At 67.3% G+C, this 40,563-nt stretch carries 51 protein-coding genes; 9 read left to right on the top strand and 42 right to left on the bottom strand.

Translation table 11 applies throughout. From position 1 onward, the window contains the following. The first annotated feature begins 190 nt into the window (after positions 1 to 190). A complete protein-coding gene (locus HUW62_RS17185; protein WP_176435065.1) occupies positions 191 to 2,434 on the top strand; it encodes an ATP-binding protein in 2,244 nt (747 codons plus the stop codon). A gap of 27 nt (positions 2,435 to 2,461) precedes the next feature. Beyond that, positions 2,462 to 3,142 carry a zf-TFIIB domain-containing protein gene (locus HUW62_RS17190; RefSeq protein WP_163870425.1) on the top strand — a complete coding sequence of 227 codons (681 nt, stop codon included), beginning with the start codon at positions 2,462 to 2,464 and terminating at the stop codon, positions 3,140 to 3,142. A 36-nt stretch (positions 3,143 to 3,178) separates the two neighbouring features. Here HUW62_RS17190 and HUW62_RS17195 read toward each other — a convergent pair whose 3' ends face one another. Continuing rightward, the gene (locus tag HUW62_RS17195) at positions 3,179 to 5,146 is read right to left on the bottom strand and encodes an ABC-F family ATP-binding cassette domain-containing protein (RefSeq protein WP_176435066.1); all 1,968 of its coding nucleotides are present in this window, start codon (positions 5,144 to 5,146) and stop codon (positions 3,179 to 3,181) included. Positions 5,147 to 5,269: 123 nt separating this feature from the next. Between HUW62_RS17195 and HUW62_RS17200 the strand changes: the two genes are divergently transcribed. Continuing rightward, a complete protein-coding gene (locus tag HUW62_RS17200) occupies positions 5,270 to 6,970 on the top strand; it encodes a serine/threonine-protein kinase (protein ID WP_163870423.1) in 1,701 nt (566 codons plus the stop codon). 92 nt (positions 6,971 to 7,062) lie between these two features. Here the strand turns inward: HUW62_RS17200 and HUW62_RS17205 are convergent, their stop codons facing one another. Next, complete coding sequence (locus HUW62_RS17205) at positions 7,063 to 7,806, bottom strand: NAD-dependent deacylase (protein ID WP_163870422.1); 744 nt, start codon at positions 7,804 to 7,806, stop codon at positions 7,063 to 7,065. A gap of 105 nt (positions 7,807 to 7,911) precedes the next feature. Here HUW62_RS17205 and HUW62_RS17210 point away from each other — a divergent pair, with 105 nt between their 5' ends. Continuing rightward, positions 7,912 to 8,397 carry a GAF domain-containing protein gene (locus HUW62_RS17210; protein WP_176435067.1) on the top strand — a complete coding sequence of 162 codons (486 nt, stop codon included), beginning with the start codon at positions 7,912 to 7,914 and terminating at the stop codon, positions 8,395 to 8,397. Positions 8,398 to 8,457: 60 nt separating this feature from the next. Here HUW62_RS17210 and HUW62_RS17215 read toward each other — a convergent pair whose 3' ends face one another. After that, the gene (locus tag HUW62_RS17215) at positions 8,458 to 9,369 is read right to left on the bottom strand and encodes a pseudouridine-5'-phosphate glycosidase (RefSeq protein ID WP_163870420.1); all 912 of its coding nucleotides are present in this window, start codon (positions 9,367 to 9,369) and stop codon (positions 8,458 to 8,460) included. A 98-nt stretch (positions 9,370 to 9,467) separates the two neighbouring features. On the opposite strand from HUW62_RS17215, the gene HUW62_RS17220 reads away from it, so the two are divergent. Beyond that, entirely contained in the window at positions 9,468 to 10,376 is a 909-nt protein-coding gene (locus HUW62_RS17220; protein ID WP_368670432.1) for a DMT family transporter, read from the top strand. A 22-nt stretch (positions 10,377 to 10,398) separates the two neighbouring features. On the opposite strand, the gene HUW62_RS17225 is transcribed toward HUW62_RS17220, so the two are convergent. Genes HUW62_RS17225 through HUW62_RS17235 form a run of 3 tightly spaced genes read right to left on the bottom strand, consistent with a single transcriptional unit; the run spans position 10,399 to position 13,953 of the window. Further along, positions 10,399 to 12,114: an FHA domain-containing protein gene (locus HUW62_RS17225; RefSeq protein WP_163870418.1), complete on the bottom strand. Its 1,716-nt coding sequence runs from the start codon at positions 12,112 to 12,114 to the stop codon at positions 10,399 to 10,401. Between the two features lie 52 nt (positions 12,115 to 12,166). Beyond that, complete coding sequence (locus tag HUW62_RS17230) at positions 12,167 to 13,339, bottom strand: DUF2314 domain-containing protein (RefSeq protein WP_163870417.1); 1,173 nt, start codon at positions 13,337 to 13,339, stop codon at positions 12,167 to 12,169. Next, a complete protein-coding gene (locus HUW62_RS17235) occupies positions 13,339 to 13,953 on the bottom strand; it encodes a deoxynucleoside kinase (protein ID WP_163870416.1) in 615 nt (204 codons plus the stop codon). Before HUW62_RS17235 ends, HUW62_RS17230 begins: the two co-directional genes overlap by 1 nt. A 238-nt stretch (positions 13,954 to 14,191) precedes the next feature. Between HUW62_RS17235 and HUW62_RS17240 the strand changes: the two genes are divergently transcribed. From HUW62_RS17240 to HUW62_RS17250, 3 genes are all read left to right on the top strand, one after another. Further along, a complete protein-coding gene (locus HUW62_RS17240) occupies positions 14,192 to 14,980 on the top strand; it encodes a 1-acyl-sn-glycerol-3-phosphate acyltransferase (RefSeq protein ID WP_163870415.1) in 789 nt (262 codons plus the stop codon). Positions 14,981 to 14,991: 11 nt separating this feature from the next. Next, positions 14,992 to 16,380 carry a tetratricopeptide repeat protein gene (locus HUW62_RS17245; protein WP_176435069.1) on the top strand — a complete coding sequence of 463 codons (1,389 nt, stop codon included), beginning with the start codon at positions 14,992 to 14,994 and terminating at the stop codon, positions 16,378 to 16,380. A gap of 150 nt (positions 16,381 to 16,530) precedes the next feature. Beyond that, positions 16,531 to 17,076 (top strand): hypothetical protein, encoded by a 546-nt coding sequence (locus HUW62_RS17250; protein WP_255203482.1) that lies wholly within the window; start codon positions 16,531 to 16,533, stop codon positions 17,074 to 17,076. A 108-nt stretch (positions 17,077 to 17,184) separates the two neighbouring features. Here the strand turns inward: HUW62_RS17250 and rplQ are convergent, their stop codons facing one another. The 36 genes from rplQ to HUW62_RS17430 all read right to left on the bottom strand — a co-directional run bounded on the left by rplQ (position 17,185) and on the right by HUW62_RS17430 (position 40,085). Beyond that, the gene (gene rplQ, locus HUW62_RS17255) at positions 17,185 to 17,598 is read right to left on the bottom strand and encodes a 50S ribosomal protein L17 (protein WP_163870412.1); all 414 of its coding nucleotides are present in this window, start codon (positions 17,596 to 17,598) and stop codon (positions 17,185 to 17,187) included. A 182-nt stretch (positions 17,599 to 17,780) separates the two neighbouring features. Continuing rightward, entirely contained in the window at positions 17,781 to 18,803 is a 1,023-nt protein-coding gene (locus HUW62_RS17260) for a DNA-directed RNA polymerase subunit alpha (protein WP_163870411.1), read from the bottom strand. Between the two features lie 163 nt (positions 18,804 to 18,966). Continuing rightward, positions 18,967 to 19,593, bottom strand: a complete 627-nt coding sequence (gene rpsD / locus HUW62_RS17265) for a 30S ribosomal protein S4 (protein ID WP_141644010.1) — start codon at positions 19,591 to 19,593, stop codon at positions 18,967 to 18,969. Between the two features lie 72 nt (positions 19,594 to 19,665). Beyond that, a complete protein-coding gene (gene rpsK, locus HUW62_RS17270) occupies positions 19,666 to 20,106 on the bottom strand; it encodes a 30S ribosomal protein S11 (RefSeq protein WP_163870410.1) in 441 nt (146 codons plus the stop codon). 62 nt (positions 20,107 to 20,168) lie between these two features. After that, positions 20,169 to 20,552 carry a 30S ribosomal protein S13 gene (gene rpsM, locus HUW62_RS17275; RefSeq protein ID WP_141644008.1) on the bottom strand — a complete coding sequence of 128 codons (384 nt, stop codon included), beginning with the start codon at positions 20,550 to 20,552 and terminating at the stop codon, positions 20,169 to 20,171. A 54-nt stretch (positions 20,553 to 20,606) separates the two neighbouring features. Continuing rightward, positions 20,607 to 20,723, bottom strand: a complete 117-nt coding sequence (rpmJ, locus tag HUW62_RS17280; protein ID WP_002633586.1) for a 50S ribosomal protein L36 — start codon at positions 20,721 to 20,723, stop codon at positions 20,607 to 20,609. A gap of 76 nt (positions 20,724 to 20,799) precedes the next feature. After that, on the bottom strand, positions 20,800 to 21,018 hold the full coding sequence (gene infA, locus HUW62_RS17285; protein ID WP_002614803.1) for a translation initiation factor IF-1: 219 nt from the start codon (positions 21,016 to 21,018) through the stop codon (positions 20,800 to 20,802). A 152-nt stretch (positions 21,019 to 21,170) separates the two neighbouring features. Next, positions 21,171 to 21,929, bottom strand: coding sequence for a type I methionyl aminopeptidase (map, locus tag HUW62_RS17290; RefSeq protein WP_163870409.1), 759 nt, complete (start codon positions 21,927 to 21,929; stop codon positions 21,171 to 21,173). A 97-nt stretch (positions 21,930 to 22,026) separates the two neighbouring features. Continuing rightward, a complete protein-coding gene (locus HUW62_RS17295; protein ID WP_163870408.1) occupies positions 22,027 to 22,680 on the bottom strand; it encodes an adenylate kinase in 654 nt (217 codons plus the stop codon). Positions 22,681 to 22,842: 162 nt separating this feature from the next. Continuing rightward, positions 22,843 to 24,189: a preprotein translocase subunit SecY gene (secY, locus tag HUW62_RS17300; RefSeq protein WP_163870407.1), complete on the bottom strand. Its 1,347-nt coding sequence runs from the start codon at positions 24,187 to 24,189 to the stop codon at positions 22,843 to 22,845. A 134-nt stretch (positions 24,190 to 24,323) separates the two neighbouring features. Continuing rightward, complete coding sequence (gene rplO, locus HUW62_RS17305; protein ID WP_163870406.1) at positions 24,324 to 24,851, bottom strand: 50S ribosomal protein L15; 528 nt, start codon at positions 24,849 to 24,851, stop codon at positions 24,324 to 24,326. 19 nt (positions 24,852 to 24,870) lie between these two features. Then, complete coding sequence (gene rpmD, locus HUW62_RS17310; RefSeq protein ID WP_163870405.1) at positions 24,871 to 25,140, bottom strand: 50S ribosomal protein L30; 270 nt, start codon at positions 25,138 to 25,140, stop codon at positions 24,871 to 24,873. A gap of 2 nt (positions 25,141 to 25,142) precedes the next feature. Beyond that, a complete protein-coding gene (gene rpsE / locus HUW62_RS17315; protein WP_046714290.1) occupies positions 25,143 to 25,664 on the bottom strand; it encodes a 30S ribosomal protein S5 in 522 nt (173 codons plus the stop codon). Between the two features lie 19 nt (positions 25,665 to 25,683). Then, the gene (gene rplR, locus HUW62_RS17320) at positions 25,684 to 26,040 is read right to left on the bottom strand and encodes a 50S ribosomal protein L18 (protein ID WP_163870404.1); all 357 of its coding nucleotides are present in this window, start codon (positions 26,038 to 26,040) and stop codon (positions 25,684 to 25,686) included. Between the two features lie 108 nt (positions 26,041 to 26,148). After that, a complete protein-coding gene (gene rplF, locus HUW62_RS17325) occupies positions 26,149 to 26,715 on the bottom strand; it encodes a 50S ribosomal protein L6 (RefSeq protein ID WP_163870403.1) in 567 nt (188 codons plus the stop codon). 64 nt (positions 26,716 to 26,779) lie between these two features. Next, positions 26,780 to 27,184 carry a 30S ribosomal protein S8 gene (gene rpsH, locus HUW62_RS17330; protein WP_163870402.1) on the bottom strand — a complete coding sequence of 135 codons (405 nt, stop codon included), beginning with the start codon at positions 27,182 to 27,184 and terminating at the stop codon, positions 26,780 to 26,782. 192 nt (positions 27,185 to 27,376) lie between these two features. Further along, the gene (locus tag HUW62_RS17335) at positions 27,377 to 27,562 is read right to left on the bottom strand and encodes a type Z 30S ribosomal protein S14 (protein WP_015350175.1); all 186 of its coding nucleotides are present in this window, start codon (positions 27,560 to 27,562) and stop codon (positions 27,377 to 27,379) included. Between the two features lie 26 nt (positions 27,563 to 27,588). After that, the gene (gene rplE / locus HUW62_RS17340; protein ID WP_174459338.1) at positions 27,589 to 28,119 is read right to left on the bottom strand and encodes a 50S ribosomal protein L5; all 531 of its coding nucleotides are present in this window, start codon (positions 28,117 to 28,119) and stop codon (positions 27,589 to 27,591) included. A gap of 303 nt (positions 28,120 to 28,422) precedes the next feature. Further along, positions 28,423 to 28,752, bottom strand: a complete 330-nt coding sequence (rplX, locus tag HUW62_RS17345; protein ID WP_141643998.1) for a 50S ribosomal protein L24 — start codon at positions 28,750 to 28,752, stop codon at positions 28,423 to 28,425. 46 nt (positions 28,753 to 28,798) lie between these two features. Next, a complete protein-coding gene (gene rplN, locus HUW62_RS17350; protein ID WP_163870400.1) occupies positions 28,799 to 29,167 on the bottom strand; it encodes a 50S ribosomal protein L14 in 369 nt (122 codons plus the stop codon). A gap of 66 nt (positions 29,168 to 29,233) precedes the next feature. Next, positions 29,234 to 29,560: a 30S ribosomal protein S17 gene (gene rpsQ, locus HUW62_RS17355; RefSeq protein ID WP_176435071.1), complete on the bottom strand. Its 327-nt coding sequence runs from the start codon at positions 29,558 to 29,560 to the stop codon at positions 29,234 to 29,236. Between the two features lie 91 nt (positions 29,561 to 29,651). After that, positions 29,652 to 29,867 (bottom strand): 50S ribosomal protein L29, encoded by a 216-nt coding sequence (gene rpmC, locus HUW62_RS17360; RefSeq protein WP_174459337.1) that lies wholly within the window; start codon positions 29,865 to 29,867, stop codon positions 29,652 to 29,654. A 43-nt stretch (positions 29,868 to 29,910) separates the two neighbouring features. Further along, positions 29,911 to 30,330 carry a 50S ribosomal protein L16 gene (rplP, locus tag HUW62_RS17365; RefSeq protein WP_141643995.1) on the bottom strand — a complete coding sequence of 140 codons (420 nt, stop codon included), beginning with the start codon at positions 30,328 to 30,330 and terminating at the stop codon, positions 29,911 to 29,913. A 66-nt stretch (positions 30,331 to 30,396) separates the two neighbouring features. Then, positions 30,397 to 31,059, bottom strand: coding sequence for a 30S ribosomal protein S3 (gene rpsC / locus HUW62_RS17370; RefSeq protein ID WP_163870399.1), 663 nt, complete (start codon positions 31,057 to 31,059; stop codon positions 30,397 to 30,399). A 40-nt stretch (positions 31,060 to 31,099) separates the two neighbouring features. Further along, entirely contained in the window at positions 31,100 to 31,444 is a 345-nt protein-coding gene (gene rplV, locus HUW62_RS17375; RefSeq protein WP_163870398.1) for a 50S ribosomal protein L22, read from the bottom strand. Between the two features lie 35 nt (positions 31,445 to 31,479). Continuing rightward, a complete protein-coding gene (gene rpsS / locus HUW62_RS17380; protein ID WP_046714300.1) occupies positions 31,480 to 31,767 on the bottom strand; it encodes a 30S ribosomal protein S19 in 288 nt (95 codons plus the stop codon). Between the two features lie 15 nt (positions 31,768 to 31,782). After that, positions 31,783 to 32,628: a 50S ribosomal protein L2 gene (gene rplB, locus HUW62_RS17385; protein ID WP_163870397.1), complete on the bottom strand. Its 846-nt coding sequence runs from the start codon at positions 32,626 to 32,628 to the stop codon at positions 31,783 to 31,785. Positions 32,629 to 32,663: 35 nt separating this feature from the next. After that, positions 32,664 to 32,957, bottom strand: a complete 294-nt coding sequence (locus tag HUW62_RS17390; RefSeq protein WP_163870396.1) for a 50S ribosomal protein L23 — start codon at positions 32,955 to 32,957, stop codon at positions 32,664 to 32,666. Then, complete coding sequence (gene rplD, locus HUW62_RS17395; RefSeq protein WP_141643991.1) at positions 32,954 to 33,577, bottom strand: 50S ribosomal protein L4; 624 nt, start codon at positions 33,575 to 33,577, stop codon at positions 32,954 to 32,956. Before rplD ends, HUW62_RS17390 begins: the two co-directional genes overlap by 4 nt. Before the next feature lie 53 nt (positions 33,578 to 33,630). Then, positions 33,631 to 33,939, bottom strand: a complete 309-nt coding sequence (rpsJ, locus tag HUW62_RS17400; protein ID WP_002633608.1) for a 30S ribosomal protein S10 — start codon at positions 33,937 to 33,939, stop codon at positions 33,631 to 33,633. A 201-nt stretch (positions 33,940 to 34,140) separates the two neighbouring features. Further along, a complete protein-coding gene (gene tuf, locus HUW62_RS17405) occupies positions 34,141 to 35,331 on the bottom strand; it encodes an elongation factor Tu (protein ID WP_176435072.1) in 1,191 nt (396 codons plus the stop codon). Between the two features lie 141 nt (positions 35,332 to 35,472). Next, positions 35,473 to 37,551 (bottom strand): elongation factor G, encoded by a 2,079-nt coding sequence (gene fusA / locus HUW62_RS17410; RefSeq protein ID WP_176435073.1) that lies wholly within the window; start codon positions 37,549 to 37,551, stop codon positions 35,473 to 35,475. Between the two features lie 147 nt (positions 37,552 to 37,698). Further along, a complete protein-coding gene (rpsG, locus tag HUW62_RS17415) occupies positions 37,699 to 38,169 on the bottom strand; it encodes a 30S ribosomal protein S7 (RefSeq protein WP_011553340.1) in 471 nt (156 codons plus the stop codon). Positions 38,170 to 38,314: 145 nt separating this feature from the next. Further along, a complete protein-coding gene (gene rpsL / locus HUW62_RS17420; RefSeq protein ID WP_043408969.1) occupies positions 38,315 to 38,686 on the bottom strand; it encodes a 30S ribosomal protein S12 in 372 nt (123 codons plus the stop codon). A 212-nt stretch (positions 38,687 to 38,898) separates the two neighbouring features. Beyond that, positions 38,899 to 39,393, bottom strand: coding sequence for a ribosomal protein S18-alanine N-acetyltransferase (gene rimI, locus HUW62_RS17425; RefSeq protein ID WP_163870517.1), 495 nt, complete (start codon positions 39,391 to 39,393; stop codon positions 38,899 to 38,901). Next, a complete protein-coding gene (locus tag HUW62_RS17430; RefSeq protein WP_176435074.1) occupies positions 39,390 to 40,085 on the bottom strand; it encodes a hypothetical protein in 696 nt (231 codons plus the stop codon). The genes rimI and HUW62_RS17430 overlap by 4 nt, the downstream gene beginning before the upstream one ends. Positions 40,086 to 40,197: 112 nt before the next feature. Between HUW62_RS17430 and HUW62_RS17435 the strand changes: the two genes are divergently transcribed. Further along, the coding region (locus HUW62_RS17435) for a DnaJ domain-containing protein (RefSeq protein WP_176435075.1) at positions 40,198 to 40,563 on the top strand (366 nt) is incomplete at its 3' end.

Consider the following 40,563-nt stretch of genomic DNA (forward strand, 5'->3'; position numbering starts at 1 on the left):
GGGGAGACCTGGGGTGCGGGAGCCTGCGCGGACAACAGGAGCGCGGAGGCGACGACGGCGAGCTTGGGCAGGAAGGGCTTCATACGCGGGGCTGGGGACCCTGGGAGGTGGGCGCGGGCTCGCCCCATGACAACCGGGAGTGCATGGAAAATTTCCGGAGGTGGACACAGGTTAGACTGTCCGCAAGCCCATGGACATCCGGACTCAGAGCGCTCTGCTGGCATCCATCATCGGCCTGGCCCTGGGCGTGTCCATGTTGTTGCGCCCGGCCCGGCCGAAGGTCCTCACCCTGTACTCCGTCTTCGCCCTGACGGTGGCTGGGTACTACCTCTCGTTCTTCTTCCACAGCCTCTTTCCCGCGGCGACCTACCCCTGGGCGGCGCGCATCACCCTGGGCATCACCGTGCTCGTCGCCTCGCTCGTACCGGGCGCGGCCGTGGGCTTCTTCCTCGAGTTCTTGGATGTCAGCAAGGGAACACACCAGGTCGGCCGCCGGCTCGCCCTCCTGTCGGTCTTCCTGGGCCTGGCCGTGGCCGTCACCCCCCTCGCCGACAAGGCGTGGGCTCGCGTGGCCATGGGCGTCTGGGTGCTCGGCTCCTTGCTCGCTTCGGTGTCGTTGCTGCTCCACCGGGTCAGGACGAACGAGTCCCGCATCGAGCAACTGAGGCTGATGTACCTGGCCATCGGCGCGGGCGCGGGCATCCTCTTCTCCGCGCTCGACTTCCTGGGCACCGTCATCCCGCTGCCGACGCTCGGGCCCGTCTTCACCACGCTGTACCTGTTCTTCCTCGCGCAGACGCTCTTGCGGCTGCGGCTGATGGACCTGCACGAGCTCCTGGGGAAGATCGCCTCCCAGACGGTGCTCGCGGTCATCCTCGCGGCGGTCTTCACCGTGCTGACGGCGTGGGTGGACGAGGACACAGGGCTGTTCGTCTTCAACACGGTGGTGGCGGCCTTCGTCATCCTCATCCTGTTGGACCCGCTGCGCACGAAGGTGGAGGAGATGGTGGTGCGCATCTTCTTCCGCGAGCGCTTCGCGTTGCTCGACGCGCTGGGGATGCTGCGCGCGAGGATGGCGAACGTCATCGACATCTCGGAGCTGGCGCGGCTGGTGTTGGAGACGCTCCACGAGACGGGCCGCGTGACGCATGCATCGGTGTATCTGCTCGCGGAGGACCGGCCGGGGTATCGGCTGCTGGACTCGCGGGGGCCGTTGCCGGTGTCGTTCCTGGACACGGCGGCGGCGCGCGGTCTGTTGTTCGCGGTGGCCAGCGGGCAGAAGGCGGTGCTGCTGGAGAACGTGGAGCGGCGCGGCGCGACGATGCGACTCCAGACGGTGGAGGGACGGCGCTACCGCGACGAACTGAAGCGACTGAACGACACGCGCGCGGCGCTGGTGCAGATGAAGGCCGGCATCACCGTGCCGCTGGTGGGCAATGATCGGGTCATCGGCTTCCTGAACCTCTGGGACGAGCGGGTGCCGGAGGCGTACGCGTCCGACGAAATCGCCCTCATCCTGGAGGTGGCGGAGAAGCTGGCGACGGTGCTGGAGAACTCGAAGCTGTACGAGAAGATTCGAGAGAGAGATCGACTGGCCGCGCTGGGTGAGATGGCGGCGGGCCTCGCGCACGAGATTCGCAATCCGCTGGGGGCCATCAAGGGCGCGGCGCAGTGCCTGGACCCGATGCGGCTGCCGGGCGAGGACGGCGAGTTCCTGGAGGTCATCGTCGAGGAGGTCAACCGCCTCAACGGCGTGGTGACGGCGTTCCTCGACTACGCGCGGCCGATGAAGCAGAGCTTCGGGCCCACGGACCTGAACGAGGTGGTGACGCGGACCATGCGGCTCATCCAGAATGACGTGCCCGCCAACGTCCAGCTCGCGGTGGAGTTGGACCTGCTGCTGCCGCGCGCGGATGGAGACGCCGAGCAGCTCAAGCAGGTGCTCATCAACCTGGTGCAGAACGCGGTGCAGGCGCTGGACACGCGCGAGGGTCGAATCACGGTGCGCACGGAGAAGCCGGAGCGCTTCGGTGAGTTCCGCAACGCGGGGGGCGAGGTGCTGGAGGTGCGCGTGTCCGACACCGGGCCGGGCATTCCGACGGACCAGCAGCCGCACATCTTCGTGCCGTTCTTCACGACGAAGCAGAAGGGCACGGGGCTGGGCCTCGCCATCTGTCAGCGCATCGTGAAGAACCACGGCGGCAGCATCTCCGTGCAGAGCAAGGCGAGCGAGGGCACCACGTTCATCATCCGCCTGCCCGCGCTGCCGGCGGAGAAGCCCGCGGAGGGGCTCGTCGCGGAGGGCACGGGCACGCCGCCGCCCGCGACGCGCATCTCCCAGTCGTTCCCCGTTCCGGAGGAACTGCGCGAGCCCCCTGCCCCATCGGCTCCGGAGCCTCGGCCCAAGCGCGAGCGGCGGCGACGAGCAAGTTGAGTGGGATTGGCGCTAGGCTGTCTGCCCATGAGCGCCTGCCCCTTCTGCCACAACACGATGCGGCCCACCTTCATGGGAGGGCTGCCCCGCGAGGAGTGTGGCCACTGCGGCTCCGTCTGGTTCGAGGGCGAGGCGCTGGCGAACGTCATGGGCGGCTCCATCTCCGACGCGCTGGTGCGCCGCGCGAAGGGACACGCGGGCATGTGCAAGGGCTGTCAGGCGAAGCTCCAGTACGTCCCGGAGTGTCCGAGCTGTGGAACCCCGGCGCCGAGCTGTCCCCGGTGCGGGCACGCCCCGCTGCCCGTCGTGCAGGTGCTGGGGGTCACGGTGGAGGTGTGCTCGGACTGCGCGGGCGTGGCGTTGGACCCGGGTGAGCTGCAACAGCTCCAGCAGGCGGCGACGACGCATCGCAACGCGCCCCTGGACGTGAGACCCACGCTCAAGATGGGGCGAACGACGTCATGCGTGGAGTGCAAGCGCGAGGTGAAGCCCCGCTACGGCTTCGTCTATGAAGAGGCGCTGTACTGCGGAAGCTGCGCACCGGAGGGCTCCGTGCCCTTCTCGGAGGAGCTGACGAAGGCGGCTCCCTCCTCCGAGCTGGATACCCCGCATGCCTCTGGCTACACCGGGGCGATGACGGCGCAATACACGGGCGACGCCACCGGCTCCGCGCTGATGTGGCTGTTCACCCGCGTGTTCGGACAGTGAGCTGAAGCGAGCCGAGAGGCCGACTGTCGCCGTGCCTCAGTTCAGGGTCGCGGTCGCCTGCGCCAGCTTCTCCTGCGCGGCTTCCCACCGGGCATAGAGGTCTTCCAGCGTGTCCTTGCCGTCGCGGTGCGCGTCCATCAGCGGCTTGGCCCGAGCGAAGTCGTTGTAGAGGACCGGGTCGGCGAGCTGCGTCTCGCGCTCCTTCTGCGCGGCCTCCACCTTGGCGATCTGCTCCTCCAACTTGGAGATCTCCTTCTTGAGCGGACCCTCCACCACGCTGCGCCGCTGACGCGCCTCGGCCTCCTGCCGCTTGCGGTCCTTCTCCGTCATCGTCACGGAGGACGCGGTGTCACTTCGAGCCGCGCCACCGGCCGCGGCCTCCGCCTTCAGCCGCTGCTGCTGCTCCTGGTGGTACAGGTAGTCGTCCAGGTTGCCCGGGTGCGGCGTCAGCTTCCCGTCGGCCACCTCCCACACCTGGGTGCACAGCCCGTTGATGAAGCTGCGGCTGTGGCTGACGAACAGCAGCGTGCCGCCGTACAGCTTCAGCGCCTCAATCAACATCTCCGCCGAGTCCAGGTCCAGGTGGTTGGTGGGCTCGTCCATCAGCAGGAAGTTGGAGGGCACCAGCAGCAGCTTCGCCAGCGCCACGCGCGCACGCTCACCACCGCTGAGCACGCCGATGGGCTTCTCCACGTCATCGCCGCTGAACAGGAAGGCGCCGAGCACGCCGCGCACGTAGCTCTCCGGCTTGTCCGCCGCGAGCGGGCGCACCTCCTCGATGATGGTGTTCTGCTTGTCCAGTTTGTCCGCGTGGTGCTGCGCGTAATAGCCCACCACCACGTTGTGGCCGATCGTGACAGTGCCCGAGTCCGGCACCAGCTCCCCGGCCACCATTCGCAGGAGCGTCGTCTTGCCCGCGCCGTTGGCGCCCACCACGGCGATGCGCTGGCCGCGCTCCACCCGGCCCGACAGGCCGTCGTACACCGTCTGCGCGCCATAGCGCTTGGTGATGCGCTCCAGCGACACCACGTCGCGCCCGCTCCGCTCCACTTCAGGGAAGCGGAACTTCATCGTGGAGCGCTCCTCCAGGACCTGCACCTTCTCCAGCTTCTCCAACATCTTCGCGCGGCTCTGCGCCTGCTTGGCCTTGGTGGCCTTCGCGCCGAAGCGGTCGATGAAGCCCTGCAGCTCCGCGCGCCGGTTCTCCACCTTCTCCGCCCGGGCCTGGAGGAGCACCTTCTCCTCGGCGCGCAGGCGCTTGTAGTCGTCGTAGTTGCCGGCGTACTCGCGCACGCCCTCCAGCTCCAGCGACACCACGCGGTTGATCTGCCGGTTGAGGAAGTCCCTGTCGTGCGAGATGAGCACCAGCGCCTTGTTGGAGCGGCGCAGGAAGCCGTCGAACCACGCCAACGTGGGGACATCCAGGTGGTTGGTCGGCTCATCGAGGAGCAACAGGTCCGGGTCCTGGAGCAACAGGCCCGCCAGCGCCGCGCGCATCCGCCAGCCGCCCGAGAGGGCCGAGGTGGGCTTGACCAGATCGTTGTCCTTGAAGCCCAGGCCCTTGAGGATGCGCTCGGCGTGGTGCCGGCCGAAGCGGTTCTCGAAGTCGTCCAGCTCCGCGTGCAGGTCCGCCAGGGACTGGGCCAGCTCGAGCAGGTCCTCCTCGTCGGTGGCTGCCGCCAGGGCCTCCTCGGTCTCCTTCAGCCGGGACTCCAGGGTGTCGCGCCCCGGGACGGTGCTCATCACCGCCTCCACCACGGTGCCCTCCGGCAGCCCGGCGATTTCCTGGGGCAGGTACCCCCACCGGGCGCGCCGCCGGTACGTCAAGGTCCCCGAGTCCGGCTGGGCGACACCGGCCAGGATCTTCATCAGGGTGCTCTTCCCCGTCCCGTTGGCCCCGACGAGGCCTACACGGTCCTTGGGGCCGAGGGTGAAGCTGTCGCTGTCGAAGAGGACCTTCTTTCCATAGGAGAGGCTGAGGTCCTGGGCGATGACGAGGCTCATGGCGGCCGGGGATGTAACAGCCCTGGGGCCCTCGGGAAATGGCTCAGATGCCTGCCCGGAGACCTTGGGAGCCAACGTCCCCTTTCCGGACCCGGCCGGGGCCTGCCTATACTCCGGCCCCACATGGCTGCCCCCTGTCCCCATTGCGGAAGCACCGACGGCGTCGACCACCTCTGCTCAGGCCAGAGCCTCCAGCTCATCGGCCAGGTGCTCGATGGTCGCTACAAGATTGAGAGCGTGCTCGGCCAGGGCGGCATGGGCATGGTGTTCCGCGCCACGCAGACCTCGGTGCAGCGCCCCGTCGCGGTGAAGACGCTCAACCCGTCGCTCGCCGCCGCTCCCCAGTTCTTCGAGCGCTTCCGCCGCGAGGCGGAGATCGCCAGCCGCCTGCGCCACCCGAACGTCATCACCATCTTCGACTTCGGCCGCGCGCCCGACGGCACCTGCTACTACGTGATGGAGCTGCTCCAGGGCGAAAGCCTCAAGGAAGTGGTGAAGCGCGAGGGGCCCATGTCCCTGCGCCGCGCCACCAGTCTCATCGAGCAGGCCACGCAAGGGCTCGCCCACGCGCACCAGGAGGGCTGCGTCCACCGCGACCTCAAGCCGCACAACATCATGGTGATGGACCTGGGCGGCCGGGACTTCGTCAAGGTGCTGGACTTCGGTCTCGTCAAGGCGCTCGAGGCCGAGGAGGAGGAGCAGCTCACCTCCACCGGCCAGGTGCTCGGCACGCCGCAGTACATGCCTCCGGAGCAGGCCGGCGGCGAGGCGGTGGACCAGCGCTCCGACCTGTATTCCATGGCGGGCGTGCTCTACTTCTGTCTCACGGGCAGCTCGCCCTTTGGCGCGAACACCGTGCGCAAGGCGCTCACCGCGTCGCTCACGCAGCAGGTTCCGGCCGTCAACACCAAGCGCCAGGGCGCCCCGGTCCCCACCGCGCTGGACGCCTTCTTCCGCAAGGCGCTGTCCCCGGAGAAGGAGGACCGCCACCAGAGCGCCCAGGAGTTCATGGACGCGATGTTGGACTCGGTGGCGGACGTCAGCCCCGAGCAGCTCGATGCGATGCCCAGCGGCGGCTCCAGCTCGGGTGTCAGCGACCGTGGAAGTGGCAGCCGCGCGGGCAGTCGCGCGGGGCGTCCGGGAGCAGGCAGCGGCAGTGGTGTTCGCTCCCCGCGTGCCGGCTCGGCCCCGGGCCGGGGCTCCACGCCGTCCAACGTCGTCATCGCACGCAGCCAGGCGGGAGCGCCGGGCGGCAGTGGCTCGTCGCCCAGCCGCGTCCGTCCGCCCCCTGGCCGGGCCGCGCCCACCCCGCCGCCTCCCCCTCCCGAGCCGGAGGGCATGTCCACGGGCAAGAAGGTCGCGTTCGTCGCGGTGCCGCTGGTGCTGCTCGGCATCGGCGCGGCGGTGGTGCTGGGAGGGGGCCAGGGCGGTTCCAAGCAGCCTTCGACCCAGGTCGTCGAGGTCCCTCGGGACAGGCCGGCGAATCCCTCGGGGACCACGGCGCCCTCGAATCCGACGGAGGCCGCGCCGCAGGAGCTTCGGGTGAAGTTCAACTCGACGCCGTCCGGGGCCGCCATCTACGAGGGCGACGAGCAGATCGGCACCACGCCAATCGAGCTGATGCTCCCGCGAGACAAGTCCCACCAGCTCAGCTTCCGGCTCGCGAACCACAAGTCCGAGGAGCGCTCGCTCAACTTCAGCCGCGTCGCCGGGGACAGCCAGACAGTGGACGTGACGCTGGAGCCCATCCGCGTCGCGGGTCCGCCGAAGCCGAAGCCGCCCCGGCCCACCAACTCCGGCCAGGATATCAGCGTCTTCGAGTAGGCGACTGGCGGCTCCCGTTCACCAGGGAGCCGCCCTTCCCCGCCCTCAGACGAGTCGCCCCAGCCTCGGGAGCACCTCGTCGCTCCCCGCACTCAGACGAGCCGCCCCAGCTTCGGGAGCACCTCACCGCTCTTGCCCTGCACGGAGTGCTGGAAGCGCCGCGAGTTCTCCGCCGGGTCCAGGTTGACGAGCCACGTCTCCCCGCCCGCGCCGCGCACCTGGTCGACCATGCCGGCCGCCGGGTACACGGCGCCGGAGGTCCCCGCCGCCAGGAAGACGAAGCGCCCGCCGGAGCTGGCCGCGCGCAGCGAGAAGTCCTGGATGCGCTCCAGGTCCGCGGGGTCCAGGTACTCGCCGAACCAGACGATGTGCGGGCGAAGCAGGCTGCCGCAGTCCTTGCACCCGGGCACGGTGCCCGCCGCGTACACGGTGGTGTCCTCGAAGGGCGCGCGCTTGCACTCGTCATTGCTACAACGCGTCTTGAAGAGGTTGCCGTGCATCTCCACCACGCGCTGGCTGCCCGCACGTGAGTGCAGGCCGTCCACGTTCTGCGTGGCCAGGAGGAAGCGGTCGCCCAGGTGTCGCTCCCAGGCCACCAGCGCGTCATGGCCGGGGTTGGGCGAGACGCCGGCGGCACCTGCCCGCCGCTGGGAGTAGAAGCGCCACACCCGCAGCGGATCCTTCACGAAGCCCTCGGGCGAGGCCACCTGCTCCACGGGCTGGTCCTCCCAGAGCCCGTTCATTCCTCGGAAGGTCGGGACTCCGCTCTCGGCGGAGACACCCGCACCGGTGAGGACGAGCAGCCAGGTATTCGAATCGAGAAGGAGCGTTTCCACGGTGCCTCCTGTGCGGCGTGGGATTCAGGATATGAAGCGTGGGACGACGATGACCGCGCCGGGCCCTGACGGGCGGGTGCGGAGACCTGACTCGAGGACCCCATCATGGCGGAAATCACCCTGGACCTGCGCGCGGCCCCCAAGGCGCAGGCCTACGAGGAACTCCAGCAGCACGTGCAGGCGGCGCTCGCCGGCATCGACGACCCCATCGCCGGCATGGCGACGATGAGCTGCCTCATCCACCACGCCTTCGGCCACCTGTGGACGGGCTTCTACCGGGTGGTGACGCCGGGGAAGCTGCTCCGAGTGGGCCCCTACCAGGGCACGCTGGGGTGCCTGGAGATCAAGTTCGGCCAGGGCGTCTGCGGAACCGCCGCCTCGAAGGGTGAGACGCAGGTGGTGGCGGACGTGCATGCCTTCCCCGGCCACATCGCCTGTGACGCGCGCTCCGCGTCCGAAATCGTGGTGCCGGTGTACGGGAAGAACCGCGAGCTGCTCGCGGTGCTGGACATCGACTCCGCGAGCAAGAACGCCTTCGACGAGCTGGACCGCCAGCAGCTCGAATCGATGATGCGCTGGTTCCAACAGTAACGCGGTGTCGAAATGTCCCGAGGGCGCGGGAGACAAGGCCCGCGCCCCAGGGAAGGCTTGTCAGTCGCCGCGCGCGTAGGCCACGGCGAGTTGTCCGGCGAAGCGGGCATTGTTCACGAGGAGCGCGAGGTTCGCCTTGAGCGTCTTGCCGCCCGTGCGCTGCCCCAGCTCCCGCAGCAGGAAGGGCGTGACGTCCTTGCCCTTGATGCCCTGTCGCTCCGCTTCGGCGAGGGCCGAGGCGATCTGAAGCTCCACCTCATGGCGAGGCAGCGCGGTCTCCTCCGGCGGCGGCACGGTGTAGAGCACACCGCCCTGCCCCAGCGTCTCGAAGCGAGCGCGAGCGATGCGCGCGGCGGTGGCCACGTCGTTGACGCTGTGCTCCAGGGTGATGCCGGAGTCACGGCTGTGGAAGGACGGCAGCTCACGAGTGCCCACGCCAATGACGGGCACGCCCGCGGTCTCCAGGAGCTCCATCGTCTTGGGCAAATCGAGCACGGACTTCGCGCCCGCGCAGACGACGGCCACGGGGAAGCGGGCGAGCGCGGTGATGTCCTGGGAGATGTCCCAGTGCTCCGATGCGCCCCGGTGCACGCCACCGATGCCCCCCGTGGAGAAGACACGGATGCCGGCCGCGGCGGCCAGCTCGCACGTGGCGCTGACAGTGGTGCCTCCGGAGGCACGGGTGGCGACGGCGATGGCCAGGTCGCGAGAGCCGAGCTTCAGCAAGGGCTCCTTGCCCTCCGCGAGCCGGCGCAGCTCCGAGTCCTCCAGGCCGATGCACACGACACCGTCCACCACTGCGGTGGCGGCGGGTACGGCGCCTGCGCGGCGGATGGCCTCCTCGCAGGCGCGAGCGGCGGCGAGGTTGTCCGGGTAGGGAAGTCCCTGGGCCACCACACTCGTCTCCAGGGCGACGACGGGCTGGCGCGAGTCGAGGGCGCGACGCACCTCGTCCGAAAAGCGTAGGTCCATGCCGCGCGTTTAAGCCACGGCGCGGCATGGGGACAAGCCGAGCGGCGGGGAAACGTCGGCTTGCACGAAGAGTCGCTGGGCCTTATCCCTCGCGCGCCGTGTCCACGAACGCCGCCAGTGTCCCTGCCGCGCCACCGCGCGCCTTCTCTGCGTCCGACCTGGCCATCCTCGGTGTCGTCGTTGTCTGGGGCACCAACTACACGGTGGTGAAGGAAGCCCTGGGGACGATTCCGCCCCTGGCCTTCATGTCGGTGCGTTTCGCGGTGGCCTCGGTGGCCATGGCGGGGTTGCTGCTGGCGGTGGAGGGCTGGAAGCCGCTGCCGAGGCCGGTGTTCCTCAAGCTCGCGGTGCTCGGGCTGGTGGGCAATACGGCGTACCAGCTCAGCTTCATCCTGGGGCTGGCGAACACGACGGCGGCCAACAGCGGGATGTTGGTGGCGGTGACGCCGGTGCTGGTGGCGGCCCTGGGCGCGGCGTTGGGAGTCGAGCGGCTCAACCGGCCGCTGGTGATGGGCATGTCGCTGGCGGTGGTGGGCATGCTGCTGGTGGTGGCGGCGCGAGGCCCGTCGCTGGGCACGGACACGAGGTTGGGAGACGGGCTCATCCTGGTGGCCTGTGTCTGCTGGGCCCTCTACACCGTGGGCATCCGCTCGCTGGGCAACGAGGTGTCGGCGCTGCGCATCACCGCCATCACCATGCTGACGGGAGCGCCGGGGGGGGTGCTGGCGGGAGTGCCCGCGGTGCTCGCGATGGACGTGGGCAGCATCGGCGTGGGTGCGTGGGCGGGCGTGGTGTACTCGGCGCTGATTCCGCTGGTGCTCAGCTACTTCATCTGGGGACGGACGGTGCAGCAGGTGGGCAGCGCGCGGGCGTCGCTCTACAACACGGGAGTGCCTGTCGTGGCGGCGCTCACCGCCTGGGGTGTTCGTGGAGAGAAGCCCACGCTGCTCCAGGCCTTCGGCGCGGCGCTCATCCTCGCGGGCGTACTGCTCAGTCGCAGGAAGTGACGCCGAGCCACGCCGCGAGGAATCAGCGCCCGTCTTCCCCGCGTCGCCCCCGCTCCACCGCGAGGCCATACTCCTCGATCTTCTTGTCCAGCGTGGGGCGGCTGATGCCCAGCAGTGCGGCGGCCCGGACCTTCTTCCCACCAGCCTCTCGCAGCGCCTCCGCGATGGCGTCGCGCTCCAGCCGTCCCACGCGGGACTGGAGCGTCTGGGTGTCACTGGCCGGGCCGCCTTGCTGGACCTCCGGAGGAAGCTGCAGCGCCCCCACCCGGCCTCCGGCGTAGAGCAACCCCAGCCGCTCCCCCACCAGCTCCAGCTCCCGGACGTTATGCGGCCACGGGTAGTCCGCCAGCAGGCGCCGGGCATCCGCGCCCAGCACGGGAGGCTCCTTCCGCACCCGACGCGCCGCACGCGACAGGAAACCATCGAACAGCGTGAGCACGTCCGCCCGGCGCTCTCGCAGTGGAGGCACCTCCAGTTCGAAGCCCATCAGCGTCCGAGCGAGCGCGGCATCCACCTCGCCCCGAGTCCCCAGCAGCGCCACCGGAACAGAGGCCGTGACGAGCAACCGCACGTCCACGGGCTCCTCACCGCCCTGCCGGGCCGGAGCCACGCGCCGGGCCAGCAATCGAGCCAACCGCTCGGCCAGGTTCCGAGGAAGCGCATCCACGTGCTGAAGCAGCAATGAGCCCCGGTCCGCGCGCAGCAACGCGGAGGCCCCAGGCGGCTGCCCGGGCGCGCTCGCGCGGCCAAAGAGGACCTCGTCGACTGCCTCCGCGGGCTGCCGGCAGTCCACCACCACCAGCGGCTCCAGCGCCCGGGGAGAGCGCGTATGGACGATGCGGGCCAGCAGCGTCTTGCCCGTCCCCGGCTCGCCATACAGCACCACGGGCGCGGCGCTGTTCGCCGCCCTGCGAGCCCCGTCCACCAACGCGCGCAGCGGCCTGGACGTCCCGAGGAGCGCGGGCGCGGGAGACTCCGCCTCCATCCGCGAGCGCACCGCCGTATACGCCTCGCCCCCCAGCCGCCCGAGCGCCGCGAGGAGCTGTCCCTCGCCGCCGGTGAACGCCGAATCCGCGCGCGTCGCGTAGAGCACGCCGAAGGGCATGCCCCCGGAAGCCACGAGCGGCGCGCACATCTCCGTCTCCGCCTGGACCAGTTCCTTGCGCTCCATCGCCACCTGCGCCAGCGAGCGGGGCACGGACATGGACTCCGCGCCCGACACCGCCGCGGTGAGCAGCCCGGTGTTGCTCCCCAGGAGCGCTGCGGCGCGGTCCGCGCTCAGGGCCCGAGCGACCTCGTCCGCCAGGCGCCGCAGCACCATGGCCTCGCTGGTGGCCCCCAGCAGCGCCGTGCCCGCCGAGTACATCGCCGCCGCCGCGCCCACGTGCGGCAGCACCTCTTCAATCGGCACATGGCCCGGCGACGTGGGGCCACCCTCCACCAGCGTCACCGGCGGAGGCTCGAAGACGGCCATCGTCAGGCCCACGCGGACGCGGTCTCCGGGCTGCAGCACCACCTCGCCGCTGATGCGCATGCCGTTGAGCAGCGTCCCGTTGCGCGAGCCCAGATCCGTCAACCGGACCTCTCCCTCGTGGACCGTCAGCTGCGCGTGCTTGCGAGAGACCTGGTCATCCCGCAGGGGGATTTCACACGAGGGGCTGCGGCCGATGGCCATGTCCGAGAGCACCTCGTATCGGCGCCCCGCGGACGGGCCAGTGAGCAGCAGGAGTGCGGGCATGGGCCGCGGAGCCTAGCGTCCCGGAGGACACGGGCAAGCGCCGCCCGTCGCCCTACATGGGCCGTTCTGCGTTGAGGAGGGCCCGGATTTCCCCTTCATCCAGGGCTCTCCCTTCACGGCTGAGCGCGAGCGCGTTGACCTGGGTCTCCTCGACCTCGACGTGGGCGCCCTTGCGCCACTCGGTGGTGTGCACCGCGCCATCCACCAGCTTGCCCACGAGGGTGCCGTCGTCCCGGGCCATCAGCTCCAGCCAGAGGTTCTCCACCACCGTGTTCCCATCCGGGTGGGTGTCGAAGGGAGCCCGCACCAGGAAGGTCAGCGGCTCCATCAGCCCCCGGCGCTGGAAGCGCGCCAGGAACGAAGGCAGGAGCGACTGGGCCTCGCGGCGCATCGACTCCGTCTGCTCCTCGGGCTCCTGGGTGAAGCGCTCCCGGTACGGCGCCAGGAGCTGCGACGTGTTGTGGCGCCCCAGGGGCGACACCACCGTGAGGAACAACCCCTCGTGTCCCTCGAAGGTCTCCAGCGGCACGCCGAGCAGGTTGGCGCGAGCCTCCTCGGAAGGCAGCACCATGAACGGCTGCCCCTCGCTGGTGCCCACCTGCGAGCGCAGCGCGGGCCCCTGACCGAAGGCCAGGTCGGTGCACAGCTCGTGCAGGAAGCTCTCCGCCGGCAGCAGGTCCTGCTCCGCCAGGTGGAAGATCTCCAGGTCTCGCGCGCCGAACTTCTCCATGCCGTGCGAGTGCACCCACAGCGGCGTGTCGCCCTCCGTCACCTCCACCGCGTGCAGGTGGACGTGGTCCCGGATGTCGAAGTCCAGCTCGGTGATTTCCACCACGTCCTCGGGCTCGTGGAGCTTGAAGGCCGCCAGGTCCACCAGCACCCCGGGCACGTGCTCCAGCAGGGTGCGCACGGCCCACAGCGCCTCGAACACGGGCAACGTGGGCTGCGCGCCGCCCGGCTCCAGCGACAGGTGGTAGTAGGCCTTCGCCTTGCCCAGGCGCGCGAAGGCCTCCGGGCTGCCGCTGTACGCGGCCTTGTTGAACTTGGGCAGGCCCTCGGGCCCCACCGTCAACCGGACATGCACCTCCGAGCTGTCCGCCCGGAGCACGAAGCCCTGGCCGTCCTCGTCCGGAGTGAACTCCACCTCGTCCGTCGCGAACGAGGCACGCAGGGCATCCAGCGGCGCGGGCCCTTCCTGCTCGGTCGCCAGGAGGTAGACCTCCATCACAGGTGCTTCTCGATTTGCTGAAAGAGGTCCACGCGGTCCACCAGGTCGGTCAGGTAGTCGAGCTTGTCGGTGGCCAGCACCAGGACTGGAGACAACCGGTAGGCACCGAACCATTCCTCATACAGGGCATTGAGGCGCTGGAGGTAGCGGGTGGGGATGTCCTTCTCCATGGAGCGGCCGCGCAGGGCGATGCGCTCCTTCAGCGTCTGCACGGGGCAGCGCAGGTAGATCATCAGGTCGGGCGGACGCAGCGACTCGGAGATGGTCTCGTAGAGCTCGCAGTACGTCTTCCAGTCCCGCTTGTCGATGAGCCGCTGGCGGTGGAGGTTCTTGGCGAAGATCTCCGCGTCCTCGTAGAGGGTGCGGTCTTGAAGCACGGTACCAGCCGTGCGCTCCATCTCCCGGTGGAGGCGGAACTTGTGCGTCAGGAAGAAGAGCTGTGAGCGGAAGGCCCACGTCTTCATGTCCTTGTAGAAGTCCGCGAGATAGGGGTTTTGGTCATTGGGCTCGAAGGACGGGGTCAACCCGTACTTCCGGCAAAGGAAGGACGTGAGCTCCGTCTTCCCGGCGCCGATGTTGCCCGCGATGGCGATAAACTTTTTCCTGGCCACGCCACCCCTGCTTGTAACCCCGCCAAGCTGCGCGCACCAGCAACAAGGTAAGGAAGGCTCGTGGTAGAAGAAGTGCATGCCCCCGTGCAGTCCCTCTCGCCGCGCCGCAGGGCGTCGCCACCTTCCGGGGTGCGGCCGCCTGTCCGGCCGTCCGGGACAGGACATCTCGCCGTGGGGCTGCCCTCGGGCCGAGCCTTTCCCCCGCCCGACGAACCGGCCCCGAGGAGGGGGCTGAGGGATGCGTAAGCTCTTCTGTGTCGTGACGGCGGGCGTGTGGTCCCCCATCAGCTTCGTGCTGGCCATCCTGGCGATGGTGCTGACGTTGAGGCCGGCCAACTCCGTCTGGGTGGCTCGCAGGATCTGGTCTCCGGTGTTGCTCTGGGCCGGTGGCGCGAAGCTGGAGGTCCTGGGCCAGGAGAACGTGGACCCCAACCGGGCCACCATCTACGTGGCCAACCACCAGTCCACCATCGACATCCCCGCGCACTTCATGGCCGTGCCGGTGTCCTTCCGTTACGTGGCCAAGAGCCAGCTCAAGTGGGTGCCGTTCATCGGCTGGTATCTCGCGCTCGCCGGCCATGTCTTCGTCAACCGGAGCAACCGCTCCAAGGCCATCGCCTCGCTGGACGTGGCCGCGGCGAAGATTCGCGCCGGGACGAGCATCTTCCTGTACCCCGAAGGCACCCGCTCACCGGACGGCCGCATCCTGCCCTTCAAGAAGGGCCCCTTCGCGCTCGCGCTCAAGGCCCGCGTCCCCATCTGCCCCGTCACCATCGAGGGCTCCGGCAACCTGATGCCCAAGGACAGCTGGAACATCACCCCCGGCCCCATCCGCGTGAAGATCGGCAAGCCCATCGACACCACGGGCTTCGCGGAGAATGACCGGGAGGGCCTCGCCCGCGCCGTGCGGGAGGTCATCATCGCCGACAGCCTCGCGCTGGGCGGCAAGGGTGGCGACCCCGAGGACTCCGTCGCCGCCGCGGGCCTCGAAGGCATCAGCGCCGCCCGCGCCACCTCCACGAATTGAGACGTTCTCCCGTGACGACGACTCCCGCCTTTCGCTTTCGCCCTTGGGTCCGCGCCGCAGTCCTCGGCCTGGGTCTGCTCGCCGCCGGCTGCGGCCACACCACCTCGGCCACCACGGGCGCGCCCCGCCCCACCGACGAGCGCTCCCGGGCGCGGGCGTACCTGGAGGAGAACCAGCCGCAGAAGGCGCTCGGCATCCTGAAGGAGCTGCACGCCAAGACGCCCGAGGACCTGGACGTGGCCCGGACGCTGACGGAGGCCCAGGTGAAGGCGGGCCGCACGGACGCGTGGATTGAAGAGCTCCAGGGGCGCATCGCCACCAGCGAGCGCGCGGTGGACCAGTACATGCTCGGGCTCGCCCTGTTCTCGCGAGCCAAGGACGCCGGCGCGCCGGCGGTGACGGCCTTCGAGCGCGCCATCACCCTCTCCCCGGACACCGCCGAGTATCACCACCGCCTGGGCGTCGCCCGCCTGGAGTCCGAGCAGTACGCCGCCGCCGTGGAGCCCCTGCGTCGCGCGGCGGCCCTCGCCCCCGAGCGCACCGCCTGGCGCCTGCCCTTGGCCAAGGCGCTGCACCGCACCGGTGATTCCGCGGGCGCTGTCGAGGCGCTGGGAGTCGTCGTCCGAGGCCGCCCCACCCCCGCCGACGTGGCCACCGCGCGCGCGTTGATGGAGCAGGTCAGCGACCCCTTCGGCGGCATCCCCAAGGCGGCCGAGGCCAAGCTGGAAGAAGGCCTGCGCTACCTGAATGACCTGGATGCGCCCCAGCACGCCATCCTGGCCTTCGAGGAGGTGCTGCACGACTACCCGGACCTGGCGGTGCTGCACTCGCTGCTGGGGCTCGCCTATCAACGCCTGGACGACGCGGGCCGCGCGGTGGACGAGTTCAAGCAGGCCATCGAAAGCGCTCCGCGCGACGGGAAGAATCACCTCTACCTGGGCGAGCTGTACGCCTCCCGCCAGCGTCCAGACGCCGCGCGCGCATCGTTCGAGAAGGCCGTGGCGCTGCATCCGCTGCTGGACGCGGCCTGGTTCCGGCTGGGAGATCTTCACCTCGAGCGGAGGGATTTGGTCGCGGCCCGCGAGGCCTTCACCGTGGCGGTATCCCTGTCGCCCGACTCCATCCCCGCACGGGGAAAGCTGGCGCTCGTGTACCAGCTCGAAGCGGACTATCCCGCCGCGGAGCGCGAGCTGCGCTACGTGGTCGAAAAAGACCCGGAGAACGTGGAGTTCTCGCTGCGGCTGGGGCTGCTCTTCACCGAGCAGTCGATGAAGTCCTCGCGCCCGCAGGTGAGGAAGTCGGCGGCCGAGGAAGCCGAGCGCTGGCTGTCCAAGGTGCTGGAGGCGCAGCCGGAGAACGCGGTGGCCTCGCGCGCGCTGCAATCCCTCAAGGGCCAGTAGCCACCACCGGCTCGTGCCCTCTACACTTCGCGCCCGATGAGTGATGGCCGCAAGTCTCCGCGCACGGTAACCAATCCCGGCACTCAGCCCCGGACTCCGAGCAGTCCGGGCACGCCTCGCACGCCGACGGACCCAGGCACCCTGCGGGTGATGTCGGCCGCGCGCACGGCGCCGCTCCAGAAGGGCAAGCAGGACGATGCCCTGGGCAAGCGGCTCGCGGGCGAGGCCTCCAACCAGGCCCTCAACGCGCTCTCCATCCTGAAGGAGTTCGCGGGGGACTTCCGGCAGCGGGATCGCTTCTTCAAGTACAAGGCCTCCATCATCGCCGGGTGGCTGGCGCTGACGGCGGCGAGCTTCGTCATCGCCTGCCCTGGCAGCTCCATGCAGACGGGTGACATGGACGCGCGGCTGGTGCTCAGCGACAAACTGGACCGGCCCTCCATCACCATCTGGAACGAGAGCAAGGAGGCGTGGAAGGACGTCACGCTCATCGTCAACGGCCAGTACCGCGCGGCCGTGCCGTCGGTGGGCGCCGGGGAGTTCATCACCATTACCCCCAAGCAGCTCATGGGGACCGGCGGCGCCGCGCCCGCGGACCTGCGCTTCGACACGCTGGAGATGCGCAGCAGCGACGACAGCGCGAACCTCACCGAGGATCTGCGCACCGAGTGGAAGCGCCTCCTCGGCCCGAAGTAGCGAGCCCTTCGGAGCCCCGCAAACACGAAGGGCGCCCTTCCACTTGGGAAGAGCGCCCTCTGCGTTTCCACCCGCCCCTCCTCGCGAAGGGGCGTGCGGAGGACGGCCTTACTCGGCCTTGGTCTCTTCGGCGGCAGGAGCCTCGGCGGCTGCGGCCTTCTTCTCGGGCCGGTCCACCAGCTCCAGGAGGGCCATCTCCGCGGCATCACCCCGGCGGAAGCCGAGGCGGATGATGCGGGTGTAGCCACCGGGACGGTTGGCGTAGCGGTCCTTGTACTCGCTGAAGACCTTCTGCAGCACGTCGCGGTCCTTCACGATCCGAGCCGCCAGACGCACGTTGGAGAGCCCACCGCGCTTGCCCAGCGTGATGATGCGCTCCGCCATCTTCCGGGCCTCCTTGGCCTTGGGAACGGTGGTGCGGATGGCCTGGTGCTCGAGCAGCGAGGTGACCATGTTGTTGAGCATCGCGAGCCGGTGGCTCGTGGTGCGGTGCAGCTTTCGTTGTCCGACCTTGTGACGCATCGTCGTGCTCCGGGTCCCCGTCAGGGGCCACCACTCCGGCCGTATCAGGTACCGGGTGGGAAGGGTGAGCCCGACACGGGGCTCACCACTGCTGGTCGGGTCCGGTCAACCGCCCTGGACCCCTTCCCTCCGCGCCGCGTACCGCCATGTCGCGGGCGCGCAAGGAAAGTACCACGAAGACTCTACGCCTTCGGCGCCGCCGGGGCCGGAGCCTGCTTCGGGGGCCAGTTCTCGAGCTTCATGCCGAGCGACAGGCCCATCTCCGCGAGGATCTCCTTGATCTCCTTCAGCGACTTGCGGCCGAAGTTCTTCGTCTTGAGCATCTCGGCCTCGGTGCGCTGCACCAGGTCGCCGATGGTCTTGATGTTCGCCTGCTGCAGGCAGTTGGCGGAACGCACCGACAGCTCCAGCTCGTCCACCGAGCGGAACAGGTTCTCGTTCAGCTTCGCCTCTTCCTTCGGCGCCTCGGCGATGACCGGCTCCTCCGTCTCGTCGAAGTTCACGAAGACGGTGAGCTGCTCCTTGATGATCTTCGCCGCGTACGCCACCGCGTCCTGCGGGGACACCGAGCCGTCCGTCCAGACCTCGAGCGACAGCTTGTCGAAGTCGGTGACCTGACCGACGCGCGCGTTGGTGACCTGGTAGTTCACCTTGCGGGTGGGCGAGAACAGCGAGTCGATGGGGATGGTGCCGATGGGCGCACCCACCACCTTGTTCGAGTTGGCCGGCACGTAGCCACGGCCGCGGCGGCACTGCAGCTCCATGCGGAGCTTGCCACCCTCGGAGATGGTGCAGATGTGGTGACCCGGGTTGAGGATCTCCACGTCGGCGTCGGTGATGAGGTCACCCGCCTTCACTTCCTTGGGCCCTTCCGCCTCGATGCGCAGCGTCTTCGGCTCGTTCGTGTGCATCCGAAGGAGGACTTCCTTCAGGTTCAGCACGACGTCCGTGACGTCCTCGGACACCTCGGGGATGGTGGTGAACTCGTGGTCCACGCCCTCGATCTTCACCGAGGTGATGGCCGCGCCCTGCAGCGACGACAGGAGCACCCGGCGCAGCGAGTTGCCCAGCGTGGTGCCGAAGCCACGCTCCAGCGGCTCCGCGATGAACTTCCCGTAGGTAGGGGTCAGGCTGTCCTGATCCACTTCCATGCGGCGCGGCTTGATGAGGTCACGCCAGTTCTTCGCAATGTACGTATCAGCCATGGTGTACGACTCCTCGAGACGTGCGCCACCACCGACCTACCCACCGGGACGGCGGGAGGATGGCCACGTAGGGGACTGCGGATAAAGCACGACGCCCCGGCCTCGTCGGCCAGGGCGTTGTTGAGTACCTCGTCCAGGCGCGAACCGCGGCCTGGCGCGGGGACTACTTGGAGTAGAGCTCCACGATGAGCTGCTCCTGGATGGGCATCGTCAGGTCCTCGCGGTTGGGGACCGTGCGAACCGTGCCCTTGAACGACTTCTTGTCCAGGTCGATCCACTGCGGAACGCCACGGCGGTCCACGGTCTCCAGCGCCTCGGAGATGCGCAGCACCTTGCGGCTCTTCTCCACCACCTCGACGGACGTGCCGGGCTTGATGGAGAACGAGGGGATGTTGACCTTGCGGCCGTTCACCTGGAAGTGGCCGTGGCGAACCAGCTGGCGCGCCTCGTTGCGGGTATCCGCGAAGCCCATGCGGAACACCACGTTGTCCAGGCGGAGCTCCAGCTGCTGCAGGAGATTCTCACCCGTCTTGCCCTTGGCGGCGGACGCGCGGTGGTAGTAGCCGCGGAACTGGTTCTCCAGCAGGCCGTACATGCGCTTGACCTTCTGCTTCTCGCGCAGCTGCACGCCGTAACCAGAGAACTTCACGCGGCCCTGGCCGTGCTGACCGGGGGGATACGGGCGGCGCTCGATGGCACACTTGTCCGTGTAGCAGCGGTCGCCCTTCAGGTACATCTTGAGGTTTTCGCGCCGGCAGATACGGCAAGCGCTCGCGGTGTAACGGGCCACAGACTTCTCCTTAAAGGTGATCTGGAGCCGCCCCCACGCTCGCGAGCGCGAAGGGCGGCCCGGACGAAGGGGTTAGACGCGGCGGCGCTTGGCCTGACGGCACCCGTTGTGCGGGATGGGCGTCACGTCGCGGATGAGGTTGATCTTCAGACCGGCGGCGGCCAGCGCGCGCAGCGCCGACTCACGGCCCGCGCCCGGACCCTTCACGAACACAGACACGTTCTTCAGCCCGTGCTCCATCGCCTTCGCCGCGGCATCGCCGGCGGCCACCTGGGCGGCGAACGGGGTGGACTTGCGGCTTCCCTTGAAGCCACGCGCCCCGGCCGAGGACCAGGAGATCACGTTCCCGGACACGTCCGTGATCGTGATGATGGTGTTGTTGAACGTGGACTGGATGTGCACCACGCCATTGAGAATGCTCTTCTTGCCCTTGCGCTTGGCCTTCTTCGCGGCAGGGGCCTCGCCCTCGGTGCCCGTAGGCGCCGCAGCCGAAGTATTGATCTCGTCAGCCATTTGAGTTGCTGCTCCTGAGAGGAGGTGATCGACGCCGGCACCTCACGGGCCGGCGCTGCGGTTTACCGAGCCGGAGCGGCAGGCTTCGCCCGGACGATGCCACGCTTCGGACCCTTGCGGGTACGCGCGTTGGTATGGGTGCGCTGGCCACGGACAGGCAGGCCCTTGCGGTGACGGAGACCCCGGTAGCAGCCCAGATCCATCAGACGCTTGATGTTCATCGTCACTTCACGCCGGAGGTCACCCTCGACCTTGTAGCTGGCCTCGATGATCTCACGGATCTTGCGAGCCTGGTCCTCGGTGAGGTCCTTGGTCCGGGTGGTGGGATCGATGCCCGCCGCCTCGATGATGTCTTGCGCGGACTTGTTGCCGATCCCGTAGATGTACTGGAGCGAGATCACGGCGCGCTTGTTGGGCGGCAGGTCGATGCCGGCGATACGAGCCATCTTCGGTCTTCCTTCTGGAGTGGAGTTGGTCTGAAGCCAACGGCCTGTCGGCCGTTAGCCCTGGCGCTGCTTGTGCCGGGGGTTGGAAGCGCAAATCACGCGCACGATGCCCTTGCGGCGAACAACCTTGCACTTGTCGCAGATCTTCTTGACGGACGCCCGAACCTTCATGGAGCGAACTTCCTTCCTTCGAACAGATGAAAAGTCATGAGGGGTCGCCACCCCAGTCCCAGGGCGGCGCCCTTTTCTACTTCGCCCGGTACGTGATCCGCCCGCGCGTCAGGTCGTACGGAGACAGCTCGACCTTCACCTTGTCTCCCGGGAGGATGCGGATGAAGTGCATCCTCATCTTACCCGAGATGTGCGCGAGCACCTTGTGGCCATTATCCAGCACCACGCGGAACATCGCATTGGGGAGGGGCTCCATCACCGTCCCCTCGACTTCGATGGAATCATCCTTCGGCAAGCGTCAAACCCTCTTCCCGGACCACGAACCTTCTGGAAGCGCGGCGGGATAGCACTTTGGTCCGCAAGTGGCAAGCGTCCCGCGCGGCAAAACTCGGATTCCTACCAACCCACCGTAACATCTTCGCATTTCACCCGCTGTCCCGGCTGCCTTCACGCCCCCCGGGTGAGCACTTCAGCTCCGCCATCCGTGATGAGGATGGTGTGCTCGAAATGGGCGGACAGCTTCCGGTCCGCCGTCACCGCCGTCCAGTCGTCGTCCAGGATCTCCACCTCGTGGGTGCCCTGGTTGACCATGGGCTCCACCGCGAGGACCATCCCCGCCCGGAGCTTCATTCCCGCCCCCGCCTGTCCGACGTTGGGCACGTGGGGGTGCTCGTGGAGCTTCCGGCCAATCCCATGGCCGGTGAAGTCCCGGACCACGGAGTACCCCCTGGCCTCCACGTGCCGCTGGACGGCATGCCCTATATCGCCCAGCCGGTTGCCCGGCTTCATCGCCTGGATGGCCTTCTGGAGCGATTCCCGCGTCGTGTCCAGCAACGACTGCGCCTCGGCGGACACCTTCCCCACTGGCACCGTCCTCGCCGCGTCCCCGAACCACCCCTTGTAGGACACCCCGAAGTCGAGCTTCATCAGGTCGCCCTCGGCCAGCTTCCGCCGCTTGCTGGGGATGCCGTGCACCACCTCGTCGTTGATGGAGGCGCACAGCACACACGGGAAGCCGAGGTAGCCCTTGAACGCCGGCCTGGCCCCCCGCTCCGCCGTCAGATTCTCCGCCAGCGCGTCCAGCTCCCAGGTGGTGACACCCGGGACCACGGCCTTCTCCAGCGCATCCAGCACGTCGGCAACGATGCGCCCGGCCTGGCGCATGAGGGCAATCTCCTCCCTCGATTTGATTCCCACCTGACTCATGGGCGGTCCGTGCGCGCCAACCGCGCACGGAGAACGGGTGGCAAGCCTCCGCGGGCGCCGCAAGCGCCTCGCATCCGCTCGCCAGCACGTCCGCACATCAAGCCTTGCCCTTGCCCGCGGCGCTCTTGATCTCCTCGTAGATGCCATCGGGGGAGCCCACGCCGTCCACGCTCGTGAGCACGCCCTTCTTCGCGTAGAAGGCCTTCAGGGGCGCCGTCTCCGCGTCGTACTTCTGCAGGCGCTTCTCGATGACGTCCGGCATGTCGTCGGGCCGCTGCACGAGCCCCGTGCCGCACTTGTCGCAGTACCCCGCGCGCTTCGGGGGGCTCTGGTCCACGTGGTAGACGCTGCCATCCACGGGACAGACACGCCGGCCGGAGCCACGCTCCACCAGCGTCTTGTGCGGCACCTCGAGCGATACGACCGCGTCGAGCTGCTTGCCCAGCCGCCCCAGCATCCTGTCCAGCGCGTCAGCCTGGCCCGGCGTGCGCGGGAAGCCATCCAGCACGAAGCCCTGGGCCACGTCCGACTGCTTCAAGCGCTCCTCGACGATACCGATGACGACTTCGTCCGGCACGTACTGGCCCGCCGCCATCAACGGACCCGCGACCTTCCCCAGCTCCGTCCCCTCCGCCACTGCCTTGCGGAGGATGTCACCGGTGGAGATCTGCGGGATGTGGAAGTCGGCGAAGAGCTTCTTCGCCTGCGTACCCTTCCCCGCGTTCGGCGGTCCCAACAGGATCAGGTTCATGTGCTCCTCTCAGCTCCCAAGGAAGGCACGGAAGTCGTCGGCCACGAAGCTTCCAAGCGCCCCCCGTGTGCACCACCGAATACCTTGAACGACTCCATCCCGGAACGACGAGGCGCCCCTCCCCACGACGGGGAGAGGCGCCCGGGACGTGAACGTCGTGACTCAGGCCGCCACGCGCACCCGGCCGCGGATGCGCGGGCCACGCGGCCCGGCGAAGCCCTCGTAGTTGCGGCTGATGAGGTGACCCTCGATCTGCTGCACCGTGTCCAGCGCCACGCCCACGACAATCAGCAGCGCGGTGCCGCCGAAGGTGAAGCGTACGTTGAGCAGGCCACTGATGACGGAGGGAATCACGCAGATGACCGCCAGGTACAGCGCGCCACCGAAGGTGAGCCGGTTCAGCACTCGCTCGATGAACTCCGCCGTCTGACGACCCGGGCGGATGCCCGGGATGTAGCCACCCTGCTTCTTGATGTTGTCCGCCACGTCATCCGGACGGAAGGTCAGTGCCGTGTAGAAGTAGGCGAAGAAGATGACCATCAGCACGAACAGGCCGTTGTAGATCCACAGGTTGCCTTCAATGGCGCGCTGCACGTCCTGCAGGAACGGGAACCACGTGCCCAGCGTGGCCGGGAACGACAGCACCGCGCCAGCGAAGATGGGCGGGATGACGCCCGCGGTGTTGACCTTCATCGGGAAGTACGTGGCCTGGCCCGCGAACATCCGGCGCCCCGCCATGCGCTTGGCGTACTGGATGGGGATGCGGCGCATGCCGCGCTCCACATAGACCACCGCCGCGATGATGAGGAGCATGAAGAACAGCAGCGCCAGGACCTCGGCCACCGCGATGACCTCCTGCCGCGTCAGGTCCAGCAGCGTCTTGGCGCCCGGGAGCACACCGGCGACGATGCCCGCGAAGATGATGAGGGAGATACCGTTGCCGATGCCGCGCTCGGTGATGCGCTCACCCAGCCACATGATGAAGGCCGTACCGGCCGTCAGGCTGATGACCGTCATGAAGGTGAACCAGACGCTGTCGTCCGGCACCACCACCTGGTTGAAGCCGCTCTGCCCCGCGTCCGAGCGCCCCAGGGACGCCAGCCACCGGGAGATGCCGATGCCCTGGATGACGGAGAGGACGATGGTGCCGTAGCGGGTGTACTGGTTGATCTTCTGCCGCCCCGCCGCGCCCTCCTTCTGCAGTCGCTCCAGACTGGGGATGACCACCGCCAGCAGCTGCATGATGATGGAGGCGCTGACGTAAGGCATGATGCCCAATCCGAAGATGGACATCTGCTCCAGCGCGCCGCCGGAGAAGAGGTTGAACAGCGACACCAGTCCGCCCGACTGCTTCTGGGCGTCCATGAAGGCGTTCATCGCAGCCCGGTCCACGCCTGGCGTATTGATGAAGATGCCGATGCGGTACACGGCCAGCAGGGCTAGCGTGTACGCGAGCCGGCTGCGCAGCTCCGCGATGCGGAAGACGTTGGCGAAGGCATTGAGAGCCACGGGGTAGCCATCCTCTTCGTGAGGGTTCTGCCAGGACGACAAAACGCCCCTGTTCCACGGACGGGAAAGGGGCGCAGAAGCCTACACAAGCGAAATGGCGCGCACCACCAGCAAGTGATGCGCGCCGGACATGCTCAAGCCTTGGGCTGCCGAGGGGCCTTGACGCCCTTGCCAGCATGGGCCTTCGCGGCCGCTTCGGGCTTGTGGGCCATCAGCGGAAGGACATCCACCGCGCCGCCAGCCTTCTCGACCGCCGACTTCGCGGCCTCGGAGGCCTTGTGGACCACGATGGTGACCTTCTTGGTCAGCGTGCCGTGTCCCAGCAGCTTCACGCCGTGGTAGCGACCCTTGACCAGACCGACCTTCTTCAGGGAGGCCTCATCCACCGTGGCGCCCGCGTCGAAGTGGGCATCCACGTCCGACAGGTTCACCACCGCGTACACCGTGCGGTTGGGGGAGTTGAAGCCAAACTTCGGAAGGCGGCGCTGCAGGGGGCTCTGACCGCCCTCGAAGCCCTCGAACCGCATGTTGCCGGAACGGGCCTTCTGACCCTTGCCACCACGGCCGGCCGTCTTGCCAAGGCCGGAACCCTGGCCGCGACCCACCCGCTTCTTGCGGTGCCACGAGCGCGAGGGACGCTTCAAATCGTGCAGAGTGCTCATTGTCTCAGTCCTCTCGTGCTCAGGCCTTGTTCTGCTTGGCCTGGTAGGCGCGCGCGCGATCCCGCAGGGCGATCTTGCGCGGCTTGCGGCGCTTCGGCGCCGGCGCCTCGGTGGTCACCGTCTCCAAGGAGACCAGGTGCTTCACCTTGAACGCCATCCCACGGATGGCAGGGGTGTCCTTGAGCAGGCGCTCTTGACCGAACTTCTTCAGACCCAGGCCACGGATGGTGGCCAGCATGTCCTCGGAAGCGCCCGCATAGCTCTTCGTCAGCTTCACCTTGAGCGCCATGACTAGCCCCTCTGCTCCCCGGCGAGCTTCGCCGACTCGACGTCCTTGCCACGAAGCCGCGACACCTGCGCCGCGCTCCGCAGCAGCTTCAGGCCAGCAACCGTGGCCTTCAGCACGTTGTGCGGATTCCGCGAACCCTGGCTCTTCGTCAGGATGTTGCGGATGCCCGCCGCCTCAAGAACCGCGCGCACAGCGCCACCGGCGATGACGCCCGTACCTTCGCTGGCCGGCTTCAACAGCACCCAGCCGGCGCCGAAGTGCCCGAGCACCTCGTGCGGAATCGTGTGCCCCATGAGCGGGACGCGGAAGAGGTTCTTCTTCGCGTTCTCGCCACCCTTGCGGATGGCCTCGGGGACCTCGTTGGCCTTGCCCAGGCCGACGCCCACGTGTCCCGCGCCGTCGCCCACCACCACCAGGGCGGCGAACGAGAACCGGCGGCCGCCCTTCACGACCTTGGCCACGCGGTTGATGTTCACCACGCGGTCGGTGAGGTCCAGATCGTTCGGATTGATCGGAGTTGCCACTTGGAAATCCTTTCGAAAGCTAGAACTTCAGCCCGGCCTCGCGCGCGGCGTCAGCCACGGCGGCGATGCGCCCGTGATAGGGGAAGCCGTTGCGGTCGAACACCACCGCCTCGACGTTGGCAGCCTTGCACTTCTGCGCGATCAGGGCACCGACCCGCTTCGCGTCCGCCTTCTTGTCGCCTTCGTCCTGGCCCTTCAGATCCTTGGACAGCGACGAGGCAAACGCGAGGGTCTTGCCGGTGGTGTCGTCCACCACCTGCGCGTAGATGTGCTTGAGGCTCTTGTAAACGGAAAGCCGCGGCCGCTCGGTGGTGCCCGAGAGCTTCTTGCGGATGCGGTTCTTCCTCTTGAGACGGGATTCGATCTTCGTCGGCATGGCTGCTTCCTTGTCCTTCCGGCGGCGATGCGGCCTTCCGCCGCCGGATGATGCCGTCGGACCCCACGGGCTCGACGGGATTGGGAACCCTCAGGACAGACGAAACGACTAGGTCGTTCCGGTCTTGCCCTCCTTACGGCGGATGCGCTCCTCGGAGTACTTGATTCCCTTGCCCTTGTACGGCTCGGGAGGACGCAGCGAGCGGATGTTCACCGCCGTCGCGCCAAGCGCTTCCTTGTCCGCCGAGCGGAGCGTCAGCCCCACGGTGGGCAGGCTGTCCTCGGTGCGGGCCGCCTTGTCCACTTCGGCCGTCACACCTTCCGGCAGGTTGAACACCACCGGGTGCGAGTAGCCCAACGAGAAGTGGATGGCCTTGCCCTTCACCTCGGCGCGGAAACCAACGCCGCGGATGTCCAGCTTCCGCTCGAAGCCGGTGGACACGCCCTTCGCCGCGTTCGCGAGGATGGTGCGGGTCAGGCCGTGCAGGCTGCGCGCCTCGCGAGAGTCATCCTCGCGCTGCACGTTGACCTGGCCGTCCTTGATCTCCACCTTGACCCGGGCGGGCAGCTTCACGGACAGCTTGCCCTTGGGGCCCTCGAAATTCACCTGCTGGCCGGCGACGATGGCCTTCGTCTTGTCGCCGAGCTTGATCGCCAGTTTTCCAATCCGACTCATGGTTGCCTCGGTCCTGTATGCCCGGGGCGCGCACTCTCACGAGGCGCGACCACCAGGCAGCTGGCTAGTAGACGGTGCAGAGCAGCTCGCCGCCCGCCTTCTGCTTGCGGGCCTCGGAGTCCACCAGGATGCCGCGGGACGTGGACAGGATGGAGATACCCATTCCACCCAGCACCTGCGGGATGTCACCCACGCCGCAGTAGCGGCGGAGGCCCGGCGTGGACACGCGGCGGATGCCGGTGATGGCGGGGCTGCGGTCGGGACCGTACTTGAGCTGCACGGTGATCTCGCTCTGGGGCGAGCCCTCGGGGGTCGCGACGGCGAACTCCCCGATGTAGCCCTCATCCTTGAGGACCTTGATGATCTCGAGCTTGAGCTTCGAGTGGGGAATGACGACCTTGTCGTGACGCGCGCGCGAAGCATTGCGCAGGCGGGTCAGCATGTCGCCAACAGGATCATTGACCGGCATGAGCTACCTTCCAAAGCAAGAGCCGTCATCGGGCATCTCGCGTTCGCGACCGCCGCGCCTGCCGGGCCCATCCCGGGGGTTCGCGCCGATCGCCACTGCTGAAGTTGAAAATCCATTCGAGCGAGCTCCTCACGGAGCACGCCCAGGGTGCCGATGAGCCCTTTCGAGCCCCTCAGCACCCTGCCCTTCCGGCTACCAGGACGACTTGGTCACGCCGGTGATCTCACCGCGCAGCGCACGGTTGCGCAGGCAGATACGGCACATCTTGAACTTGCGCAGGAAGGCGCGCGGCCGACCGCACAGCGGGCAGCGGTTGTACTGGCGCACGGCGAACTTCGGCTTGCGCTTCGCCTGGGCGATCTTGGAGAGCTTGGCCATTGTCTTGAGGTCCTTGGCTCGAGGGCTTACTGACGGAACGGCAGGCCGAAGTGACGCATCAGCGCCAACCCCTGCTCGTCGTTCGCGGCGGTGGTGACGAAGCTGATGTTGAGCCCCTTCACCTTCTCGATCTGGTCGTAGTTGATCTCAGGGAAGATGATCTGCTCGCGGACGCCGAGCGTGTAATTGCCCTTCCCATCGAAAGCCTTCGGGGACACGCCCTTGAAGTCACGCACGCGCGGCAGCGCCACGGTGATGAGGCGGTCCATGAACTCATACATGCGGGTGCCACGCAGCGTCACGGCGGCACCGATGGCCTGGCCCTGGCGCAGCTTGAAGTTCGCGATGGACTTGCGAGCGCGCGTGACGATGGGCTTCTGACCCGTGATCGCCGCGAGCTGGTCCACCGCCGACTCCAGGATCTTGTTGTTGGCGAGCGCCTCGCCCAGACCCATGTTGACGACGATCTTCTGGAGACGCGGAACCTCCATCGGGTTCTTGAGGCCCAGCTCCTTCATCAGGGCGGGCACCCCTTCCTTGCGGAAGCGCTCCTTCATGCGGGCCGGCTTGCTCTCGAGGCCTTCCTCGATGTTCGCCGCGAAGCCAACCTTCTTGGCCTCTTCCTTCTTGCCCCGCTTCGCCTTCTTTTCCTTCTGGTCCGGCTTCTTCTCGTCAGCCATCGTCGTATCCTCTGCTTCGGGGCGCCGTTGTGGACCCAGCGCGTCCGATCAGTCCTTCATCTGGAAACTGAAAACACCTCGAGGGCCCCGGAACAACCCAGGCCCTCGTTGCCTGCACGCCCCCCTACCCGCCCACCAGGGCGGACAGAAGGGCGCGCATAGATGCCCCAACAGGGACTCCTAGTCAATCAGCGCGTCGCAGTTCTTGCAGAACCGCTGGAGCTTCTCGCCTTCGGTCTTGACCCCCACGCGGGTCGGCTTGTCGCACTTGGCGCACACGACCTGGACATTCGCCAGGGCGATGGTGCCGGGCTTCTCGACAATCCCACCTTCGGGGTTCTGGGGCGTCTTCTTCTGATGACGCTTGACCAGGCGCAGACCTTCCACGGTCACGCGGCCGGCCTCCCGGTCGATCTTCAGCACCTTGCCGCGCTTCGTCGCGGGACTCTTCTCGGAGGCTTCGGCCCCGGCCATGACCTGGACCGTGTCTCCCACTTTCATCTTCTGCATGGCTTCCTCGTCTCTCTGGCTGCTCGCCGTCCGGCCTGCGGTCCTCTCAGAGGACTTCGGGCGCCAGCGAGATGATCTTCATGAACTTGCGGGCGCGGAGCTCACGGGCCACCGGCCCGAAGATGCGCGTACCAATGGGCTCCATGTCCTTGTTGATGAGGACCGCGGAGTTGCCATCGAACTTGATGAAGCTGCCGTCGGCCCGACCCACCTCGCGCTTGGTGCGGACGATGACGGCCTTGGCCACGTCACCCTTCTTCACCTTCGAGTTGGGCAGCGCCTCGCGGATCGACACGACGATGACGTCGCCGATGGACGCGTACTTGCGCTTCGAACCACCGAGCACCTTGATGCAGAACACCTTCTTCGCGCCCGAGTTGTCCGCCACGTCGAGCACGCTCGTCATCTGAATCATCTGGGAATCTCCTATCGCCGGTGACTCCACCACACCGCCTCACGGCCGCGCAGGTGGAGGTGCGTGCTAGACGTTCTTGCTCTTCTCCAGCACCTCGACCACACGCCAGCGCTTGTCCTTCGAGGCAGGCTTGGTCTCGGCGATCCGGACCCGATCACCCTCGTTGATGGTGATCTTCTTCGGATAGTCGTGGTCTTCCACGTGCGCCTTGTACTTCTCGCGCAGGCTCATGATCTTCCCGTACTTCGGGTGGGGAGCCCGGCGCTGGACGGTGACCACGACCGTCTTCTGCATCTTGTTGGAGGTGACGATACCCACGCGCGTCTTCGGACGGCCGCGGGTGGAGGTCTCTGCCGTGGGCGCTTCAGTCGTTTCAGCCATCTTCGTTCTCACTGTCTCTCATGCACCCGGGCGCTCTCGCTTCCCGGATGGCCGTACGCACCCGCGTTGAGCGAGCGCGCTTGGAGGAATCGCGACGGGGCCCTTAAGCCTTCGCCGCCTTCTTCTTCTCGCCAAGAACCGCCAGCACACGGGCCAGGTCACGCCGGTGCAGGGTCCGCTCCGCCGGGCTGTCCAGCGAGCCGGTCCGCCGCTTGAGCTGGTCCTGGAACAGCGTCTCACGCAGTTCCGTCGCCCGCCGCTGCAGGTCGTCCGCCGACAGCTCTCTCAGTTCCTTCGCAGTCGCCATTGCTATCTCCACATGCGTGCGGGAGCCCACCCGAAGGCGGCTCCCGCCGCGGTGCCTAGAGGCTCAGGTCCGTGCGCGTCACGATACGCGTGAGCACCGGCAGCTTCGCCTGCGCCAGCTTCAGCGCCCCCGTGGCCACCTCGGTCGTCATCCCCTCCATCTCGTAGAGGATGCGGCCGGGCTTCACCACCGCGACGTAGTACTCCACGCCACCCTTACCGGTACCCATTCGGGTCTCGGCGGGCTTCTTGGTGATGGGCTTGTCCGGGAAGATTCGGATCCAGATCTTGCCGCCGCGCTTCACGTGGCGGGTCATCGCGATACGAGCCGCCTCGATCTGCCGGGACGTAATCCATCCCGGCTGCAGGCTCATCAGGCCGAACTCACCGTAGGTCAAGTCGCTGCCACGGTGCGCGGCGCCAGGCGTGCGGCCCTTGTGCATCTTGCGGTACTTCGTACGTGCAGGCTGAAGCATCGTCGCTGTCCTTCACTGCCCTGCCCCGGGCGCCCTCTCTCGAGAGCGCCCAAAGCGGGAGGGCTCTTAGCGGTTGGAAGGCATGGGGGCGGCGCCGCCCTTGCCCGGGAGAACCTCGCCCTTGCAGACCCAGACCTTGCAGCCGATCTTGCCGTAGGTCGTCTTGGCCTCGGCGAAGCCATAGTCGATGTCCGCGCGGAGGGTGTGCAGGGGCACGCGGCCCTCGCGGTACCACTCGTAGCGAGCCATCTCGGCGCCACCCAGGCGGCCCGAGCAGGCCACGCGGATGCCCTTGGCTCCGAACTTCATCGCCGTCTGAAGCGCCTTCTTCATGGCGCGACGGAACGCGATGCGACGCTCGAGCTGCGTGGCGATGTTCTCCGCCACCAGCTGCGCGTCGGTCTCCGCCTTGCGGACCTCGACGATGTTGAGGAAGACCTCGTTCTTCGTGAACTGCTGGAGGTCCTTCTTCACCGTCTCGATGCCCGCGCCGCGCTTGCCGATGACGATACCCGGACGCGCGGTGTGGACGTTGACCTTCACCTTGTTGGCTGCGCGCTCGATCTCCACCTTGGACACGCCCGCGTGGTTCAGCGACTTCTTCACGAACTCGCGGATGCGGATGTCTTCATGGAGCCACTGCGCGTAGTTCTTGTGCTCGAACCACTTGGAGTCCCAGGTCTTGATGACGCCAAGCCGGAACCCGATCGGATGAACTTTCTGTCCCAACGTGAATCTCCTTGAACGTCCGGGCTGGGCCCGACGGGTCCTACTTCTTGGCCTCGGCCAGCACCACATGGACGTGGGCGGTCTTCTTCTTGATCGGGGTGGCCCGACCCATGGCGCGCGGCATGAACCGGCGCTGGGTAGGACCCTGGTCCACCGAGATGGTCTTGACGTAGAGCGTGTCCACGTCGACCTGACCCTTGGACAGGTCCGTCGCGTTGGCCACGGCGCTCTTGATGAGCTTCTCCACCGGCAAGGCCGCGGCGCGCTTGGTGAACTTCAGGATGTTGAGGGCAGCCTCGACGGGCTTGCCCCGGATGAGCGCCGCAACGAGGGACAGCTTGCGGGGGCTCATGCGCAGAAAACGCAGATGTGCAGTCGACTCCATGGTCATCTCCTCAGGCTCTCAGGCAATGCACCAGGCTACTTGCCCGGGGCCTTGGCGACCTTCTTCTCCGCCGAGTGTCCACCGAACGTACGCGTCGGGGCGAACTCGCCGAGCTTGTGGCCCACCATGTTCTCCGTGACGAACACCGGGATGAACTTCTTCCCGTTGTGCACCGCGAAGGTGTGACCCACGAACTCCGGAAGGATGGTGGAGCGGCGGGACCACGTCTTCACGACAGTCTTCTTGTTCGTCTTGATCATGTCCTCGATCTTCTTGACGAGGAAGTCGTCGACGAACGGACCCTTCTTGATCGAACGAGCCATGGCTTGCGAATCCTCTTACTGGCTGCGCGCGCCCTGGCGGCGGCCGCTCACGATGAACTTGTCGGTACGCTTGTTGGTGCGCGTGGTCAGACCCTTGGTCTTCTTGCCCCACGGCGACACCGGGTGCGGGTTACCCTGACCGGACTTACCCTCACCACCACCGTGCGGGTGATCCACGGGGTTCATCGCGAGACCACGAACCGTCGGGCGGATGCCCAGCCAGCGGCTCTTACCCGCCTTACCAACGCGGATGATCTCGTGCTCGATGTTGCCCACCTGGCCCACGGTGGCACGGCACTCGATGAGGACCATGCGGACGGTTCCGGAAGGCATACGCACCTGCGCGTAGCGGCCCTCCTTCGCCATCAGCTGTCCGGAGGTTCCCGCGGAGCGGATGACCTGGGCGCCACGGCCCGGCTTCAGCTCCACGTTGTGGATGATGGTACCCACCGGGATGTTCTGCAGCGGCAGGGAGTTGCCCGGACGGATGTCGGCGGTCTCGCCGGCGAACACCGTGTCGCCCACATTCAGACCCACCGGGGCCAGGATGTAGCGCTTCTCACCGTCCGCGTACGTCAGCAGGGCGATGTTGGCGGTGCGGTTCGGGTCGTACTCCACCGCGGTGACCTTGGCCGGCACGCCGTCCTTGTCACGACGCTTGAAGTCGATGACGCGGTAGCGGCGCTTGTGACCACCACCCTGGTGACGCCGGGTGATGTGTCCGTGCACGTTGCGGCCACCCGAGCGCTTGAGCGGCTCGGTCAGCTTCTTCTCGGGCGCGTCCTTGGTGATGTCCGCGAAATCGGACACCGTCATGTGACGACGGGCGGCGCTTGTCGGCTTGTACTTCTTGATGCCCATGGTGTGTTCCTCAGGCTGACCTCAACGCCGTAGCGTCAGGCCGCCCCTCCCTCGAAGAGTTCGATCGAGTCGCCTTCCTTGAGGGTGACGACCGCCTTCTTGAAGTTGGGCCGCTTGCCGATGCTCCGACCCACGCGCTTGATCTTGCCGCGGACGACGTTCGTGTTGACGCCCTCGACCGTGACCTTGAACAGCGTCGCCACAGCGCGAGCCACGTCGTGCTTGGTGGCCTTGCGGTCGACGATGAACGAGTACTGACGGAACTTCTCGCGGGCCTTGTCCAGCTTCTCGGTGATGAGCGGGCCCTTGATGACGTCGTTGAGATTCATGAGAGCGCCCCCTCGAGGGTCTTCGCGGCCGCGGAGGTGAGCACGAGGTGCGAGTGCTTCAGAACAGCCTCGAGGTTGAGACCCTCGGGAGGAAGCACGTCGAACTTCGCCAGGTTCCGCACGCTGCGGTGCAGGTTGGTGTTGCTCTTCTCGTCCACCACCAGGGCGTTCTGCAGCTTCAGGCGCTTGGTGAGCGCCTCGAAGGCCTGCTTGCTCTTGGGGGCGTCCAGGGAGAACCCGCTCAGGATGATGAGCGTCTTCTCCTTGGCGCGCAGGGACAGCGCCGACTTCAGCGCGCCGCGACGCACCTTGCGGGGCGGGCGGTAGAAGTAGTCGCGAGCCTTGGGGGCCATCGCCTTGCCGCCGCCCACCCAGTGGGAAGCGCGGATGGAACCCTGGCGGGCGCGGCCGGTGCCCTTCTGCTTCCAGGGCTTCTTGCCGCCGCCGCTGACCAGCGAGGTGTTCTTCACCCCCACCGTGCCGCGACGCCGGTTGATCTGCTGCATCTTCGCGACCTCGTAAAAGAGGTGCGCGTTCGGCTCAGCGCCGAAGATGTCGTCGGAGAGCTCAATCTCCGACACCTTCTTCAAATCGAGGTCGACAACGTCAAACTTCGCCATGGCACTTTCCTCGCGGGGGTCGGAGTGAAACCACTCGGACGCCCACCCGCTTCCTAGGACTTGATCTCGACGTCAACGCCGGCCGACAGATCCAGCTTCATGAGCGCATCCAGCGTCTGCTGCGTGGGCTCGAGAATATCGAGCAGGCGCTTGTGCGTGCGGATCTCGAACTGCTCGCGGCTCTTCTTGTCCACGTGCGGCGAACGCAGCACCGTGAACTTGTTGATGCGCGTAGGAAGGGGGATCGGACCGGCCACCTTCGCGCCCGTGCGCTTGGCCGTCTCGACGATCTCACCCGCGCTCTGGTCCAGGAGCTTCGAGTCGTATGCCTTCAGCCGGATGCGGATCTTCTGTGTCGCCATTCGCAAGAACCTCTTAGAACGAACTTTGTGCCAACGCCCCGGGAGGCGCTACGACCGACGTCCCCTGGTTGTCACAGAGCCGTTTCTTCAGAACGAAGGGGCGCGGTGATTACCATCCCGCCCCGGTGTATGCAACTGGATTTCCTCCGGCTCCCTGGAAATTCCCCGAGGGGATGTCCATGGGAGCCGGGAGGAGGCCTGCTACTCGATCACTTCCGCCACGACGCCGGCGCCCACCGTGCGGCCACCCTCGCGAACAGCGAAGCGCAGCTCCTTGTCCATCGCCACCGGGGTGATGAGCTCCACCTCGATCGCGATGTTGTCGCCCGGCATCACCATTTCCACGTTATCGGGCAGCTTCACCGTTCCCGTCACGTCCGTCGTGCGGAAGTAGAACTGGGGACGGTAGCCCTTGAAGAACGGGGTGTGGCGACCACCCTCTTCCTTCGACAGCACGTAGATCTGCGCCTTGAACTTGGTGTGCGGCTTGATGCTGCCCGGCTTGGCCAACACCTGCCCGCGCTCCATGTCCTCGCGCTTCAGACCACGCACCAGCGCGCCGATGTTGTCTCCCGCCCGGCCCTCGTCCAGCAGCTTGCGGAACATCTCCACGCCCGTGACGACGGTCTTCTGCGTGTCACGCAGACCGACGACTTCGACTTCTTCACCCACCTTGATGATGCCACGCTCGACGCGACCCGTCGCCACCGTTCCACGGCCGGCGATGGAGAACACGTCTTCCACCGGCATCAGGAACGGCTTGTCCGTCGCGCGCTGCGGCGTCGGGATGTAGCTGTCCACCGCCTCCATCAGCTTCAGGATGGCGCCCTCGCCGACCTCGCTCGTGTCACCCTCGAGCGCCTTCATCGCGGAGCCAGGGACGATGGGAATCGAATCGCCCGGGAAGTCGTACTTCTTCAGCAGGTCCCGGACTTCCATCTCCACGAGCTCGCGCAGCTCGGGGTCGTCCAGCAGGTCGACCTTGTTCAGGAAGACCACGATATACGGGACACCGACCTGGCGCGCCAGCAGGATGTGCTCACGCGTCTGGGGCATCGGGCCGTCCGCGGCCGAGACGACGAGAATCGCGCCGTCCATCTGCGCCGCGCCCGTGATCATGTTCTTCACGTAGTCGGCGTGACCCGGGCAATCCACGTGAGCGTAGTGGCGGTTCTTCGTCTGGTACTCCACGTGCGCCGTGGAGATGGTGATGCCGCGCTCACGCTCTTCCGGCGCCTTGTCGATCTGGTCGTACGCCAGGAACGTGGCGCCGCCGGTCTTGGCCAGCACCTTCGTGATGGCCGCCGTCAGCGACGTCTTGCCGTGGTCCACGTGTCCGATCGTGCCGATGTTCACGTGGGGCTTGTTACGCTCGAACTTTTCCTTGGCCATGACAACTCCTCAACCGGGGCTGAGCCGGTCAACCACCCGGCGCGTCTCGAATCCCGCAAAACTCACTGCGAAGGTGCTGCGTCCTGCTCCAAACCCGCCACAACGTCAACTGAAATCGCCCGCAGAGCCGTCCGGCGGCCGTCAGTACCGGTTCAGCGCCGTCTTGGGCGCCGGCGCGTAGTGACTGAACTGCATCGTGTACGTCGCCCTTCCCTGGCTGCGGCTGCGCAGGTCCGTTGAGTACCCGAACATGGCGGCCAGGGGGACCTGCGCCTGGATGGCCTGCAGCCGACCTGGACGAGGCGTCATGCCCATCACCTTGCCGCGCCGGCCGTTGAGGTCGCCAATCACGTCGCCCATGAAGTCGTCGGGCGTGACGATTTCACAGCTCATGATGGGCTCGAGCAGCACCGGGTTGGCCGCGCGCACCGCGTCCTTGAACGCCAGGGAGCCGGCGATCTTGAACGCCATCTCGCTGGAGTCCACGTCGTGCATGGAGCCGTCGTAGGCCTCCACCTTCACGTCCACCATGGGGTAGCCCGCCACCGGGCCGTTCTGCAGGGCCTCGGCGACGCCGTCGCGGACCGCGTCCACGAACTCCTTGGTCACCGCGCCGCCCGTCACCTTGCTCTCGAAGGCGAAGCCCTTGCCGGGCTCATTGGGCATCACCCGCAGCCAGATGTGGCCGTACTGGCCCCGACCGCCCGTCTGACGGATGAACTTCCCCTCGGACTCCGTCTGGGTGGTGATGGTCTCCCGGTACGCCACCTGCGGCTTGCCGATGTTCGCGTCGACCTTGAACTCGCGCAGGAGCCGGTCGACGATGATCTCCAGGTGCAGCTCGCCCATGCCGGCGATGATGGTCTGCCCCGTCTCCTCGTTCGACTTCACGCGGAACGACGGGTCCTCCATCGCCAGGCGCTGGAGTGACTGGATGATCTTGTCCTGGTCCGCCGTGGACTTCGGCTCGATCGCGATGTCGATGACCGGCTCGGGGAACTCCATCCGCTCCAGGATGATGGGCTGCTTGTCATCGCAGAGCGTGTCGCCCGTGCTCGCCAGCTTCAGGCCCACCACCGCGCAGATGTCACCGGCGTAGCACTCGGTCAGCTCGTCCTTCTTGTCGGCGCGCATCTGCACCAGGCGGCTGACGCGCTCGCGCTTGCCCTTCACCGAGTTCCACACCGCCGTCCCCGCCTCCAGCTTCCCGGAGTACACGCGAAGGAAGGTCAGCGTCTGCGACTGGAACGCCGGGTCGTTCATGATCTTGAACGCGAGCGCGCTGAACGGCGCGTCGTCCCGCGTCTCGCGGATGGCGTCCTCGCCCTTGGGCGTCTTGCCGTGCACCGGGGGGATGTCCAGCGGGCTGGGCAGGTAGTCGATGACGGCGTCCAGCAGCGGCTGCACGCCCTTGTGGCGGAACGCCGAGCCGCAGAACACCGGGAACAGCTTCAGCGCCACACAGCCCTTGCGGATGGCCGAGCGGACCTCCTGCTCGGTCAGCTCATGGCCCTCCAGGAACTTCTCCGTCAGCGCGTCGTCCTGCTCCGCCGCGGCCTCGAGCAGCTCCGCGCGCGCCGCCTCGGCCTGCTCGCGGTAGTCCTCCGGAATCTCCTCGATTTCGTAGCGGCTGCCCTGCTCCGAGTCGACGAACACCAGGGCCTTCATCGTCAGCAGGTCGATGACGCCGCGGTGCTTGTCCTCGGCGCCCAGCGGCAGTTGCATCCGCACCGCTCGCGCGCCGAGCTTCTCGCGGATGGTGCCCACCGACATCTCGAAGTCCGCGCCCACGCGGTCCATCTTGTTGATGAAGCAGATGCGGGGGACCTTGTACTTGTCCGCCTGGCGCCAGACCGTCTCCGACTGCGGCTCCACGCCGTTCACCGCGTCGAACACGGTGATGGCCCCGTCCAACACGCGCAGCGAGCGCTCCACCTCGATGGTGAAGTCCACGTGCCCCGGGGTGTCGATGATGTTCACGCGGTAGCGATGCTCACCGCGACTCCAGAAGGCGGTGATGGCGGCCGACGTGATCGTGATGCCGCGCTCGCGCTCCTGGACCATCCAGTCCGTGGTGGTGTTCCCCTCGTGCACCTCGCCCATCCTGTGGATGGCGCCGGTGTAGAAGAGGATCCGCTCGGTGGTGGTCGTCTTGCCGGCATCGATGTGCGCCATGATGCCGATGTTGCGGTAGCGCTCCAGGGGATGCTCGCGAGCCATTGCGTCGGTACCTCTCCATGAGGGCGGGAGGGCACAGGGCCCCGTCTCACGTACCCACCCGGACGATTTCAGAGAACCTGCTTCACCTAAAGAAACCGCCCGGATGCAGACTCTGCATCCGGGCGGGATACCGCGAGGCCGAAAGACCTACCAGCGGTAGTGCGCGAAGGCCTTGTTGGCCTCCGCCATCTTGTGCGTGTCCTCACGCTTCTTCACCGCGTTGCCGCGGTTGTTGGCGGCGTCCATGATCTCGCCGGCCAACTTCTCCTGCATGGTCTTCTCGCCACGCGCCTTGGAGTACGTGATGATCCAACGCATTCCGAGGGCGACGCGACGGTCCTGACGGACCTCGACAGGCACCTGGTAGGTGGCGCCACCGACGCGGCGGCTCTTGACCTCCAGCACCGGCTTGACGTTGTCGAGGGCCTTCTTGAACGTCTTGAGGGGGTCCTCCTTCGCGCGCTCTTCGATGAGGGCGAAGGCTCCGTAGCAAACGCCTTCCGCGATGGACTTCTTGCCCTTCCGCATCAGGTCGTTGACGAACTTGGTGACGAGCCGGTCCTGGAACTTCGGGTCCGGAAGAATCTTGCGCTTGGCGACTACGCGACGGCGAGGCATCTCTTCTCTCTTCCCTTACGCCCCACTCTCCTTGGAGAGCCGATGAAACCGGGGCTTCTTGAACTGCTGAAGGAAAACAACCAGGACGCTCCCCAGGGTGCGGGGCACAACGTCCAAACTCTTGAACAACGAAGGTGGTCTGCTCTCAGCTCGGGCGCTTCGCGCCGTACTTGGAGCGGCTCTGCTTGCGGCCCGCCACGCCCACGGAGTCGAGCGTTCCACGAACGATGTGGTAGCGCACACCCGGGAGGTCCTTCACACGACCACCGCGGATCATCACCACCGAGTGCTCCTGGAGGTTATGGCCCACGCCGGGGATGTAGGACGTCACTTCGATTCCGTTGGTCAGACGAACACGCGCCACCTTGCGGAGGGCCGAGTTCGGCTTCTTCGGAGTCGTGGTGTACACGCGGGTGCAAACTCCGCGCTTCTGGGGGCACTCCTTGAGCGCGGGGCTCTTGCCCTTGATGTTCAGCTTCTCGCGGCCCTTGCGGACCAGCTGGCTAATGGTCGGCACTGATACCTCTTCCTCGGGTTGGCCTCCCCCCAACGACACGGGGCGGCGCATATCTACCTACAGACTACTGAAAAGGGCCGCGAGTATAGGGACCGACCCCACCGTGTCAAGCACGGCATGACGCAGACCCGAACAGGTCAGCGCCAGCGAGGTCATTCCCAGTGACTCGACAACCCAGGGTGTAACAGGTCGCTCCTCTACTCCGCGTGCACTCAGAAGTCGAGGACCATCACCACGGCGTCCTCGCCCTCGTCCGCGTAGTAGTTCGGCCGGATGCCCACCGGACGGAAGCCGAAGTCGCGGTAGAGCTGGATGGCCGCCTCGTTGCTCTTGCGGACCTCCAGCGTGGCCAGGCTGCACCGCCGCCCCCTCCCCCGCTCCAGCACCTCCTCCATCACCGCCCGCGCCACGCCCCGCCGACGATGCTGGGGGGCGGTGGCCACGTTGAGGACGTGCACCTCGTCGTGGACGATCCAGAAGATGGCCAGCCCCAGGAGCAACGGTGGCCCGGCATCCTGGGACTCCTCCACCAGCAGGATGGTGGACCACTCGTGCTGGAGCTCGCGCTTGAGCAGCTCCTGCGACCACGGATTCTTGAAGGCGGACTGCTCCAGGATCATCACCGCGGCCAGGTCGTCCACCGTCATCTGGCGGATCAGGAAGCCATGGGGCGCGCGCGGCTCTCCATCCTCCCTCAGCCGCCTCATCGCTTCGCCTCCCGCGTGAAAGGCGCCACCCGCCGCACCTGCGCCGAGGCCCGCACCTGCGCCAGCTCCTCCACCGCCAGCGCCGCATAGCGCTCACGGAAGAGCTTGTCGCGGATGACGTCTCGCACCGTCTCGTAGTCCGTGGGGTAGTCCGCCGCGTGCTGCTCGTAGAAGCGGCGGATCTCCGTCTCGCCCACCTGCGCCCGCAGCCGGATGCGGCTGTCCAGGACGCGCTCGGCCCGAAGCCCGCGCGCCAGGATGGCCTTGAGCCCCTCCAGCGTCACGTCGTTGCGCGCCAGGAACCGCTCCAGGGGGGCGGGGCCGCCAATTCGGGAACGGAACGCCTCCACCCTCGCCTCCACCTCCGAGGGCTCCGCGGGGAAGGCCTGGAGCCGGTCGGCATTGAGGACCTGGACCCGCTGGTTGATGACCAGCTCCAGGGCTCCTCGGAGGGTCTCCTCGTCAAGAGGGGCCCCGAGCGCCTGGATGCCGCCCCGCTGGACGAGGGCCACCCGGGCCTCGAACTCCAGCTCGCTCAACGACAGGACCCGGCCTTCAATGATGGCGACGACCCGGTCGACCACCCGCCTGGAGGCCTCCGTGGGGGCGCCCTGGGCCCACGACTGGGACACCGGCAGCACCAGGAGCCAGCCCGCCAACCACAAGGTTCCCGCTCGGCGCGGCGCTGCCATGGCCTCCCTCATCTTTCGGCGACTTTATACATCGCAGACCAGCCGAACAGTCCTCGCTGGCGCACTCCCACCGACTGGTTACTTTCAGTTGCGTACACCCCGGCGGGAACAAATGGCGGACGACTACTACCAGATCCTCGGCGTTGATCGGACGGCCTCGGAGGAGGCCATCAAGAAGTCGTACCGGAAGCTCGCGCGCAAGTACCACCCCGACGTCAACCCCAACAACAAGGCCTCCGAGGAGAAGTTCAAGCAGCTCGGCAATGCCTTCGAAGTGCTGTCGGACCCGAAGAAGCGCAAGCTCTACGACGAGTTCGGCGAGGACGCGGAGAAGATCGGCTTCGACGAGAAGAAGGCGGAGGCCTATCGCCAGTACCGCGCCGCCGCCTCCAGGGGCGGAGCAGGCGGCATCCCCTACGGGGGCGAGGACTTCGACCTGGGCGACCTCTTCAACGACCTCTTCGGAGGACGCCGGGGA

Origin of the sequence: Myxococcus sp. AM011, from assembly GCF_013372595.1 — a bacterium.
GTDB lineage: Bacteria > Myxococcota > Myxococcia > Myxococcales > Myxococcaceae > Myxococcus > Myxococcus eversor.

Excerpts from the sequence above, each read along its gene's own strand:
- rplN (WP_163870400.1), bottom strand. The coding sequence starts at position 29,167 with ATGATTCAGATGACGAGCGTGCTCGACGTGGCGGACAACTCGGGCGCG.
- rpsG (WP_011553340.1), bottom strand. The coding sequence starts at position 38,169 with ATGCCTCGCCGTCGCGTAGTCGCCAAGCGCAAGATTCTTCCGGACCCG.
- rplP (WP_141643995.1), bottom strand. The coding sequence starts at position 30,330 with ATGCTTCAGCCTGCACGTACGAAGTACCGCAAGATGCACAAGGGCCGC.
- HUW62_RS17215 (WP_163870420.1), bottom strand. The coding sequence starts at position 9,369 with ATGGACCTACGCTTTTCGGACGAGGTGCGTCGCGCCCTCGACTCGCGC.
- rpsK (WP_163870410.1), bottom strand. The coding sequence starts at position 20,106 with ATGGCTGACGAGATCAATACTTCGGCTGCGGCGCCTACGGGCACCGAG.
- HUW62_RS17295 (WP_163870408.1), bottom strand. The coding sequence starts at position 22,680 with ATGAACCTGATCCTGTTGGGACCGCCGAACGCGGGGAAGGGTACGCAG.
- HUW62_RS17200 (WP_163870423.1), top strand. The coding sequence starts at position 5,270 with ATGGCTGCCCCCTGTCCCCATTGCGGAAGCACCGACGGCGTCGACCAC.
- rimI (WP_163870517.1), bottom strand. The coding sequence starts at position 39,393 with ATGAGGCGGCTGAGGGAGGATGGAGAGCCGCGCGCGCCCCATGGCTTC.
- rplV (WP_163870398.1), bottom strand. The coding sequence starts at position 31,444 with ATGGAGTCGACTGCACATCTGCGTTTTCTGCGCATGAGCCCCCGCAAG.
- HUW62_RS17240 (WP_163870415.1), top strand. The coding sequence starts at position 14,192 with ATGCGTAAGCTCTTCTGTGTCGTGACGGCGGGCGTGTGGTCCCCCATC.
- rplB (WP_163870397.1), bottom strand. The coding sequence starts at position 32,628 with ATGGGCATCAAGAAGTACAAGCCGACAAGCGCCGCCCGTCGTCACATG.
- HUW62_RS17260 (WP_163870411.1), bottom strand. The coding sequence starts at position 18,803 with ATGGCTGATACGTACATTGCGAAGAACTGGCGTGACCTCATCAAGCCG.
- HUW62_RS17335 (WP_015350175.1), bottom strand. The coding sequence starts at position 27,562 with ATGGCCAAGCTCTCCAAGATCGCCCAGGCGAAGCGCAAGCCGAAGTTC.
- HUW62_RS17230 (WP_163870417.1), bottom strand. The coding sequence starts at position 13,339 with ATGGAGGTCTACCTCCTGGCGACCGAGCAGGAAGGGCCCGCGCCGCTG.
- HUW62_RS17250 (WP_255203482.1), top strand. The coding sequence starts at position 16,531 with ATGTCGGCCGCGCGCACGGCGCCGCTCCAGAAGGGCAAGCAGGACGAT.
- rpsH (WP_163870402.1), bottom strand. The coding sequence starts at position 27,184 with ATGCCGGTCAATGATCCTGTTGGCGACATGCTGACCCGCCTGCGCAAT.
- rpmD (WP_163870405.1), bottom strand. The coding sequence starts at position 25,140 with ATGGCGCTCAAGGTGAAGCTGACGAAGAGCTATGCGGGCGCTTCCGAG.
- rplO (WP_163870406.1), bottom strand. The coding sequence starts at position 24,851 with ATGAGCACTCTGCACGATTTGAAGCGTCCCTCGCGCTCGTGGCACCGC.
- rpsS (WP_046714300.1), bottom strand. The coding sequence starts at position 31,767 with ATGGCTCGTTCGATCAAGAAGGGTCCGTTCGTCGACGACTTCCTCGTC.
- rpsM (WP_141644008.1), bottom strand. The coding sequence starts at position 20,552 with ATGGCTCGTATCGCCGGCATCGACCTGCCGCCCAACAAGCGCGCCGTG.
- rplX (WP_141643998.1), bottom strand. The coding sequence starts at position 28,752 with ATGCAGAAGATGAAAGTGGGAGACACGGTCCAGGTCATGGCCGGGGCC.
- map (WP_163870409.1), bottom strand. The coding sequence starts at position 21,929 with ATGAGTCAGGTGGGAATCAAATCGAGGGAGGAGATTGCCCTCATGCGC.
- HUW62_RS17190 (WP_163870425.1), top strand. The coding sequence starts at position 2,462 with ATGAGCGCCTGCCCCTTCTGCCACAACACGATGCGGCCCACCTTCATG.
- rpmJ (WP_002633586.1), bottom strand. The coding sequence starts at position 20,723 with ATGAAGGTTCGGGCGTCCGTCAAGAAGATCTGCGACAAGTGCAAGGTT.
- HUW62_RS17225 (WP_163870418.1), bottom strand. The coding sequence starts at position 12,114 with ATGCCCGCACTCCTGCTGCTCACTGGCCCGTCCGCGGGGCGCCGATAC.
- rplR (WP_163870404.1), bottom strand. The coding sequence starts at position 26,040 with ATGCCGACGAAGATCGAATCCCGTCTCAAGAGGAAGAACCGCATCCGC.
- HUW62_RS17185 (WP_176435065.1), top strand. The coding sequence starts at position 191 with ATGGACATCCGGACTCAGAGCGCTCTGCTGGCATCCATCATCGGCCTG.
- HUW62_RS17430 (WP_176435074.1), bottom strand. The coding sequence starts at position 40,085 with ATGGCAGCGCCGCGCCGAGCGGGAACCTTGTGGTTGGCGGGCTGGCTC.
- fusA (WP_176435073.1), bottom strand. The coding sequence starts at position 37,551 with ATGGCTCGCGAGCATCCCCTGGAGCGCTACCGCAACATCGGCATCATG.
- HUW62_RS17390 (WP_163870396.1), bottom strand. The coding sequence starts at position 32,957 with ATGAATCTCAACGACGTCATCAAGGGCCCGCTCATCACCGAGAAGCTG.
- rplD (WP_141643991.1), bottom strand. The coding sequence starts at position 33,577 with ATGGCGAAGTTTGACGTTGTCGACCTCGATTTGAAGAAGGTGTCGGAG.
- rplF (WP_163870403.1), bottom strand. The coding sequence starts at position 26,715 with ATGAGTCGGATTGGAAAACTGGCGATCAAGCTCGGCGACAAGACGAAG.
- HUW62_RS17210 (WP_176435067.1), top strand. The coding sequence starts at position 7,912 with ATGGCGGAAATCACCCTGGACCTGCGCGCGGCCCCCAAGGCGCAGGCC.
- HUW62_RS17195 (WP_176435066.1), bottom strand. The coding sequence starts at position 5,146 with ATGAGCCTCGTCATCGCCCAGGACCTCAGCCTCTCCTATGGAAAGAAG.
- tuf (WP_176435072.1), bottom strand. The coding sequence starts at position 35,331 with ATGGCCAAGGAAAAGTTCGAGCGTAACAAGCCCCACGTGAACATCGGC.
- rpsJ (WP_002633608.1), bottom strand. The coding sequence starts at position 33,939 with ATGGCGACACAGAAGATCCGCATCCGGCTGAAGGCATACGACTCGAAG.
- rplE (WP_174459338.1), bottom strand. The coding sequence starts at position 28,119 with ATGAAGGAGCGCTTCCGCAAGGAAGGGGTGCCCGCCCTGATGAAGGAG.
- rplQ (WP_163870412.1), bottom strand. The coding sequence starts at position 17,598 with ATGCGTCACAAGGTCGGACAACGAAAGCTGCACCGCACCACGAGCCAC.